The following is a 42,511-nucleotide window of genomic DNA, read 5'->3' as shown; positions in this document are numbered from 1 at the left end:
CTTCTTCGGCGGTCGGCTCAGTTGCCTCAGCTTCGTCGGCAGCCTCTTCGGTGCTTGTCTCAGTTGCTTCAGCTTTGTCGGCAGACTCTTCGGCGGTCGGCTCAGTTGCCTCAGTTTCGTCAGCAGCCTCTTCGGTGCTTGACTCAGTTGCCTCAGCTTCGTCAGCAGCCTCTTCAGTGCTTGACTCAGTTGCGTCAGCTTCGTCGGCAGCCTCTTCGGTGCTTGTCTCAGATGCCTCGGCATCGTCAGCATCTTCTTCGACAGTTGCCTCGGTTGCACCGGCATCGTCAGTATCTTCTTCGGCGGTTGACTCAGTTGCCTCAGTTGCACTGGCATCGCCGGCATCTGCTTCGGCAGTTGCCTCGGCTGTGTCAACTTCGTCAGTTGTTGTCTCGTCGGCAGCGGTTTTGTTGCTTTCCTCCGCCCCAGGCTCGCCGCGTATACTGGCAGAAGCCGTAAGACGTTCCTTTTTCAGCAGGCGAGCGTTGTAAAAGGTGACGCCCAAGGATGCTGCAAGTACGAAGATGAGGATGATTGCATAATGCATTGCCGTCAGGAAGGACGAGATGTTGAGCGTCGCAAAGTTCACGAAGAAGGCCATGACTGCGCAGAGAATCAAGGGTTTGTACTTGATGGGGCAATCAAAGAAAATGGCGATTCGATGAAGAAAGAGGATACTCGCCGCCATGATGGCGATCGCAAGCAGGAAAAACGTCAATACCTATCACCACGCTTCGTTTCGGTAAGTTTTCCCGCAGACGCCTTTGCGTCCGCAGGGGCTGGGGGCTGCTTGCAGAACCCCTGACATTAGCTATTTCGACGCCTATCCTTGAATTCCTGCCGTAGTTTTTGAAAAACTGCTTCGTTAAAGTCTTTTGATAAAATTTTTCTCTGCAAAAAGGGAATGTCGGACGGACGGCGAATATTATACATTGAATAAGATTCACGGGACAGTGCATCTTGTTTGGAAGCTGCGCTGTTTTGGTGATATGAGGTTTTGCTTTGTTCTTTTTTGTAAGGAGAGATTCAGATGACAGAGGCAACATTGACGATTGAGAATAAGACGGGAATCCATGCGCGTCCGGCTTCCGTTTTTGTACAGACGGCTGCAAAATTCAAGTCCAAGGTCCAGGTCAAAGCGAAGGGCAAGACGGCGGATGCCAAGAGCATCCTCATGCTCATGAGTCTGGGCCTTGCCAAGGGAACGGAAATCACGATTGAGGCGGACGGCCCCGATGAGGCAGATGCTGTGGCGGCTCTCAAGGAACTTATCGTAACGAAGTTCGGCGAGGAGTAATCAGGGAAGCTCCGGGGAGATGTTCATTTATGCCCCGGGGCTTTTTTATAAGAACTCATCAAAATCTTTGTGCGACATCTGAACGATCCATGAATGGGGGAGAAGCATATGGCAGAAAGTTTGCGCGGCAAGGGTGTTATCGCTGGCATTGCGATCGGCACGATCATGATGGCAGGACAGAACATCGACGGCCACCTCAAAGGATATACGCCCGGCAATAAAGACATTGAGAATCAGAAAATCAAGGATGCCATTAAGGCTGTCGTCGCCGTATTGCAGGAGAACATCAAAACGCTGCAAGCGAAGGGGATGGCGGAGCAGGCGGCGATTCTTGAAGCGCATCGCATGCTCGCGCAGGATCCGATGATGGAAGAAACGATGCACACGAAGATCGAAACGCTCGCGAATGCTCCTCTGGCGGTGCTTGACACGGCGAAGGAACAGGCGGCAATTTTTGAGCAGATGGATGACCCGTATTTCCGCGAGCGCGCCACCGACATCCGCGATGTCGGAAAGCGCATCGCCAAGTACATCCTTGGCGTCAAGGAGCCAGAGATCGGCGACGATCCCGTGATCCTCTGCGGACACGAGATCGAACCGTCCGTCATCGCCAACATCCCGACGGACAAGATTGCTGGCGTGATCTTGGGACAGGGAAGCACGACCTGCCATGCCGTCATCATCGCTAAGGCGCGTGCGATCCCGACGGTCGTTGGCATTGGCGAGCGTCTGGCGGAGATCCCTGATGGCGCGTGCGTCGTCATCGACGGCGAGCGCGGCGACATCCTCGTGCGTCCCGATGAGGTGACATTGGCGGACTATCGTGAGAAGATCAAGCAACAGGAGGAACGCAAGGCGTACTACGCCGAGTTGGCGCCTCTGCCTGCTGTCACGACGGATGGTGTGCGTGTCGAACTGTGCGCCAACATTGGCAACCACATGGACGTCGACGCGGCACTCACTTATGGTGCAGAGGGCGTTGGACTCTTCCGCTCGGAGTTCGTCTTCATGGGCAGGCAGGATATCCCGACGGAAGACGATCAGTTCAAGGCGTACAAGGAAGCTGTCGAGAAGTGCGGCGGCAAAATCTGCGTGATCCGCACGATGGACATCGGCGGTGACAAGCCTTTGCCGTACCTTAATATTCCTCCCGAGGATAATCCGTTCCTCGGCTACCGTGCTCTGCGCATCAGTTTGCAGCGGCGCGACCTCTTTCTGCCTCAGCTCAAGGCGATCTTAAGGGCTGGCGTATACGGTAAGGCAGCGATCATGGCGCCGATGGTCATCAACGTCGCGGAGTTCAAGAAGGTCCTGGAGTTCGTTGATGAAGCGAAGCTGGAGCTTTCACACGAGGGCAAAGCGTTCTCCGAGAATGTGCAGGTCGGCATCATGGTCGAGACGCCGGCGGCCGCCATCATGACGCCCGAACTTGCCAAGTACGTCGACTTCTTCAGCATTGGTACGAACGACCTTGTGCAGTACACGCTTGCCGTTGACCGTGGCAATTCGAGCATCTCGTATCTTTACAATCATTTCAATCCCGCCGTCCTGCGCCTCGTTGAGCGCACGGCGCGCGCCGCGAAGGACAACGGCATCTGGTGCGGCATGTGCGGTGAGATGGCGAGCGATCCCTACGCTGCCGTGCTTTTGATGGCGATGGGGCTGACAGAGCTCAGTATGAGCGCGCCCTCGATTCCGCGTGTCAAGGAAAAGCTGCGTGCTGTCTCTGCCGTGCAGGCCAAGGAGGTCCTCGCCGATGTCATGAAGATGGAAGACGGAGAGGAAATCAAGGCGTACCTGCAGAAGGTTCTCGCCTGATGCTGCGCTTTACAGCAAGCAGGAAAAAGATAATTCGAGGTCTGATCGCGGCGATGTTTCTCGCCGCGATTCTCGTTTTTGCCGACCTTTTCGTGCTGAGTCGCAGCGCCGCGCTGATCTTCAACCATGCGATGGCCGAGCAGACGATGCTGCGCGGCACGGTGACGGTAGAGAAACTGCATGCGAATGTTTTCGGAGAGGTGCGCTTCGAAAATCTCGACTGGAAGGACACGGAGGGCAATACGATCCTTTTCGTGCCGCGCGGTAGTTTTCGTGCGCGTCCCTACGACGTCCTCACGGGTAATTTGAAGTCGACGACGATTCAGGAGCTGACCTTGGACGGCGCCGTGCTCTCAATGGCCTTGGACGACGACATGCAGTTCGACTTCCTGCGCCATTCATCGGAACTTGATGCGTTGGAGGAGACAAGACTCAAGGAGAAGGAGCGTGAGGAAAAGGAACACGCCGAAGAACGCAGGGCGAGACGTGAAGACATGACGGAGGCGGAGCTCAAGGCACTCGGCGAGGAAGCGCGAGCCAAGAGGACGGAGATGATGAAGGAACGCCTAAGAAACTTCGACCGCGAGGGCAAGAAGCTGCGCTTAAAGCTCGACCTCACGAACTGCCGCGGCGAGCTTTTTTATCGTCGCCGCCATTACTTGCTGCAGGGAATGGAAGTACATGCTGACATCAATACGTCAGAGGAAGTCGCCGTCAAGGGCTCGGTCGTGGGACTCGGCGGCACGATGGAGGGAATCGGAATGTCGCTCAATGGCGTGGTCAATATGCGTGAGGCAGGTCATCCTGTCGCCGATCTTTCCGTGCTCGTCAGTGAGGTCGATCCGAGCTCATTGGGCTTCGGCATGGACATTCGCGACAAGATGACGCTCTCCGTGCGCTTCACTGGGCCTTTGGAAGCGATGGAGGGCAAAGGCTTCGTGCACATGAAGAAGCTCCGTATCCCCGGCATTGAGTTCAGAAACGTTGAGGGGACGGTGCGCTGGCACGACGCTCGCCTTGACTTCACCGACGTCACGGCGGACGTCTTTGGCGGCAAGCTGTACGCCTACGGCGACTACGACCTCGACACGCACTATTGGAATCTTTACGGGAAAGGCGAGGGATTGGAAGCGGAGGAAGGATTCCCGAGCGCATGTCTCGACTGCAAGGTAGAGCTTGACCTCACGATCCACTCGTCGGGCAGTGCGCGGCGCACCAAGTACAGCGGGAACTTTCGCTCAGGCGCGGGGACGTATCGCTGGGTCGTGCCGTTTGCGAGCCTTTCGGGTACTTTCGACAGTGCGTGGCACGACCTTCGGCTCGGCAACCTTGAGATCGATCTCGGCGATGGTTACCGCGCACGCGCCGAGATGTTCCGCAAGAAGGACGGCAAGACGACGCTCTCGCCGATCGAAATCTACGACGCCGACGGCAAACGCGCCTCTTTTGGCTGGAAGGAAAAGTGGTAGAGGACAGGCGGGGCTGCTGCATGGAAATCACCGTGCAGCAGCCCCGCTTTTTATGCGAGGACAGAATTATATTAGATTTATATCTCGATAAAAGGAAATTATTTTCCGAAGAAGGATTTTCGTCGCGCATAGCGAATACAATAGGCGCAAGGCGGAAAAGCCCTATTTTTTTGCGCCGTGGTCAAGAGGAAACGCGTGAAAAGCAGAATTTTTCCGAAAAAAACCAGAAAAATCTTATTGCCTATTGCGCGGGTTTATAGTATCATAAACGAGGTAGGGCTTTAAGCGATATCATCATAAACGGAGGGGTAATTGTGGAAATTCTCGTATGTATCAAACAAGTCCCGGGCTCGAACAAGGTTGAAGTCGATCCGGTGACGGGCGTCTTGAAGCGCGACGGCGCTGATTCCAAGATGAACCCGTACGACCTGTTTGCTCTCGAGTGCGGCCTCAGTCTCAAGGAGAAGTACGGCGGGCGCGTGAGCGTCATCACGATGGGACCGCCGCAGGCAAAGGCCGTCCTTTACGAAGCGTTCGCCATGGGCGCGGACGAAGGCGTCATCATTTCTGACCGTTCGTTCGGCGGCGCGGATGTTCTGGCGACGAGCTACACGCTTTCACAGGGCATCAAGAAGTTCGGCAAGTTCGACCTGATCATCTGTGGCCTGCAGACGACGGACGGTGATACGGCGCAGGTCGGTCCCGAGGTTTCCGAGGCACTCGATCTGCCTTGCGTCTGCAACGTCAAGAAGATCAAGGGCGTCGAGGATGGCGGCATCTTGGTTGACATGGAGATGGCGCAGGATGTCGAGCACTTGAAAGTTCAGTTCCCTTGCCTCATCACGGTGCAGAAGGACATCGTGCAACCGCGCCTGCCGTCGTATCTCAAGAAGAAGGCGACGGAGACGAAGGAGATTCCGATGTTCACACTTCAGGACATGGCGGACAAAGACAAGAACCATTACGGTCTGAACGGCTCGCCGACGCAGGTGCAGCGCATCTTCCCGCCGACATCCGACAAGGAGCAGGTTTCGTGGACGGGCACAGCGGAAGAAGTCACGGACAAGATCATGGGCATGCTGAAAAAGAAGAAGTTCATCGCCTGATCGTTTGAACCAAGTCAAAGAAACTGCCCACATGGCGCGAGCGACGCGCCATGGAGGGAGTCGAATAAGAACTGGAGGAAATGCACATGGGGAAACTCATTGTCCATCAAGACAAAATCACCAGCGCGGAGATTATGGAGGCAGTCATCGCCGTCTGCCCGTTCAATGCACTGGAAAATAAAGATGGTAAACTGGACATCAATGCGGGCTGCAAGCTCTGTAAGCTGTGCGTGAAGAAAGGCCCTGCGGGCGTCATGGAGTTCGTCGAGGATGAAGTGAAGCCCTCGGTCAACAAGGACGATTGGAAGGGAATCGCCGTTTACGTCGAGCATGAGGAAGGCGTGATTCACCCCGTCACGTTCGAACTCATCGGCAAGGCGAAGGAACTCGCGGCAAAAATCAACCATCCTGTGTATGCAGTATTCATTGGCAGCGACATCAAAGGACGCGTCGATGAACTCAGACACTATGGTGTGGACAAGGTGTTCTGTTGCGACAACCCCGAGCTTAAGTATTTCAAGATCGAGACATATACGTCGGCATTTGAAGCGTTCATCAACAAGGTGAAGCCGACGGCGATCCTCGTCGGCGCGACCTCCGTCGGCCGTCAGCTTGCGCCGCGCATCGCAGCCCGCTTCAAGACGGGACTGACGGCGGACTGCACGATTCTCGACATGAAGGAAAACACGGATCTCGTCCAGATTCGCCCGGCATTCGGCGGCAACATCATGGCGGAAATCCATACGCCGAACCATCGTCCGCAGATGTGCACGGTACGCTATAAGATTATGAACGCGCCTGAGAGGAGCGCGGAACTTTCTGGCGAGGTTGAGGAGTTCACGGTGGCACCCGAGAAGCTCAAGAACCGCGTCGAAGTGCACGGCACGACGAAGAAGCCGAAGGAGCAGAGCATTGAGAACGCCGAGATCCTCGTCGTCGCAGGTCGCGGCGTCAAGAAGAAGGAAGATCTCGCGATGATCGAGGAGCTGGCAGAGCTCTTGGGCGCACAGGTCGCCTGCACGCGTCCGATGATGGAAAGCGGCTGGTTCGATGCGAAGCATCAGATCGGCCTCTCGGGCCGCACGGTTCGTCCGAAGCTCATCATCACTTGCGGCGTATCGGGTGCGATTCAGTTTGTCGCGGGTATGAACAACTCGGACAACATCATTGCCATCAATTCGGATCCGAAGGCTACGATCTTCGATGTGGCGAACTACGCCATCGTCGGAGACATCTATGAGATCGTTCCGCAGCTGATCGAAAAGATCAAGAAAGGGGAGGCCGTTGTAGCATGAGTAACTACAAGACTTTCGATGAAAAAGACTTCGAGGCTCTTGCCCAGATCGTTGACCGCGAGCGCCTTCTTTGGAAAGATGAGATCAAGGAAGAGTACAGTCATGACGAGCTGAGTGCTGAGGCACATTATCCGGATGTCGTCGTGCGCGTGCTCTCGACGGAAGAAGTTTCCAAGGTCATGAAGTACTGCTATGACAACAACTTACCGGTGACGCCGCGCGGTGCAGGCACGGGACTCGTCGGCGCAGCCGTCGCCGTGCACAAGGGCGTCATGATCGACACGACGCTCATGAACCACTTCCTTGAACTCGATGACAAGAACCTCACGCTGACGGTTGAACCGGGCGTGCTCATCATGGAAATCTATGCTTACGTCGAGCCGCATGGGCTCTTCTACCCGCCCGATCCGGGCGAGAAGTCCGCGACGATCGGCGGCAACATCTCGACGAATGCCGGCGGCATGCGCGCCGTCAAGTACGGCGTCACGCGTGACTATGTGCGCGCCTTGGAAGTTGTCATGGCGGACGGCACGGTCATGAACCTCGGCGGCAAGGTCGTCAAGAACTCGACGGGTTACGACATCAAGGATATGATCATCGGTTCGGAAGGAACGCTCGGCATCGTCACGAAGGCGACGCTGAAGCTCATCCCGCTGCCAAAGAAGACGGTTACGCTGCTCGTGCCGTTCCCGACCTTGAAGCATGCGATCGATACGGTACCCGTCATCATGCGCTCGAAGGTCATCCCGACGGCCGTCGAGTTCATGGAGCGCGAAGTCATCATGGACGCTGAAGAGTTCCTCGGCATGAAGTTCCCCGACAAGACGGCGGACGCTTATCTGCTGCTGAAGTTCGACGGCAACTCGACGGAAGAGATTTCGGGCACTTACGATGATATCGCGAAGATCTGCCTCGATCAGGGCGCGATCGATCTCTTTATCGCCGATACGGAAGAGCGCGAGACGCCAATCTGGAAGACGCGCGGTGCGTTCCTTGAGGCGATCAAGGGCTCGACGACGGAGATGGACGAGGTCGACTGCGTTGTGCCGCGTGACTGCGTCAACACGTTTGTTGAATACGTGCATCAGGTGCGCGAGGATATGGGCATCCGCATCAAAAGCTTCGGCCATGCGGGCGACGGCAACCTCCATATCTATATCTTGCGTGACGACATGAACGACGCGGAGTGGAAGAAGAACCTGGAAGATGCCATGGAACGCATGTATAAGAAGGCTCGTGAGCTCAAGGGCCTCGTTTCCGGCGAGCACGGCATCGGCTTCGCGAAGATGTCCTACATGGGTGAGAACTATGCACCTGAGAAGATCGAGCTCATGCGCGGCATCAAGAAGGCCTTCGATCCGAAGGGCATCTTGAACCCGACGAAGCTTTTCTAAGGAGCTGCCGTCAAGGTGCATTTACACCTTTGGCGACTGAATGATGAAATTTTGTGGAAGCTGCAGCTGAAAGAAGCGCTTCTCGACAAACAATCCATCTTATGAAAGCCCCCTTTTCCCGCCTTGCTGCGAAAATCGCCGTGCGGGCCGCCTCCTGCACGATCTTGAGCGGCAAGCTCGGGAGAAGGGGATTTCTTAAGAAATAATATATACTATTTATTTTTAAAACAATTTAATCAAGGAGGATGGACCATGCTGAAAATCTGTCAGGATTGGCCCAAGGAAGCGTTCGATGACAAACTCATCGATGCGAAATATTGGGACGATTTTGAGAAAAACGCCACTTTGGCTGCTGCGGAAGTCTTTCGCGTGAAGGATCTGGCAGCGGCGAAGGCGAAGACGGCGGAACTCATGAAGGAGTTCGAGTGTAAGAAGGTCATCGCGACGTGCGGTGACAACAATGCAGGCATTAAGAAGATCTACGAGGAGCTTTCCACGCCCGAGGTGCCGATCTATACAGACAAATTCGAGATTGCGGAACATGCGCCGACGGCCGATCTCGGTCTCTCCGTCGCGGAGTTCGGCGTTGGCGAGACGGGTGGCGTCTGCGTCGATACCTACTCTTACGAGGCACGCGTCACGGGCATGCTGCCGCCGGTACATGCCGTATACATCAATGCGAACTATATGACGGAAAACCTCACGACGGCTTTGAAGATTATCTCGCGTGTCTACAAGCGCGGCTATGTTGGATTCATCACGGGACCGTCGCGTACGGCGGATATCGAGCGCGTGCTGACGCTTGGCGTTCATGGCCCGAGCCGCTTCTTCGTCATTGCAATCGAAAACATGGAAGGGAGTGAGGGCTGATGGCACGCGATCTGCGCAAGGAAATCAACGAAAAGCTTGAGGATCCGATTCTTCGCGGCGCGCTCGGCAAATTCGCCGAGCAGTATCCGGGCGCTCGTCTGAAGTCGTACGAAGGGTATGACATCGAGGCTCTGCGCGAGGATCTGCGCGCGATGAAGCACGATGCCGTGCAACACATCGACCAACTCGCCGACCAGTTCGAGGCTGCCGTTCGTGAGCGCGGTGGCGAAGTCTTCCGCGCGAAGGACGGGCAGGCGGTCAAGGATTACCTCCTCAAGATCTGCAAGGAGAACAATGTCAAGCGCATCGTCAAGTCGAAATCCATGGCAAGTGAAGAAATCCGTCTCAACGAAGACATCGAAGCGCACGGCATTCACATCCGTGAGACGGACTTGGGCGAATGGATGCTCTCCGTCGCGGGACAGCACCCGTCACACATGGTCATGCCGGCGATCCACCTGAATCGCGAGCAGTGCGCGGGCTTCTTTTCCAAGGAGCTGAAGAAAGACATCCCGAGCGACATCCCCTTCATGGTTCAGACGGCGCGCCAAGTGCTGCGCGAAGAGTTTATGCAGGCGGATCTCGGCTTCACGGGTGCGAACTTCGGCGTCGCCGAGAATGGTGCGACCGGTCTCGTGACGAACGAAGGAAATGCGCGCATCACGACGACTCTGCCGCGCATCAACGTCGTCCTCATCGGCTATGAGAAGCTCATCCCGAAGGTCGAAGATATTGCTAAGATCCTGCGCCTTCTGCCGAGAAACGGCACGTGCCAGAAAGCGACGAGCTACGAAACGTTCATCTCGGGTCAGACGCCCGTCATCTACAAGAAGGACGGTAAGTGGGTAGAGGAAAATCGCAAGCTCTACGTCATCCTCCTCGACAACGGCCGTTTGGAAGCCGCGCGTGACCCCAAACTCAACGAGGTCTATCAGTGCGTGCGCTGCGCCTCGTGCCTCAACGTCTGTCCGATTTGGACACTCGTCGGCGGCAACGTCTACGGGCATATCTACTCGGGCGGTATTGGAGCGATTCTCACAGGCCTTTTGGACAACGGTCTTAAGGATTTCTCGAAGTTCAGCGATCTCTGCATAGGCTGCCGCAAGTGCGTGCAGATTTGCCCGGGCAAGATCCCCATCCCGGACATCATCGATGAGCTGCGCTCGAGGAACGTGAAGGAAAACGGCATGCCGTTTGCAGAAAAGACGGTGTTCCAGAACATCCTCACGAACCGCAAGGTATTCCATACGCTTCTGAGGATCGGCGCGAAGGCGCAGAAGCCGATGACGAGCGGCAAGTTCATTCGCCATCTGCCTCTCTTTTTCGCGAAGATGACGGACAACCGCAGTCTGCCCGCCATCGCCGATACGCCGTTCCGCGACCGCGCCAAGGCGCTCGAAAAGGACAACCCGCAGAATCCGAAGATGCGCGTCGTCTTCTTCACGGGCTGCAACATGGATTTCGTATTCCCTGACTCGGCAGTCAACGCCGTGCGCGTGCTGCAGGATGCCGGCGTCGCCGTGACCTTCCCGCAGGAGCAGAGCTGCTGCGGCAAGCCTGCGATGGGCATGGGCGACCGTGATACGGGAAGGAAGCTCGCGAAGAAGAACATCGAGGCGCTTCTCGCGTCGAACCCCGATGCCATCTTCTCGGCTTGCCCGACCTGCACGGAAACCTTGGAGAAGACGTACGTCGAGCTCTTCGAGGACGATCCCGCCATGCTCGCGAAAGTCAAGACGTTCTCCAGCAAGGTTCGCGAGTTCACGAGCCTCGTCGCGGAGATCTACGAGAAGGAAGGCCGCCTGATGCCTTCGGCTGCCGGTGGACAGAAGGTCACGTACCACGATTCGTGCCACATCCGCCGCGGTCTCGGCATCTACAAGGAGCCGCGCGCGCTTCTGGAGGCGACGCCGGGCATCGACTTCGTCGAGATGAAGGACGCCGACCACTGCTGCGGCATGGCGGGCGCCTTCGGCGTCAAGTACGTCGAGATCTCGATGCCGCTGCTCGAGAAGAAAGTCAACAACATCAAGAACACGGGCGCCGAGGTTTGCGCGGTCGCGTGCCCGGCCTGCATGATGCAGATCGGCGGCGGTCTCGACAAGCAGGCGCCGAACATCAAGATCAAGCATGTCGCCGATATTCTTGCGGAAAATATCGCGGCAAGGGGAAGATGAGCTTGATGTAAACCGCAGTTTGGCAGCGTTCGATGCTTCCTGCAGGCAGCCTGCGGGGAGCATCGAAACGACTGCGATGCCTAGGGACGCAGGTCGTCCCGAATTTTTGAAAACTGGATAGGAGTTGAAATTCATGTTAGCTTTGCTCGCAGCAGTACCTATTCTGCTGACCATCGTGCTGACCGTTGTGTTCAACATGTCAGCGAAGAAGGTTCTGCCGATCGCTTGGGCAGTCATTGTCGTCATCGGTTATTTTGCCTGGGAAATGAAGGTTTTGGACATCGCCGCGTATTCTGTGGCGGGTTTCCTCGGCTCTATTGATACGCTCCTCATCATCTTCGGCGCGATCCTGCTGATGAACATGTTGGACAAGGCGGGCGCCATGCACCGCATCCAGGGCATGTTCAACGGCATCACGGAGGATGCGCGCATCCAGCTCGTCATCGTCGGTTTTGCGTTCAGCGCTTTCATCGAAGGTGCGGCGGGCTTCGGTACGCCGGCGGCGATTGCGGCCCCTCTGCTGATCGGTTTGGGCTTTCCTCCGATGGCAGCTGCGATCTCCTGCCTCATCTTGAACTCGACGCCGGTTCCCTTCGGTGCAGCCGGCACGCCGACAAATGCGGCGGCTGATATCGTCAAGGAGATGCTTCCTTCAATCGGCATCACCGATTTCGAGACTTGGAAGTTGGGTCTTTCCTTCATCTCGGCTCTCGGCATGGCCGTCGGCGCGCTCCTCATCATCTTCGTTGTCGTCGGCATCATCACGCGCATGTTCGGCAAGAACAAGTCCTTTGCGGACGCTCTGCCTGTGCTGCCGTTCTGCCTCTTTGCCGCTGTCGTCTTTGACATCTTCTTCCTCATTCTTGCCAAGTTCATCGGCTCGGAGATCACGTCGCTGACGGCTGCCGCCATCACGATCTTCGTGCTCATCGGTGCCGCGAAGGCTGGCTTCCTCATGCCGAAGACGATCTGGCGCTTTGAGAGCGATGAGAAGAAGGATAAGAAGACGGAAGATATTCCGCACATGTCGCTCTTCAAGGCTTGGATTCCGTACCTCTTCGTTTCTCTGTGGCTGATCCTCACGCGCATCCCGCAGCTCGGTCTCAAGGGACCCATCAAGAGCGTCGTCATCTCTGTCAAGGGCATCCTCGGCGTTCCGGAAGCCGCATGGAACTTCGCGATCCTCAATAACCCGGGCGTCGCGCCGTTCCTCCTCATCGTTCTTCTCTCGATTCCTCTCTACGGCCTCACGGGCACGCAGGTCAAGGAAATCTTCTCGAAGTCCGCAAACCAGGTCTATGGTGCGACCGTCGCCTTGATCTTCGGTTTCGGTCTCGTCTACATGTACCGCTATTCGAGCATCAACGGCCTCGGCCTTGACTCCATGCTCCTGACGATGGCGAAGGGCGTTGCAGAGCTTGCAGGCGGCAACTACTTCTACTTCGCGACCTTCATCGGCTCGGTCGGCGCCTTCATGTTCGGCTCGAACACGGTGTCGAACATCATGTTCTCCCCGCTGCAGTTCCAGACGGCGCAGCTCCTCAACATCCCGCCGACGGTCATCCTCGCCTTGCAGAACCAAGGCGGCGCCATCGGCAACATGATCTGCATCAACAACATCGTTGCTGCTGCCGCCACGACCGGCGTCATCACGATCAAGGGCATCGAGGGCAAGCTGATCCGAACGAACATCGTGCCATGGGCGATCTACTACGTCATCTGCATCATCACGATGCTTATCGCCATGCAGCTCGGTATTGCACCGACGGTTTGACGCATCAGCAGTCGCACACCATACGAAATAAAAAAGAATCCTCAAGTCTCTGGCTTGGGGATTCTTTTTGCTTCAAGCGTTCGGGCGGGAAGAGCATATGGAACGAGGGGAAGCGTTCAGTCCTTGAGATGGAAGAAATTCTTGATGAGGTTCTTTTTTTCCGTAGAGGCGGCTTCGTGCGCCGCGCTGCTGTTTGCACTGTTATAGAAAGCGTGCGACCCCATCTTGCTGCTCGTCAGCCATTCCTCGGAAAAGATAGGTTTGTTCATGACGAGCGTGGCAATCTGGTTGCGGATGGATTCAAGATCTGCATCCGGCAGCTTCTTTTTCAAGGCTGTACTGAGGAGAGCGCCGATTTCGGCAATCTCTTTTTCCTTCAAGGAGCGTATGGTCGGCGTCAGGCTCGAAAGGCGCAGAGCGGGAAGAAAGATATCCTTCGCCATGGTCGGTACACGGTCTGGCTTGACTTGGAAGCCCGCCTTCCCCATATACTCCGCTATATCGATTTCCTGAAGTTCGGCAGGGAGCAGCGGCAGGACGAGATGCGTGTCCGTACCGTCGCAGAGGAGAGGAATATCACTCCTTTCCAAAGCATGTTCGAGTTCCTTGCTGTTGACGAGAACTTGTTTGCCGTATTGACGGAAGGTTTCTGTTCCAGCTTCCAAGAGGGCCGCGGCCAATGCCGCCATATGGTTGATATGGAGCGATGTGTGTCCCGTATTGATGACGGTTTCATCGAGCTTCTGACTGATTTCCTTCGTGGAAAGCACGATGGCGCCGTCCGGACCGTGCAGCGAATCATTCGTGGGGAACGTGACGACATCGGCGAACGGCACGGGCGACGGCAGGAGGCCGGATGCGACGAGGCCGACGCTCTGCCCGATGTCCACCCACAGGTATGCGCCGACTTTTCGTGCAATCTCAGAGAGGCGGCGGTAATTCGCGTTGCGCGGGTAGCTGACGGGAGAGAAGATGATCATATTAGGTTTTGTCTCGTCCGCTGTCTGCTCGACTTCATCCCAGTCGAGAACTTGTTTTTTTGCATCTATGCCGAAGTTTTTGAATGTGAAGCTGAGGCCGCTGCAATGTTCTGCTTTGCGCAGATTAAAGGAAAGCACACGGCTGTTTGGCTGCAGCAGCGCGAGGCAGACGACGCGCGAAGCCGCGCCGATATTGCCGAGACGGACGACGGCATGCTCGCTGCCGAAGAGTTTTTTCGCCCGCTTGATGGCAATCTCTTCGAGATTTGTGCTATTTGCATTCGGATTTTGTGCATCGAAGGCGCTGTTGGCGAGCAGACTGCCTTCCAGATAATGGGCGAAGGGCGACATGGCATTGTTGTTGGGCACGAGGGAGAGCATGTAGCGCTGACGCTGGATTTCATCCTGTAGCAGGGCGAAGATTTCTGGATCGAAGCCCTGCAGTTTGCTCAATAGCAGCTCTTTTTTCATATAGGAAGCTCCTTTCAGCTAAAACGGCCATACCAAGGGGATGATTACGGTGCATAGGATGAGGGAAAGCACGGCGAGCGGCACGCCGATCTTCACATAATCCATGAAGCGGAATTTTCCGGGTCCCAGAACCAAGGTGTTGGGCGGCGTGGCGACGGGCGTGGTGAAGGCGCAGGAGGCGGCGATGCCGATCGCCATGAGCACGGGGTGCGGCGACACGCCGATCGATTGGGCGATGGAAATACCGATGGGGGCGAGGAGCGCCGAAGACGCCGTGTTGGACATGAACTGCGTGAGTCCGCAGGAGAGCAGGAACATGGAGACGACGATCAGCATGGGCGCAGGATGCGTGCCGATGAGGTCGAGGACGCTGTGTGCGATGAGCTTTCCCGCGCCGCTCGTGTCCATGGCCTTTGCCAGGGGAAGCATGCCGGAGAAAAGAAAGATCGTCGTCCAGTCAATGCCCTGATAAGCCTGCTTTTCCGATACGCAGCCTGTGAGCACGCAAGCGAGAGCTCCGACGATTGCCGAGGTTTGCATGGGAACGTGGATCTGTTTTTCGAGCACCATCGCGATGACCGTGGCGATGAGGATCGCCGCGCAGATGATCATCTTCCGCGTATCTTTAGGCGCTTCGGAGGATTTGTCATCCATCTCGTTCTCTGACATGGTGTGCGGGCAGAGGCGGCTGCCGATGAATACCATGTAGAGCACGCCGACGATGGAGAGCGGGATGCCGATCCAAGCGAACTCGAAGAAGCCGAAGGGGGGCAAACCGTTTGCATCCAAGGTTGCACTCATCAAGATGTTCGGCGGCGTGCCGATCATCGTGATCGTGCCGCCGACGTTCGCAGCGATGGCGAGCGCCATGAGCTGGGGTGCGACGGGAAGGCGCGCGGCGGCGCAGATCTGCATGACGACGGGGATTAGGCAGGCGACGGTCGCCGTGTTCGATGAAACCGAAGACAAGGTGATCGTTATGACCATCAAGGCAATCATCAGCCGCCTTTCATCCGTGCCCGATTTTTTTACCACTTCTACGCCAATTTTTTGTGCAAGACCCGTCTGGAACATCGCCGCTCCTATGACGAACATGCCCGCGAACAGGACAACGGTGGAATTCGACAGGCCGGCAAACACTTCGGCGGGCGTTAGCACGCCGAGAAAGCCCAGAGCGATCGCTGCGCCCATCGCCGTCACTGCCAGTGGGATGATCTCCGTGGCGAAGAAGAAGGCGGCAATGCCCAGCACCACCAAGGTCAATGTTGCTGCATCCAGTTCCATTTCTTATCAGCTCCTCTTTTGGGATGTTATTTTGAATAGTTATATCCTTCTGTCTTTTCTAAATATATCCTGCAATTTTTGGGATTCCCCTCCTATGAAATATCCGCATGGAATAATAGCTGAAAAGAATCAAATAATATAAGAATATTTTTCCTGAAATAAAAAGAAAGCCGCATTTCACCCAAAAAGTGAAACTATGCGGCCTTCTGTTATGTCTCGATATTCTTACTACCTCTGCCAACCCATGGCATGGGAGACGGCGTTTTGCCAGCCGTCGTAGAGGTGTTCGCGCTCTTCTTCGCTGAAGTGCGGCGTGAAGCAGGCGTCTTCCTGCCAGAGGGTGCTGAGCTCCTCCGTATCCTTCCATAGTTTGGCGGCAAGGCCTGCCATATAGGCGGCGCCGAGCGCCGTCGTCTCGCTTTCGACAGGGCGGCGCACGGGAAGGCCGAGGACGCCCGCCTGCATCTGCATGAGCAGATTGTTGCGGCTCGCGCCGCCCGATACGCGAAGCTCTTCGATGGGAAGAGCCGCGTCCGAGCGGATCGCTTCGTAGACGTCACGCACCTGGTATGCCATGGCGGCGAGTGCCGCGCGAATGAGATGAGCGCGGCGCGTGTCCTCGGAAAGCCCGATGAGCATGCCGCGCGTCTCGCTGTCCCAATAGGGTGCAGAAAGGCCGCGGAAAGCAGGCACGAAGTAGACGCCTGCCGTGTCCGTGACACGCTTGGCGATCCATTCGGACTCTTCGAGCGAGTCGAGGATCTTGAGTCCGCGCCGCAGCCATTCGAGTGCGACGCCCGCCACGAAGATGCTGCCTTCGAGCGCGTAAGTGACATGATCGCCGAGTTTCCAGGCGACGGTGGCATTGAGTCCGTTGTGCGACTGCACGTAGCGATCGCCCGTGTTGAGGAGGAAGAAAGAGCCCTCTCCGTAGGTGTTCTTCGCCGTGCCGGGCGTGAAGCAGCATTGGCCGAAGAGGTCGGCCTGCTGGTTGCCGAGGATGCCGCTGATGGGAATCTCCGTGCCGAATACAGCGGGCGAGGTCATGCCGTATTCGTGTGAGGATGGATGAATCTCCGGCATGAGGGCGTGCGGGATGCGCGTGTGCTGCAGGAGCGTCTCGTCCCATGTGCCGTGTGCGAGGTGGTAGAGCATTGTGCGCGAGGCGTTCGAGTCATCCGTCGCGTGCACCTTGCCGCCCGTGAGCTTCCACAGAAGCCAGCTGTCGATCGTGCCGAAGGCGAGGTCGCCCTTTTCCGCCAGCTCGCGTGCGCCAGGTACGTTGTCGAGAAGCCAGCAGATTTTGCTGACGGAGAAATACGGCGAGAGCACCATCGCCGTATTCTGGCGGAACTCTTCCAGGAGATCGGCGTTCTTGCGGAAGCGCTCGACAATCTCCTTCGACTGCATCGACTGCCAGCTGATGGCGTGGTGGATCGGTCGCCCCGTATGGCGATTCCAGATCACCGTCGTCTCGCGTTGATTTGTGATGCCGATCGCCGCGATTTCCGACTTTTTGATGCCCGCTTCGCGAATCGCCTGCTCTGCCGTCTGAATTTGCACCGCCCAGATCTCGTCCGCATCCTGCTCGACCCAGCCGGGCTGCGGGCGATAGACGCTCAATTCCTTCTTCACGAGAGCGACGAGATTTGCCCGCTCATCAAAAATCGCCGTGCGGTTCTTCACCGTGCCCGAATCGAGTGCAAGGATGTATCTCCTGCGCATAGGAAAAGCCCCCTTCCGTATGATGCCGTCACAGACATTATATCATAGGAAGAGGGCTTTGTGGCTTATGCTTTTTTATGCGACGTTGCTGCTTGCGCCTGCAAACTTTTTCTGCCGGTTCTTACGATGGCATCCTCAGAGAGGCACGTTGTACATATCCTTACAGAAATCTAGCCAATGATCTGCGCCTGCGGCTTGACGCTTGCAGCAGGCTGGCGAATCATGTATAAACTTTCAGGACATATGTTCAGCCGTCATGAAGAGCGGCATGAGCTGCTTTTTCGCCCGTTTCTCACAACAGTTTCATCAAAGCGGCACCGCTGTACATATGTCCTCACGCCTTACAGAAGCCTAGCCAATCGGTCTGCGCCTGCGGCTTGACCTCTTGGGGCTTCATGGTAATACCGAAAGAGAACCACTAGGCTGAGCGGCTGCTTCTTCCACTCCCCATTCCAAAAAGAAAGGGGGTGGCGCAGATGACTTCTTCCGAGTTGATTTTAGTTTTGATACTCGCGATAGGGTTTGTCGTTGTGTTAAAAAAGAATTAACCGCCCCTCGGACAAGGAATGCGGTTAATTTCTTTAGCTAAAGACCTTGGAAGAGGCAGCCGTTTCAAGTGGTTCTCTTCTTTTCTATATCATACCAGATTGACGAAGGGCTTGCAAGCCCTTCGTCAATTTCATCTTATTATGAAGGTTTACAGCATGCCGATGCCGTGCGCTACGAAGTAGGCGGCGGCGGCGCCGGCGAGGGGGGCGACGACGGGGATCCAGCCGTAGGCGAAGTCGCTGCCGCCCTTGCCCGCGATGGGCAGGAGGAAGTGGGCGAGGCGAGGGCCGAGGTCGCGCGCGGGATTCATCGCGTAGCCCGTGGGGCCGCCGAGGCTGAGACCGAGGCCGACGATGAGAATGCCGACGATGTACGGACCATAGCCGGGCGCGAACGGGCCGTTGACCTTGGCGAAGATCGCCCAGATCATGAAGAGCAGGAAGAAGGTTGCGATGAATTCGCAGAGGAAGTTCTTCCAAGCGCAGCGAATGGCAGGCGCCGTGCAGAAGAGGCCGAGCTTCGTCGCCTTGTCTTCCGTCTTTTCAAAATGGGGCAGATAGGCGAGCCAGACGATGGCGGCGCCTGCGATACCGCCGAGGATCTGGATGACGGAAGTCGCGAGGAACTGCTGGAAGTTGTAGACGCCGGCGAGCATCTTGCCGATGGTGACGGCAGGATTGAGGTCGGCCTGCGGCGCACCGAGCGAGATGGCGGTGAATACGCCGAAGGTCACGGCGAAGCCCCAGCCGAAGACGATGCAGATCCAGCCGCCGCCCTTGCCCTTGGAGCCTTCGAGGGAGCATGTGGCGCAGACGCCGCAGCCGAAGACGATAAGGACCAGCGTGCCGAAAAATTCGCCGAGAAGATTATCGTACATCGTACACCCTCCTATTCTTCATCCGCGAGCCAGTTCGCGGCGTGCTTGACAGCCTTCTTCCAACCCTGGTAAAGCTTGTCTGCTTCTTGTTGGTCGAGCGAAGGAGCAAAGCGCGTGTCGAGCTGCCAGCTCTTCTTCAGCTCTTCTTTCGACGCCCAGACGCCCGTGGCAAGACCTGCGAGGTAGGCGGCGCCCAAGGCGGTCGTCTCCGTGATCTGCGGGCGGTCGACGGGAACGCCGAGGAGATCGGCCTGGAACTGCATGAGGAGGTTGTTGGCTACGGCACCGCCGTCGACCTTGAGCGCGGCGAGGCGATTGCCCGAGTCGGCTTCCATCGCGCCGAGCACGTCGCGCGTCTGATAGGCGAGAGAGTCGAGCGTGGCGCGTACGATGTGCGCCTTCGTCGTGCCGCGCGTGAGACCGATGATCATGCCGCGCGCATTCATGTCCCAATACGGTGCGCCGAGACCGACGAAAGCGGGCACCATGTAGACGCCGCCGGCATCCTTGACCTTCTTCGCGACCCATTCGGAGTCGGGGGCGGAGTCGACGAGACGCAGGCCGTCGCGCAGCCATTGGATGGCGGAGCCGCCGACGAAGATTGAGCCTTCGAGCGCATATTCGACCTTGCCGTCAAGTCCCCAGGCAATGGTCGTCACGAGTCCGTTCTTCGACATGCAGAGATCTTCGCCCGTGTTCATGAGCAGGAAGCAGCCTGTGCCGTAGGTGTTTTTCGCCTCGCCGGGGGAGAAGCAGTTCTGACCGAAGAGCGCCGACTGCTGGTCGCCCGCCATGCCTGCGACGGGAACGGAAGCGCCGATGACGGACGGAATGGTGTGGCCGTAGACCTCGCTCGACGGGCGAACCTCGGGCAAGAGGCTCTTCGGCACGGTCAGATGCTTCAAGAGTGCCTCGTCCCATTCGAGCGTCTTGATGTTGAACATCAAGGTGCGCGAAGCGTTCGAGTAGTCCGTTTTGTGCTCCTTGCCGCCCGTGAGCTTCCAAAGAAGCCATGTGTCGATCGTGCCGAAGGCAAGCTCGCCCTTTTCCGCGCGTGCGCGTGCGCCTTCCACATGGTCGAGGATCCACTTGACCTTCGTGCCCGAGAAGTAGGCGTCGATGACGAGTCCCGTCTTCTCCTTGAACTCATCGACGAGACCTTGACGCTTCAAGTCTTCGCATATATCCGCTGTCTGGCGCGACTGCCAGACGATGGCGTTGTAGATCGGCCGTCCCGTCGTCCTGTCCCAGATGACCGCCGTCTCGCGCTGGTTCGTGATGCCGATGGCGGCAATGTCGCTCGCGACGAGTCCCGACTGTTCGAGAGCCTCTCGCATGACCTCGTGCATCGAGCTCCAGATCTCTTCCGCGTCGTGCTCGACCCAGCCGGGCTGCGGGAAGTGCTGCGTGAACTCCTTCTGCGCGACGCCGACGATCTTGGAATCCACATCGAAGATGATGGCGCGGTTGCTCGTCGTGCCGGCGTCAAGAGCCATGACGTATTTCTGTCCCATATTGCCACTCCTTTTCGTTCGTTTCTCGACTCTGTTCCCCTTGTCCAGCGCCGTATTGCTGCATCGCTGGGCAGACCTCGTTGGATGAAACTGTGGGGTGGTGCCTTCTTCGCGTTTCTTGATGACCGCCTCCCTTCCGGGTGAGATTCCTTCCCTGACGGCCCTTTATGTCGGGCTGCAAGGACTTGAGGGAGCGAGGATATGCTTCCTTTATTTATATCCATACGCTTGCGCGAGGATTTCGATGGGGTGGCACGTCGCCTTGCCCGAGCCGTGGCGGATCTGCAGGCGGCAGGTGCCGCAGTCGGAGACGACGGTGTCAGCGCCGACCTCGGCGATGCGCTCGAAGACCTTCTCGCCGACCTTCATGGAGATTTCGTACTTATCGCCCTTGAAACCGAAGCTTCCCGACATGCCGCAGCAGCCGGCGGCGAGGTTCTCGATGGAAAGGCCGGGGATGCGCTGCAGGAAGTTGAAGGACGGCAGCCCAATGCCCTGGGCGCGCAGGTGGCACGGCGCATGATAGGAGAAACGCCGCTCGATGGGGGCGAAGTCCTCGCTGAGTTCGCCGCGCTCTTCCATGATGTCGAGGAACTCGAAGGCGTCGTAAATGCCCGAGGAAATCTCGCGCATCTCGGGGTCTTCGAAAAGCTCGTGGTACTCGCTCTTGAGCATCAAGGAGCAGCTCGTGCAGCAGGCGACGACGGGAATGCCCTTCGCCTTCCAAGCGAGGATGCGCTCGGCGTTCTTCTTCGCGTTCTCGTGCGCCTCGTCGAGGTAGCCAGAGGCGACCATGGGAGCGCCGCAGCAGATGAAGGATTTGTCCGTGATGACCTCATAGCCGTTCTTCTGCATGACGTTGATGAAGGCGCGGCCGATTTCCGGCTCGTATTCGTTGATGTAGCAGCCCGGATAGAAGACGACCTTCTTCTCCGACGGCTTTTGCTCCATCTTGGCGAAGATGCTGTAGAAAGAATCGGGCGCGAAGGCGGGCATATCGCGTTCGCCTGCGATGCCGACGGCGGCGAAGACGCCGAGCGCCTTGCCGATCTTCATGCCGATGTTGGCGCATGTTGCGCCAAAGGGCAGGGAGCGCACGAGCTTTGCCATGCGCTCGCCGTGCGCGAGCATGTCGTCCCTCTGCGAGTGCTTGTGCGTGCGGTAGTATTCGCCGCGCTGCAGCATGTTGAGCGTTGCGACGCGCACGCCCGAGGGACAGGTGATCTCGCAGTTCTTGCAGTTCGAGCAGTATTCGAGACTGCGCTCGATATCGTCCTCGGCGAACTTCATGCGGCTGTGTGCGGGTCCCGTGAGCTTCGGGCCGGCAAAGGCGCGCGTGGCTTCCGTCACGGGGCAGTTCGCAATGCAGCAGGTGCAGGCGATGCAGTGGTCGGCGGTGTCCGGCGTGTTTTCATGCAGTTCAAAAGTTTTTTTCATCAAATTCCGCTCCTTTCACGCCTGTGCCGCTTTGTAGGCCGATGCCAGCGCCACGCCGTTGCCTGAATGCTCGCGACAGAAATCGCAGCCCGCAAGCTCGCGCCCGATGACGTGGACATTTTCGAAGACGAGTGCGCCTCTTTCATCGACGGGGCGAAGCATCTCGTCCGTGCGGACGCCCGCCTTCATGAAGGGCTGCGCATCAAAGACGTCGGCAGCCGTCCACTTCTCGGGGTCTTTTTCGCACGCGACGGGCAGGTTGAAGATCGGCTCATAGGCTTCCCCGGGATTCTCGGAGATGAGTCCGGCGCTGTAGAAGCCGCCCGTCGCGAGGATGAACTTCTCGGCGCGGTAGTCCTTCTCGTGGACGCCCGTGACGCGGATGGAAAGGCAGCGCTTGCCATCTGCCGAAAAGCCCGTGACGCGGGCATTCTCGAAGAATTCAACGCCCATGCGGCGCGCCGCCTTCATGAGCACATCGCGCAGGCGCATGCCGTTCGCCGAGGGCGGCATGGCGGTCGTCTCAAGGATCTTTCCTTTCATCGCCGCCTGCAGCTTCTTGCAGACCCTTTGTCCACGCACGCCGAGGATCTGCGGGAAGATGAAGACGCGGTTTGCGCCGTCCTCGGCGGCGAGTTGGCGGCTGACCGTCGTTGCACCGTCCCCCTCAAGCCAGCGAGCGGCGTCGAGGATCGAGAGATCGCGCTCGGCGACGGCTTCAGGCATGATCTCGAACGTGCGGATGCTCGAAGCCTCCTTGAGCGTATCGGCGAGGTTCGCCGCGATCATCTCGGGGTAGCAGTCCTTGAGCCCCTTGACGCCGACGATGATGACGTCCTTGCCGGTGAAGTCCGGCGCCTGCATGGATGCAGGCACAAGACACGAGGGCTTCAAGGTACCGACGGGCGTCACGGCAGATTGTTGTTCATGCAGGCTGCCGCAGTAGGGGAAGCCCTCCTCTTCCATGAGCTTGAGGAAGAAGCCGGCGGCTTCCTCGATGGATTCTTTGCCGATTCTATGGTAAGGATGCTCGGCGGGCAGCTGCTCGATCGCCTTCAGGGGATCCTTCACCCATGCGCGCGCTTCGTCGTAGCCGAGGAGGTCGATGAGTCCGCTGTTCAAGGGGAAAGAACCCGAGCCGTAGAGGAATACGCTCGCTTTTTTGCCGTTCTTGGCGCAGACGATGGCGGCCATGAGACCGGCAAAGCCGCCGCCGATGATTGCTACGTCCCGTTGTTTCATGCTTTCTTGCCTCCATTGACATTAAAGGAAAGCTCGTAGAGAGCTCGCGTCATCTCCGTCTCGCGGATGTTGCGTCCCATGAGGACGGGGCGCACACCCTTCCAGCGGCCCTGCAAAAATCCCTTGAGCTGGCCGAGCGAATCCTTCGCGCCCTCTGTGCTGCCGACGCGGCCGAAGATGCCGGCGGCGCGCAGGCTGCAGAAATTGCCCTGGCACGTGCCCATGCCGAGGCGCGTGCGGCGCCGGATGTCGTTGATGATGTGGCTGTCTGCGCTCTTGGCGATCTCCTCGATCTCTGCGAGCGTGATGTTCTCGCACTCACAGATGAGCGCGCGCGACTCCGGCTCCTCTTCGAGACGCTTGGCGACGCGCTCGAAGGCGTCCGGGCCGAGGCGCGTCGCCGCGAGGTTCGTGCCGAAGGACGGGAAGTACTTCGCCGCCTTCTTCTTCGCCTCCTCGCTGACTTCGGGCACGAGCGGCTCATCGGCCGTGCGGCACGGCGTCTTGACATTGAGCTTCTCGGCGATCTGGTCGCTGATGCGCTCCGCCATCAGGCGATACGTCGTGAACTTGCCGCCGACGATCGTCATCATGCCCTTGAGCCCGTCTTTTTCGTGGTCGAGAATCACGAAGCCGCGCGACGCGCCGCGCCCTGATGCGCCCGGCTGCTTGTAGAGCGGACGCGAGCCGGCGAAGGCGCGCAGGATGCGGTAGTGGCGCAGATCCTCGAAGGTTTCTTCGCCGATCTTCATCAATGCCTCGATCTCCTCATAGGACGAGCTCGTGTCCTCGGGATCGTCGATGCTCATCGACGTCGTGCCGAGGATCGTGATCGAGCCGTGCGGCACGAAGATGTCGCCGTCCGACGGCTTGTGCAGGCGATTGACGACGTGGTTCGCGAGGCGCTGGTTGAAGGCGATGAGTGTGCCCTTGTCCGGCTGCACGGGCACGTTGAGTCCCGCAAGCTCGGCGACCTTCTCGCACCAGCCGCCCGCCGCATTGACGAGGATGTCGCAGGCGATCGTGTATTCCTCGCCCGAGAAACGATTGCGCACGCGCACGCCTTCGAGCTCGCCGTTCTTCTCTTGGATGCCGACGACCTCGGTGTACGTCTTGTAGCGGCCGCCGTAGCGTACGGCGGAAGCGACGTTCTGGCACGACATGCGGAAACCGTCGATCGCCGCGTCGGGCACGGCGTAGGCGGAGACGATATGACGCGACAGGCGCGGCTCCATGCGGAACGCTTCGTCGAGCGTCAAGGGGCGCGCCTCGATGCCGCTCGCCCGACAGCCCTCGACCCAGCTCGCCTCGAAGTCCGCATCGTCCGAGTCGAGACGCACGAACATGCCGCCGATCGGCTCGACACACGACTTGCCGATCTTTCGGAGGATCGTGTTCTCCTCGATGCACTCCTTGGCAGCCTCCTGATCTTTGACGGCGTAGCGTCCGCCGCTGTGCAGAAGACCGTGGTAGCGCGAACTCGCGCCGTTGACGAGATCCTCCTTTTCGAGCAGCAGCACGTCGATGCCGCGCATGGCGAGATCGCGCAGAATGCCGACGCCCGTAGCTCCTCCTCCGATGACGACGACCGTTGCCTTCTCCATATCGTTCTCCTTTCTTCAAAAGCACGGATAAGATGAAGCCTCTCCATGCCTGCCGGTTTGCTCGAGCGTTGCCGCAGATCGCTGTGCTCTGGATTTGCACCGTGCAGGAAATATTTTTGGCTATGAAACGAAATTTTACCACGAATTGACAAACAATACGATTTTTCGTTTCCAAGAGACGCAAAAGTCTCTTTCTCTCAACAAGTTCATGGTATCATAAATTTTCAGATTTATCAATATAAAATCGAGGGATTTCCAACGAAAAAAGAAAATTATTGCAGCGACATTTTCTTTTTTCTTTTTTGCCTGTATAATGGCTATGGAATCAAAGGACGCAAAAGGAGGCGAAATCGTGACGCGTGAGGACTATGTCAAGTCGCTGATCAAATCGAACGGCTGCAATCTCAAGGAATTCGCGGCGAAGATCCACATGCCGTACACGACGCTTCTTTCCATATTGAATGGCTCCATCGGCGGCGCGGCGATGGACAACGTGCTGAAGATCTGCCGTGCGCTCGATCTGACGGTCGAAGAGCTCAACAATATCGTCGCGAAGTCTGCACCTGTGCGCGGGCAGGAAGCGGACGACATCGACCCGCATTTATTGGAGTTGATCCGCCAGCTGCCGATGGAAAAGCAGCTGGCGCTGAAGCTGCTCTTGGCAGATATGTGAAGGTGCAGCAGGAGGGAAAATCCTTCGTGAAGAATCTGCGTTCTTGAAAGCTGCTGTGCTCCCTAAAAGAGCGGGCAGCTTCTTTTTACGCCGTTTTCAGGCACAAAAAAACGCCGCAAATGCGGCGTGATTTGCATGGCTGGGGTAGCTGGACTCGAACCAACGCATGCGGGATTCAGAATCCCGTGCCTTACCAACTTGGCGATACCCCATTGACGAGCGATGCTGTCAACGTTGACTATTATAGGAGAAAATACGTATACTGTCAATCCCCTTTTTTATAAAAATTTATGATTCGAAGATTCTTTGGCTGACAGGAATATAAAAACAAGCTATAATATAACTGGAGGGAATGGCACAGAGAAGGGGGATTCTTCATGCAGACAATCGAGGATTTCTACCGTGAAGCGCTGAAAAAGGCCACAGGGCGAGAGGAGTTCGAGTACGATCCCGAGCAGCTCAACTGTCTTTTCCATCCGACAGTGCATGAGCCGGTCTGGGGCGAGGAAAAGCTTTCGGACGAAGGGCAGAAGAAAGCGCTCACGAAGGATGCGCGTGCCGTTTTGGAAGATGTCCTCGCGGGCAAGCGGGCGGGGCGCAAGGCGTACATCCTGCTCGCGCCGGCGTTCCTCGGACAGTATCACGATGTCAAGACGGGACAGATCCGCAACGCCTTCCGCAAGATGGGGTTCGATGGCCTCGTTGAGGTCGCGCTCTTCGCCGACATCCTGACGCTCAAGGAAGCCTTGGAGTTTGACCGCAACATCCAGTCGGAATCGGATTACATGCTCACGAGCTGCTGCTGTCCCATGTGGGTGGCGATGATCAAGAAGAGCTTTAGGCATCTCATGCCACATGTGCCGCCGTCCGTCTCGCCGATGATCGCCGCAGGACGCACGGTGAAGAAGCTCTATCCCGACGCCTTGACCGTGTTCTTAGGGCCGTGCATGGCGAAGAAGACGGAGGCGAAGGATCCTGACCTCGTCGGAGCCATCGACCATGTGCTGACGTTCCAGGAGTGCAAGGACATCTTTGACCGCCTCGGCATTCAGCCGCAGGATCAGTCGGACAAGAAGCGCGTCTACTCGTCGGAAGCGGGACGCATCTACGCCTACGCAGGCGGCGTATCCCAGGCGGTGCAGATGACGCTTGACCGGCTGAATCCCGAGCGTGCGATCAAGGTGCGCTCGCGCCATGCGAACGGCGTCGCCGAGTGCAAGCAGATGCTCAACGCCCTCATGGAGGGCGAGGTCAAGGCGAACTTCTTCGAGGGCATGGGCTGCGCGGGCGGCTGCGTCGGCGGCCCGAAGAAGCTCATTCCGCAGGAAGAGGCGAAGGAGCATGTCAAGGCGTACGGCAAGCGCTCGCCGTACCGCACGCCGCTCGACAATCCCTACGTCTTGGAGCTTCTGACGCGCCTCGGCTTCTACACGCTCGAAGGGCTGTTGTACGACGAGACCTTCTTTTCAAGGAAGCGCTTTGCCTGACGAAGAAAGCAGCCTGAAACTGAAAATGGGACGGTGCGTATGCCGTATGGGGCATACGCACCGTCTTTTTGTCCCATGACAGTCTCCGTATCTCCCTGCAGTTCCTGCTTAGAGGGCGGCAGCTGCAGGAAATATTTCCAGCGAAGCGCCGCATGAGAATACTTGCCAAACGTATGTTCTATATGCTATACTGATTTAGCGAACACGTGTTTGGGAAAGATGGGAGGAAGAAGGAATGAAGCATTGGGATTTGCCTGAGGATTGGGAGATCGAGGCGGCGCTGCCCGAATATGTCGATGGGGAGGGCGACGCCACGCGCCTTTTCTTGACGGACGGTACGGATCGTCTCGTGCGGGCGCGTCTGCGCACTGTGCTGGAGCGTTTGGCAAGGCGCCATTGCCGTTCTCTGCCGCTGCTGCGTGCGTGGGCGAAGGAGCGCACGGCGCTTGCGCAGACGGCGCCCTTGGCGATTGCATCGGAACTCGTGCTCGTGCCTTTTCGCGCACGGCGGCCGCGCATTCGAGGCGATGCGGCGATGGGCGTCGTGAATGCCATGCACGCGCAGCTCGTTCGCGTTGAAGAGTCGGCTGAGATCGAGCTTTCCTGTGGCAGGCGCATCCGTGCGCTTTGGGGCGCGGCAACCCTCGCCGCCCATCTTCGCGCGGCGGAAATCCTGCGGCAAGACCTCGATGCAAAGACCGAAGCTGCCGTACTGCGCCGCCTCTTCTGGCAGAAGGCATGGAATCGTGCCGATTTAGGGAAGCACTGATAAATTCAGCCACCCATCTTCACGCATCTGCACTGTCCTCTCGTCGTCGATAAATCCTCGACGTAGCACCGCTACGCCTGCGGTTTGTCTCCTCGATAGATACAGCGCATCTGCGCAAATCTGGGCGACTTCATTTTATCAGCGTTTCCCTAGGAAGGAAATAGAAGAAAATGAAAGAACGTGCGTAGAGCGCCGCAGCGAAATGGGCTGCGGCGCTCTTTGCTGTGTGGAATTGTTGGCTTGCGACTCATATGGCGTTGATGCATCAGAGTATGTTATACTTTATTCGTTGCCTCCTCCATACTGGCACGGGAAGGAGGTGCATGTGATATGGAGAGCATCCCTCTATCGTTCCTTCTCTCCGTCGCGGCAGGAGTAGTCTGCCACTACCTTTGCAAATGGCTTGACGAGAGAGTGAAAGGCAACAGGCCTGGGCAGTAGTTCCCTGCCCGCAACAAGGGAACAAGAAAATCCCCCCAAGCTACCACCTTGGGGGGATTTTTGCATGTGGATACGGTATCCCTCTATCGTTCCTGCCGTATATAGTATAGCATACGTGCTGAGTTCTGTGCAAGCTGTACTTTGCTGGGTTTTGCTGTTCTGCGGGGAGGGCTTTGGATTGGGCTGCAACGCTTGTGGAGGCCACTTCCTCCCAAACTTCCCGTCGAGTCAGCCCTCACTCGGCTTTTGCGCCTGCCGCATCCCTTTCGCTACAATAGCGGCCAGCGCTAATACATAGAGGAACCGGTTCCTCGCCCAAGGGTGAGGAAAATGACGATCAACGAAATGGTTTTGCAGTCGCAGAGGGGAAATGGCGAAGTTCTGGCAGAGCTTTGCGAGAAGTTTCAGGGGATGTTCTTTCGTGCGGCGCGGCAGCGCCATCTGCGCACCGTATTTGAGGACGCTTTGCAGGCGGCACGCGAGAGCTTCCTGCGCGCCGTGCGCGATTTCGACGCGGCGCTCGGCGTGCCGTTCGAGGGCTTTGCCAAGCGCCGCGTCTACGGCGATCTGCATACGTTCTTCCGCCGCGAGCGCGCCTATTGGCAGCGCGAGGTGCATCCGGGAGATGACGAGGAGGGCAAGAGCTTCTGGGAGTCTGTCGTAGATGATGCCGCAGGCGGCACGGCTGCAAACTTCGCGCTCAAGGATGCGCTCTTCGCTGCGATGAGGACGCTGTCGGAGCGCGAGAAGGAGCTTCTGTCGCTCGTCTATCTTGCGGATTGGAGTCTCAAGGAAGCCGCAGCGAAGCTCGGCCTCAGCGCCGCTTATGCCGCCGTGGTCAAGCGGCGCGCGCTGCAGAAGATGAAGAAGCTGCTCGTGTGATCGGAGAATATGGAAAAACGGCGAAAGGTCAGCGCCTTCGGCTTGACCTCTTGGGGCTTCATGGCAAAAAAAATCATCGCTTTGCTTAAGGAAAATGGAGGAAGCTACGATATAATTGCTGTAAAGTGATAGGGAGGTCGGCGGAGACCTCTGGGCATATCAGGGAAGACAGTCGCAGCGTAAGGAAGCGCGTTTCTTTGGCTGTGGCGTCAATGATCAGGGAGGTTTTTGCTGTGCCACTAGTAGTAAAGAACAATATGCAGGCAGCGAATACGCTGAACACGCTGAACAAGAACGAGAAAGACCGTGCGAAGAGCCTTGCACAGGTTTCCTCGGGCATGAAGATCACGAGCGCGGGCGATGATCCGTCCGGCATGTCGATCTCTGAGCGCATGCGCGTGCAGATCCGTGCGCTTGACCAGGACAATCAGAACACGCAGAACGGCAACAGCATGATGAAGGTCGCCGAGGGCGCTGTCGCCTCGACCGTCGAGATCTTGCGCACGCTCAAGGAGAAGTGCATCAACGCGGCGAACGACACGAACACGGACGATGACCGCGCGACGATCCAGAAGGAAATGGACGCGATGGTCGACCAGATCAACGACAACGCGAATATCCAGTACAACGGCAAGATTCTGATGAGCGGCACGTACAACAATCGGGTGCGTGCTGATGATGGCGGCACACGTTCCTCTTGGGCAAATCAGTCGTTTGCAGAGGGAACGAGCGCGACGGGCACGGCATTGACTGATTATAAGGATCGCAACGGCAATAGTCTCGGCATTCTGCCGACGGATTGGATGACGGTTTCCTATGTCAAAGATGGTAAGACGTATGAGAAAACCTTCCGTGTCGGTAATTTTAATTTGGCCGCTTGTTTTACTAATGCCGCAGGTGGGACTGGTAAGTTTGTTCCAGACCCTGGAATGCCAGATTTGGAGGCATACCAAGGACCAGCACCAAATGGGCTGTCTAAGGTTGGCATTGATCAGTATGGGCATGATGTCGTTACGGCGGATGGCAAGGACGCTTTGACAGTTCGTGCAGCGAACGGCGGCACGACGGGTCAGATCGGCGGCGTGACATTCTGCCTGACCGATTCACAGGGCAATATCAAGAAGGCGCAGAACAATATGTTCGACAAGTTCCAGATGACGGTACGCGCCCAAGATCCGACGCCCGACAATGCTATGGTCTTCCAGATCGGCACGCGATCGAACCAGGCGGTCAAGGTCGGCTTTACCGATATGCACGCGAAGGCGCTCGGCATGATGGGGTCCGACTCGAAGGCGATTCAGGTCACGACGCGTGCGCGCGCCAATGCGGCGGTCAATGTCATTGAGAATGCCATCGGCATGTGCCTTGACCAGCAGACGGTGCTCGGTGCGGCGCAAGCTCGCCTGCAGTTCACGTCGTCAAACATCATCACGGCGAGCGAGAACACGCAGGGTGCCGAGTCGACGATTCGCGACGCCGATATGGCGAAAGCGATGACGGACTACACGAAGAGCAACATCCTCACGCAGACGGCGCAGGCCATGCTCGCACAGGCGAACCAGTCGTCGAGCGGCGTGCTGAGCTTGCTGCAGTAAGTATATAGGTGGCTTTTGCCGCCTCAATGCCCTGCCGAGGCAGGAGTCGAGAAGGAAAGAAAGCCACCACATCTTGTGGTGGCTTCTCTTGCGATAGAAAGGAAGATGAGAAATGAGAGGAATGAGCAAGAAGGACGCCTTGGCGTGTCAGGTCAGCCTCGGTCTCTTTGCCGGCCTCCTCGGCCTTGCCTCGACGGCACATGGCATGCCCGTGCATGATAAAGGCGCGCTCACTGGTGACGCGATTGATGCGAAAATAATAAAATCCGAAACGTCTGGCAACGTGATGAATATCCAACCCACAACATCTTCGTCCACGCCTACGAACAACGTCATCGGCTGGAAGGATTTCTCCATCAAGAGCGGCGAGACCGTGCAGTTTGACAACGGCGCAAAGACGAACAATTACCTCAATATCGTCACGGGCAATGTGACGTCGCATATCGACGGCGAGATGAAGGGCGGCAACAATGTCTATATCGCCAATTCGCACGGCGTGATCTTCGGCAAGGGTGCGAGCGTCGACGTCGGCAACCTCTATGTGACGACGCAGGATTTGACAGGCGTTGACTATTCGCAGTCGGCGAACAGCAGCAAGATTGGAAATGGTACTGTCATTGACACGCCAGCAAACGGGAAGGCGGCTTCGTCGGCAAAAGCCGATGTCGTCAGTCTTGTTGATACTGCTGGAAAAAACTTGAAAGCGACAAAGATCGTCCTCGAGGGCAGGAGCGTTCGCATCATGAACGATGCGAATATCAAGTCGAGCGAGGTATATACGCTTGCCAATACAGATCCGTTGAAGGTGGAGGCTGGCGGCGAGCAGGAAGTGCGTCCTTATAAGGGCTATGTGCATGTCGGATATGACACAAGCAATGCTGCGCCGTCCACGGGAGCGGGAAATAAGTACAGGAATCTTACGAAGGACAATATTTATAAACTTGTTGCCAGTGACACAGACCTTAATGGTATGACGACGAACGATAAAGATGCCAACTACATGCTGCGCAAGAATATCACTCTTCCAACGGGTACACCGCATACGCCGATCGGTACGGAAGCAACTCCTTTCAAAGGCAGATTCGATGGCATGTTCCATAAAATCTCGGGCTTGACATTTGACACGGCGCACGAGGGCACAAGTGCGGAATATGTGGGGCTGTTTGGTACGACGGACGACGCGACCATCATGAACGTCGGGCTGAAGGATGCGAATCTCTCTGCGGTTAAATATGGCGGCGGTCTTGTCGGTCATGCCAAAGGGAACACGGTTATTAGTACCGTCTATAATGAATCGACGACAAGTATTGGTGCGGGAAGCAATGCTGGTGGCATTATTGGAAAAATGGGAGATGCCTCCTTGGATAATGCCTATAACACAGCTCCTGTGGGCAATGGTGGAGGCATACTGGGACGCTTGGATGTGAGCGGCTCGGGTAAAAGCAGAATATATGCTGTTTATAATTCGGGAACGACAACCCCCGGCGTTTCTTTCGGTGTTTATGCAGATTTGGGGTCGTTCACGACGGATACCTTTATCAAGGATGCATATACAGCGAGTGGCGACTTGATGCCGGCGACAAACAACAATATTGTAAAAAATTCTTATACGATTAATTCTGATACGGCTACCCTTGTTCGACCTACTTCAGCGACAGGAGATGCACAGAAAGGCGATGCTGAGCAGGCCGCCACTTATGCCGACTGGGACATCTCCGACGAGGGCGGTGCGAACACGACATGGCGTCTCTTCGCTGGGCATTCGAATCCGCTTTTGACCGCCTTCATGCAGGGCACGGTGCAGGCGGAGTATTCGTATGCCGATTTTGAGCGGCCGAATCACGGGCACAGCGGCAATGTCGCCAGTACATACACAGAGCGTATCGCTGATACGCTCAAGACGAACAACGGTAAGGATATGCCCAAGCGCACTTACGATGCCACCTATCGCAAGATGACGAAGGCGGATGGGACGGAGATCGGCGGCATTTCCGATGTCACGATCCACGGCTATCCGAGTCCTGCGCCCGCCGCGCCGAACAACATCGAGCTGAATACCAATCATGGCCGCCGCAATGCGGGCAAGGAGGCCATGCTCTACAGCGGCCAGCACGGCTACGACGTCGCAGGTGCGAACATCGATATCGAGAAGCGTAAAGTCGTCGGCAGTTGGAATGATTTGACGATCGAGAAGGAATACGACACTACGACCGATGCGAAAAAGGCGCTGGAGAATTCCCTGACGGCGGACAGCATCCGGCTCACAGGGGTCATAGACGGCGATGATGCAACGATCGGCATTGATCCGGCGCATCCTGTGACTGCCAATTTCGCAGATGCCAATGCCGGTTACGGCAAGTCGCTGACTATAGGGGGGACCTTCACGCTCACGGGAGCGGACGCGGTAAACTACAGCAATATCGATGCTGCCAGCCTTACGCCGCCCGCTTCCGGCCTCAAGGGAAATATTCGCCAGAAGAAGATTGTCGTCGGTCTTGACCCTGCGAAGGACTACAAAAAGATATACGATGGCACGGCGAACGTGAAGAGCACGGTTGATCCGAAGACGACGAACGATGTGCTGAAGCTCACGGCGAAGAATGCAGGCGGCTATGCCGCGGGCGACGTCAAGCTCAACTACACGGACATCGAGGCGAAGTACATGAAGGACAAATCGTCCGATGCCGACGAGAATGCTTCGGGCAATGCCAAGGTCAACCGCGACATCGCCTACAAGAATATCAAGCTTGCCGCCGGAGCGACGGGCTCGACGAATAACTATATGCTCGTCAATAAGACGGGCGACGTGCTCTACCGTGAGAAGGCTGCGGGCGAGGATGCGTACAAGGCCGCGCATGCGACGGATTACGCATCCCTCACGAACGATGCGAACAAGAAGACCAACGACCGCTACATCGGCGCGGTGAAGACGGATGGCGGTACGATCTGGGGCACGGGCACGATTGAAAAGCGCAAGATTGACGCATCGGCTTTCACTGTCTCGGGTACCGGTACCCCGAAGGTTTACGACGGCACGGACTACCTCGTCGTCGACGGCACGACGCGTAAGGTGCAGGGCACGGTCGACACGGCGTCCGGTACTGCCACGGACACGGGAAAGAATGTCGCTGAGGCGGACAAGGACAAGCTCAAGTTCACCATCAGCGCAGCGGACAACAAGGCCTACTACAAGAACAGCGCCACGAGCGCGACGACGACGAAGGACGTCTACGACGCGACCACAAATCCCACGGGTGCGCGTGTTCTTTCCTATACCCTCAAGGCGAGCGACACGACGAACGGCGAGACGCTCGCAAACTACGAGCTTGATCTCGGCGGCGGCGTGACGCGGGCGCTCAATACGACGGACACCTACGACGCCACGGGTGCAGGTGAGATCACGCCGCGCGACATCACGGTCGACCTCTTGAAGAAGACGGGCATCGACAAGGTGTATGACAAGACGACGGCTGTCACGGACGGCACGAATGGCACGACGAACAACAAGGTGTTCGGCACGAACTTCGGCTACGCCGCAGGCACGACCGACGATCACAAGCTCGTCGCAGGCGATGGCGCGGAGATCAAGGCGACGTCTGCCGTTTACAAGAAAAAGACGAGCGGCTCGGAGGCTGGCGACAAGGACGTCTCGCGCACGGCGGCGGGCAATGTCATCGAGGATGGCAAGGACGTCGAGTACAAGATCGAGCTTACGGGTGCGGACGCGACGACGGCTGCGGCTGCAGCGGCGAACTATCGCCTCAAATACAGCGTGGGTACGCAGACGACGAATGGCACCGTGGGCAGCGCCATCACGATGACGGGCACGGGCAAGATCACGCCGCGCGAGCTTGCGCTGAACAATCTGCCCGAGGTCGTGCGCTCTTACGACAGGACGTCGAACGTCTATGCCAAGCAGCTCAAGGACAAGGGCTATGACCACGTCACATCGGATCTGCACGAGAACGTGGCTCTGACGCTCGGCGATGATAAGGACGTCGTCGGCACATACTACGAAAGTGCGGCTGCGGACGCTGAGAAAGCAACGGATGCCAACTACAGGACGGACGGCACGACACAGATCTCCGGGAAGCCCGCGCAGTATACCGTCCGTTATAAGTCCGACTTCAAGCCAACGATCACGGATGGCAACTATGTCCTCAAGGATGCGTCGACGAGCACGGGCACGGGCAAGATTACGACATTCGTTGCGAACAGCACGAACTTCAAGATGGATTTCGGCGTGCAGAGCAAGGTGTTCGACGGTACGACGGCTGCCGGGGACAACAATCAGCTCAACACGCTGGAACTCGATTTCGGCAATGGACAAAAGCTGGATTTCCTCCATACGCCGCAGAAATCGTATGAGCGCATCGGCGAATTCGGGAACGAACATGCCAATGTGGACAAGGACGGCAACTATCTCGTCATCGGCGGCACGACGAAGGCGGCGTATAGCTTCACCTTCAAGGTGAAGCCCTTCTTGGGGACGAACGCTTCGGACAACTACGATCTCAGCGCCTTGTCTCCGGACTCCGACGGCTATATCTCCATGACGAAGGCGGCGTATGGCAAGATCGAGCAGAGGAAGCTCCAAGCGACGCTCCTGAATCCGCAGCATGAAAAGGTCTATGACGGCACGAAGGATGTGACGAACGGCAAGGGCGAGAAGCTCAAAGGTTCTTCTATCGTCACCGTGGACAACCTCGCGCCGAGGGAGCTCGGCGGTACCTATGGCGACGGCAGTGACATCGTCGGGGAGTATGACAACAAGAATGTCCAGTCCAACAAGCATGTTGTGACCTACAAGCTAAAGATTTCCCCGAATGAATACGAGAACGACTACTACTTCGTGGACAAGAACGATACAGTCGTGACGGAGCTCAAGGGCGAAGGCGTCATCAAGCCGCGCGAGATCGATGTGGACTTCAACTATGCACGGAAGACCTACGACGGCACGTCGGCTGTAGACAAGACGGCGAGCACCTGGGGCTACACGCTCAAGCCGCACGACGAAAGCGCGGATATGCGGACGAAGGTGCAGGATTTGCTCAATGCTGAGCATCCGACGCTCAATAGGGCGGCGCTCACGGGAACCTATGTGGGCGAGGACGGCACGACGCCGCAGAGCGATGCCGGTGAGTATACGGACCGCGTGAAGTATTCGAACATCCAGGCGGCTCTCCAGGATTCCAACTACAAGATGGTCTCCGATACGAGGATCGGGTCGGGCAAGATCGACAAGCGTACGTTCAATGCGGGCGACCTCAACCTCGACATCGCCGCCGCTCGCAAGACCTACGATGGCACGAAGCTCGTCAAGAAGGCCGGCGGAAAGGTCGAAGACTATATCACTGGTCTGACGATGAATCTCGGCGGCACGCCGAAGACGTACGTCAAGAACACGGACTATTCGCTCCAGAGCGCGACATATGCCAACCCGAACGTCTCGGCGAACACGGGCACGGGCAGCGTCACCTACACCATCTCGCTGAAGAAGAGCGACGGCACGAACGGCTCGCTTCTGAACAACTACGAGTTCACGAATCTTCCCACAGGGTATTCTTTCGATGCGGCGAACGGCACGCTCTCGCGCACGGTGGCGAACGGCACGATCGACAAGCGCAAGGTCTATGCGCATGTCAAGGACGTGTCAAAGATTTACAATGCAGACGTTGATGTGCGCGGCGGAAGCGACGACGGCCATAAGCTCTCGAGCAGCGAACTTGTGACGTTTGACAACAAGCTCAATGGCACGGCTGTCGATGACACGGGTCTGATCGACGCGCACAAGAGCCTCAATGCCACGACGGCCTCCTATCGCGACAAGAAGGCGGGCACGGGCAACAAGACGGTCGACTACACGCTCTCGATCGACTCGGATCCTGCGATCGCGGGCAACTATGCATTTCACGACGGCAAGACGGGAGCGGAGGTTCCTGTCGTTTCGGGCAAGTACGTCTTGACAACGACAACGAACACGATCCATCGCCGCGCCCTCAAGATTCAGACGCAGACCGGCGTCAAGAAGGAGTTCGACAACACGGATGTCGTCAAGATCGGCGGCGTGCCTTCCACGACGAATGCAGGACTGAGTTTCGTCGGCGGCGACAAGCAGGGGAGCGATACCGTCGATCTCAATACGACGTACACGCGCGTCTACAAGTCGAAGAACGCGACGAAGACCGCCGCTTCGAAGCAGGACAACATCAAGTACAACAACATCCAGCTCACAGGCGCGGATGCGGCGAACTACTATCTCGCCGACAGCACCGGTAAGGCGCTCGACGCCGACACGGCGGCGGGCTTCTTTAAGACGACGGGCGACGGCGAGATCACGCCGTTCCAAGTTACGAAGAATAATTTCAAGCTGAATTTCCGCACGGCGCCGGTCACGAAGACGTATGACGGAACAGCGTATGTTGACGGCAATACGGAAAATCCCACGGCTTGGAAAACCTACATCACGGACAGCTATGTCACGGACAGCGGCAATCACCGTCTCTTCGACATTGACGTCGAGAAGGTCAAGTCGGCGACGTACCGCAATGCTGGAAATACGGCGGACAACAAGAATGTGGGGCAGAACAAGAAGGTGCTGTTCAACCTCAAGTTCTCGGATGCGGCGCAGAACAACTTCGATTTCTCTAGTGACTTCTATACGCCGGACGCCGACGGCAATCAGATGCTCTCCGACGGCACCTATAACCGCTATACGAAGGGCGACATCGAAAAGCGCGTGCTGCAGGCGAATCTCGCACATGGTACGGACATCCGCAAGGTCTACGACGGCACGCAGGCGGCGGACAAGTCGAACCTTTCCATCTTGAACTTCGTCAAGGCGGATAAGGACAAGCTGGAGACGACGGCGACGTTCGACAAGGCGACGGCGACGGTCGACCCGGGTGCAGCGGCGACGAACACGCGCCAGATCACCTATACGGCGACGCTCACAGGCGATGCTGCGGACAACTACGCCTTCGATACGCTCACAGGCCCTGCGAACAAGACGCTGACGGCCACGGGCGACATCGAGAGGCGCAAGGTCTACGCGAAGGTCACGGGAGCACGAGAAAAGACGTACGACGCCGGCACGAAGGTGCTGATCGGTGGTGCGGAGCGGACAGGCGAAGCACTTGTGACGTTCGGCAAGCGGACGGAGGGCGATAAGGATACCGGGCTTCGTACAGGCTACGGCACGAATGCGACGACGGCGGTCTATGCGGGCGCCAATGCCGCCGATGCCTCCGATACGGCGAATAAGACCGTCAAGTACACGCTCAAGATCGACGGTAAGGATGCCGACGGCACGGACTATGCAGATAATTACATCGTCTACGATGCGGCGAATCCCAATGCCGTCGTTTACAATAGGGCAGCAGGAAACAACGACGGCCTTACGACGACGGCGAACGCGATCAAGCGTGCGCCTCTGACTGTGACGGCAGACTATGCGACGAAGCAGTACGACGGCGGCAAGAAGGTCAAGAACCCTAGCCCCGACACGCTGCTGAAGATCACAGGCGGCTGGCAGGGTGCGGACGGCGGCGATCTGAACCGCACGGCTTACACAGCGACGTATCTCAATGAGAATGTCAATCAGAAGGGCGTTGACTACGGCAATATCCAGCTCGTCGGCACAGGGTCGACGAAGGCATCAAACTATGTCTTGTCGTATAACGGCAAGGAGGTCGCGCGGAGCGGCGAAACTTACAGCCTGCACGGCGAGGGTGAGATCACGAAGCGTATCCTGACGGGTGATGACCTCAAGGCTGGCTTTACGACGACGCCGATCAAGAAGTCGTACGATGGTACAGCGGACGTCAAGAATCCCTCGCGGTATGTCAACTATATGCGCACGCGCTACACGAAGGACGACGGTACGCCGCTCGACCTTAGGGCGGACGGCTACAAGGTCGAGCGCGCCGACTATGTCGCGAGTGCGAATACCGCGGCGAAGGACGTCGGCAAGGGCAAGGACGTCAAGTTCCAGTTCGCCCTGAACGACGGCAATTTCGATTACTCGCGTGTCACGGGCGCCACGCTCGGCGCCGACGGCGTATACCGCTTCAGCGAGAACTATGGCCGCGAGAAGGTGACGAACCCGGACGGCTCGACCTCGACCGTCGGGCGCGGTGAGATCTTTGGTAGGCGCGTGGCGCTGACGCTCCATCTCGTGCAGAAGATCTACGATGGTACGACGGAGGTCAAGGACGGCTACTATACGAAGGACGAGAAGACGGGCAAGCTCGTTGAACACAATCCGAACCTCGACTGGAAGAAGGTCATCACGCTCGACGGCGACGGCAAGATCGGCGGCGACGAGAACAGCGGCTTCGCCCACGGCGAGGGGCTCGACTTCAACGCGACGGGCGAGTACAAGGACGCCAATGCGAACCGCGACCCGCATTACACGGGCCCGCTGCAGCCGGCGAACAAGGACGTCACCTACAAGATGCGCCTCACGGATGCGACGGCGAACAAGAACTATTCCTTTCAGATCCGCGTCGTCGACGAAGCGGGCAATACGCTGAAGACCGCCACGTCGCAGTCGTTCATCGACCCGCAGACGGGCGAAGGGCACATGTTCGACGGCCTTGGCAACATCTGGCAGAAGCAGCTGACGCTGACGAAGACGAACGGCTGGGGCAAGAACTACGACGGTAACGCCAATGTCACGGATGCTGTGAAGAAGGGTCTGCAGTTCGACGGCGTCGCCGAGAAAGATCGCGATTTCTTCAAATTCAGTGATCCGGCGAATGCGAACGCCGATCGCTTTGCCGGGAAGATTTCCGGCCGCTACGGCGATCGCGCCGTGGAAGGCTCCTTCCTCAATACGCCGCAGAACACGAATGTCTACAAGCATGTCAAGCGCCCGCAGGGCAATCTCAACGGCACGCCCGAGACGCGCGACGTCGAACTTACGGGCGTCAAGGATGCCCTTGCCAGCCTGCAGACGCCCGGTTCCGTCGCAAACAACTACTTCTACGACGGCGACAACACCGTCTATGGCACGGGCGTCATCAAGCCTTTGACGCTCGACCTCAAGAAGACGTGGCTGAAGAACGGCGCGGACTTCTCCAAGATATACGACGGAGATCCGCTCGCCAAGATCGGTGGCAAGGCGCTGAGCCCTGAGAACAAGCAGGCCTTCCACGACAAGCTCAAGCTCAGTGTCGATCTCGGCACGGGTGAGAAGCCCATCGAGCTCGACTATACGCTGTACGGCGACGAGAAGGGCGACTACGAGGGCTACCGTCCGCACTACGAGAACCTCTCGGGCGGACATGCCCACCACGGCCAGAGCGACGCCAATGTGAAAAACAGTGCCGATTCGGCGGATACGCTGAACAAAGACATCGTCTACAAGCTCAAGCGCATCAACGGTGACAAGGCGTGGGCGAACCAGGCTGAAGGTGCTCGTTACAAGGATTGGGAGCTTTCGGAGAACCCGAGCGGCGCCGATCTCCGCTTGAGCGACGCCGCGACCGATACCCATACCGACAACAAGTCGGGACTCAGGGCGGTGATCACGCCGAGGAAGGTCGAGGTGCAGGCGGACGCCTACAGCAAGATCTACGACGGCACGTCGGCTCTGACCGCACCCTCCCTAAGCGCCGGCGAACTGGCGAAAAAGCAGCAGGAGCTTCGCTCCAGACTGCACGTCACGGACAAGGATGCGGCGAAGATGCTCAAGGACGACGGCATCGACTTCACGGTCGATACCGATTCTTCGCAGTTCCTCGACAAGACCTCGCGTTTGGCTGACGCCAATGTGGTACGGGATGACAAGGGCAATGTCCTCAAAGATGGCAAGCTCGTGGAGTACAGACTCCAAAAGACGGGCGACGCCGTCAAGCAGGGCAACTACGAACTGCCGTCGGCGAATCTTCCCTCGGGCGTGCAGACCGATACCGTGCTCGGCACGGGCAGCATCACGCCGCGCATCGTGCGCGTAGCGTTCGATCCGGCGAGCACGGCTGCGCCGGACAAGATTTACGATGGCACGCAGTATGCCGTCAAGGACGGAAAGATTCACAGCCGCACGTTCAAACTCGTGGATGCCGTAGGCGATGAAGGTGTCGTCGCTGCAGACGCGGGCGATGTCAAGCTCAATCAGACGCATAACGTCGGCAAGTTCGCCTCGCCGAACGTCAAGAAGGACAAGAACGGCGTACAGGCGCAGGATGTCACCTACAACGAAGGCATAGCGCTGACCAACGGACAGAACAAGGCGGGCAACTATACGCTCGACACGTCCAATCTCAAGGATTCGGCGAAGATCACGCCGCGCCCGATCACGGCGACGCTCAAGAATGAACCGATCGTCAAGGAGTACGACGGCACGCGGGAGGTTCGCGATCTTCGCAAGTACATAGGCAAGGACGCCAAGGGCAAGGATGCGTTTGAAACGAAGACAGCTTTCCGAGAGGGCAACATCCATCTCGTGGACAAGAATGCGAAAGTCGAGGGAATTTCCGCCCCCGCACAGCCGACTTGGGAGGCCAAGGACAAGGCGAGGGGCATGACGCTGACAAAAGCGGAGTACGACAATAAGAACGTCGGCAAGAACAGGCGTGTGACGTACGACATCGCCATGAACAGCGACAACTACATGCTGGTCGATGCAGCGGGCAGTTCGCTGATGTCGGGCGACCGCAAGGCGCAGATCGTGTCAAATCAGGGCGAGATCAATCGCCGCAAGATCAAGATCGATGCTGCGAAGGACGCCAACAAGATTTACGACGGCACGGCGAACGTCCTCAATCCTCTAGGCAATCTGAGCTTCAACTATAACGGAGCGAGTGCGGAGCAGAATGAGGCGAACGGTCTCGTTAAGGGCGAGGGCGATGCCGTGAAGACTGCTCTGGGCGTCCAAGGCGTCTACCGCGACGACAAGGACAGATACGTTGATGCGAATGCAGCCGACAGCGACGCACAGGACTACAAGAATCACCAGGTGCGTTACACCTTCAAGAAGGATGAGAAGCACAAACCCGTCCTTGCGAACTATGAAATCACGACGGCAAAGGGCGGCAACACCATCTACGGCAAGGGCATTATCCGACGCCGCACGCTGGACGTTCTGCTCGATTGGCAGGCGACGTACGTCGGTAAGGGTGGCATGAACTTCACGGGTCACATCGCAGACGGTTCGGCGCAGGCGAACGAAGGAAGCCCGCTGACGGACGAGGTCAAGAAAGATTTGCAGAGCTTCAACAGCGGTATGTTCTTCTATGGGCCGAAGGGCAGCGTGGACTACAGCACCCCGGATCCGCATGAGATTCTGGGCTGGTACATGAAGAATGGCGTAAAAACACTGGCGAGTGGTAACTACACCTATGTCGATGGCAAAGGTGTCTCCCATGGCAGCAACTATACGCTTCGTTCTGTGCCGAGCAAGCTCTTCGTCGCGCCGCGCGTCGACAAGGTCGTGCCTGAGCGCACGATACGTCCCGACAGCAAGGTGTACGAGAGGGCGGCTTTCGATGAAAGCAACGCGTTCGGCAAGAGCAAGGATCTTAACGCCGCGCTCGCATATACGGGCGAGGGTGTCAACATCGGCGGTACGAAATCGCAGCAGGGTACGAGTACGAATGCCAGCGCTGCGGGAATCCGCCAGCAAGGGACAGGCACGAACATCGGCAGCAGCGCGGGCATTGGCGGTGCGGCAGGTGCGAACGGCAAGGTGCAGGGCGCGACGGGCGCGGCGAATGAAGCCGCGCGTGTTGCGGGCGCACAGCCGGGGGCAAATGTTAAGCCGCAGGGCGCACAGTCTGG

At 57.5% G+C, this 42,511-nt stretch carries 25 protein-coding genes and 1 tRNA gene; 16 read left to right on the top strand and 10 right to left on the bottom strand.

Annotated elements, in window-relative coordinates; genetic code table 11:
• Window positions 1–718 (bottom strand): hypothetical protein (locus RWS31_RS10345; RefSeq protein WP_314598138.1); only part of this gene is annotated, 718 nt, incomplete at its 3' end.
• A 312-nt stretch (window positions 719–1,030) separates the two neighbouring features.
• On the opposite strand from RWS31_RS10345, the gene RWS31_RS10340 reads away from it, so the two are divergent.
• From RWS31_RS10340 to RWS31_RS10295, 10 genes are all read left to right on the top strand, one after another.
• A complete protein-coding gene (locus tag RWS31_RS10340; RefSeq protein ID WP_006190627.1) occupies window positions 1,031–1,297 on the top strand; it encodes an HPr family phosphocarrier protein in 267 nt (88 codons plus the stop codon).
• A 108-nt stretch (window positions 1,298–1,405) separates the two neighbouring features.
• Window positions 1,406–3,115 (top strand): phosphoenolpyruvate--protein phosphotransferase, encoded by a 1,710-nt coding sequence (ptsP, locus tag RWS31_RS10335; protein ID WP_314598136.1) that lies wholly within the window; start codon window positions 1,406–1,408, stop codon window positions 3,113–3,115.
• Window positions 3,115–4,584, top strand: coding sequence for a hypothetical protein (locus RWS31_RS10330; protein ID WP_314598134.1), 1,470 nt, complete (start codon window positions 3,115–3,117; stop codon window positions 4,582–4,584). Before ptsP ends, RWS31_RS10330 begins: the two co-directional genes overlap by 1 nt.
• A 20-nt stretch (window positions 4,585–4,604) precedes the next feature.
• Window positions 4,605–4,844, top strand: a complete 240-nt coding sequence (locus RWS31_RS10325) for a hypothetical protein (protein ID WP_009646746.1) — start codon at window positions 4,605–4,607, stop codon at window positions 4,842–4,844.
• Window positions 4,845–4,898: 54 nt separating this feature from the next.
• A complete protein-coding gene (locus tag RWS31_RS10320) occupies window positions 4,899–5,690 on the top strand; it encodes an electron transfer flavoprotein subunit beta/FixA family protein (RefSeq protein WP_314598131.1) in 792 nt (263 codons plus the stop codon).
• Window positions 5,691–5,776: 86 nt separating this feature from the next.
• Complete coding sequence (locus RWS31_RS10315; RefSeq protein WP_314598127.1) at window positions 5,777–6,985, top strand: electron transfer flavoprotein subunit alpha/FixB family protein; 1,209 nt, start codon at window positions 5,777–5,779, stop codon at window positions 6,983–6,985.
• Window positions 6,982–8,379 carry an FAD-binding oxidoreductase gene (locus RWS31_RS10310; protein ID WP_314598125.1) on the top strand — a complete coding sequence of 466 codons (1,398 nt, stop codon included), beginning with the start codon at window positions 6,982–6,984 and terminating at the stop codon, window positions 8,377–8,379. Before RWS31_RS10315 ends, RWS31_RS10310 begins: the two co-directional genes overlap by 4 nt.
• A 252-nt stretch (window positions 8,380–8,631) precedes the next feature.
• A complete protein-coding gene (locus tag RWS31_RS10305; RefSeq protein WP_314598124.1) occupies window positions 8,632–9,249 on the top strand; it encodes a lactate utilization protein in 618 nt (205 codons plus the stop codon).
• Complete coding sequence (ldhH, locus tag RWS31_RS10300) at window positions 9,249–11,426, top strand: L-lactate dehydrogenase (quinone) large subunit LdhH (RefSeq protein ID WP_314598123.1); 2,178 nt, start codon at window positions 9,249–9,251, stop codon at window positions 11,424–11,426. The genes RWS31_RS10305 and ldhH overlap by 1 nt, the downstream gene beginning before the upstream one ends.
• A gap of 133 nt (window positions 11,427–11,559) precedes the next feature.
• Window positions 11,560–13,200, top strand: coding sequence for an L-lactate permease (locus RWS31_RS10295; RefSeq protein ID WP_314598122.1), 1,641 nt, complete (start codon window positions 11,560–11,562; stop codon window positions 13,198–13,200).
• 116 nt (window positions 13,201–13,316) lie between these two features.
• Here the strand turns inward: RWS31_RS10295 and RWS31_RS10290 are convergent, their stop codons facing one another.
• From RWS31_RS10290 to glpA, 8 genes are all read right to left on the bottom strand, one after another.
• Window positions 13,317–14,651 carry a serine hydroxymethyltransferase gene (locus RWS31_RS10290; protein WP_314598120.1) on the bottom strand — a complete coding sequence of 445 codons (1,335 nt, stop codon included), beginning with the start codon at window positions 14,649–14,651 and terminating at the stop codon, window positions 13,317–13,319.
• A gap of 18 nt (window positions 14,652–14,669) precedes the next feature.
• Window positions 14,670–15,929 (bottom strand): SLC13 family permease, encoded by a 1,260-nt coding sequence (locus RWS31_RS10285; protein ID WP_314598140.1) that lies wholly within the window; start codon window positions 15,927–15,929, stop codon window positions 14,670–14,672.
• A gap of 234 nt (window positions 15,930–16,163) precedes the next feature.
• On the bottom strand, window positions 16,164–17,660 hold the full coding sequence (gene glpK / locus RWS31_RS10280) for a glycerol kinase GlpK (RefSeq protein WP_314598118.1): 1,497 nt from the start codon (window positions 17,658–17,660) through the stop codon (window positions 16,164–16,166).
• Window positions 17,661–18,357: 697 nt separating this feature from the next.
• A complete protein-coding gene (locus RWS31_RS10275) occupies window positions 18,358–19,086 on the bottom strand; it encodes an MIP/aquaporin family protein (RefSeq protein WP_314598117.1) in 729 nt (242 codons plus the stop codon).
• Between the two features lie 11 nt (window positions 19,087–19,097).
• On the bottom strand, window positions 19,098–20,600 hold the full coding sequence (glpK, locus tag RWS31_RS10270; protein ID WP_314598116.1) for a glycerol kinase GlpK: 1,503 nt from the start codon (window positions 20,598–20,600) through the stop codon (window positions 19,098–19,100).
• Window positions 20,601–20,810: 210 nt separating this feature from the next.
• A complete protein-coding gene (locus RWS31_RS10265) occupies window positions 20,811–22,037 on the bottom strand; it encodes an anaerobic glycerol-3-phosphate dehydrogenase subunit C (protein WP_314598114.1) in 1,227 nt (408 codons plus the stop codon).
• 15 nt (window positions 22,038–22,052) lie between these two features.
• Complete coding sequence (gene glpB, locus RWS31_RS10260; protein ID WP_314598112.1) at window positions 22,053–23,279, bottom strand: anaerobic glycerol-3-phosphate dehydrogenase subunit GlpB; 1,227 nt, start codon at window positions 23,277–23,279, stop codon at window positions 22,053–22,055.
• Window positions 23,276–24,883 (bottom strand): anaerobic glycerol-3-phosphate dehydrogenase subunit GlpA, encoded by a 1,608-nt coding sequence (gene glpA / locus RWS31_RS10255; RefSeq protein ID WP_314598109.1) that lies wholly within the window; start codon window positions 24,881–24,883, stop codon window positions 23,276–23,278. Before glpA ends, glpB begins: the two co-directional genes overlap by 4 nt.
• 352 nt (window positions 24,884–25,235) lie before the next feature.
• On the opposite strand from glpA, the gene RWS31_RS10250 reads away from it, so the two are divergent.
• Window positions 25,236–25,556 (top strand): helix-turn-helix transcriptional regulator, encoded by a 321-nt coding sequence (locus RWS31_RS10250; protein WP_314598108.1) that lies wholly within the window; start codon window positions 25,236–25,238, stop codon window positions 25,554–25,556.
• A 136-nt stretch (window positions 25,557–25,692) separates the two neighbouring features.
• Here the strand turns inward: RWS31_RS10250 and RWS31_RS10245 are convergent.
• Window positions 25,693–25,768 (bottom strand) — tRNA-Gln (locus RWS31_RS10245).
• A gap of 165 nt (window positions 25,769–25,933) precedes the next feature.
• Between RWS31_RS10245 and RWS31_RS10240 the strand changes: the two genes are divergently transcribed.
• From RWS31_RS10240 to RWS31_RS10220, 5 genes are all read left to right on the top strand, one after another.
• A complete protein-coding gene (locus tag RWS31_RS10240; protein WP_314598106.1) occupies window positions 25,934–27,043 on the top strand; it encodes a [Fe-Fe] hydrogenase large subunit C-terminal domain-containing protein in 1,110 nt (369 codons plus the stop codon).
• Window positions 27,044–27,278: 235 nt separating this feature from the next.
• Window positions 27,279–27,812: a hypothetical protein gene (locus RWS31_RS10235; RefSeq protein ID WP_314598104.1), complete on the top strand. Its 534-nt coding sequence runs from the start codon at window positions 27,279–27,281 to the stop codon at window positions 27,810–27,812.
• 771 nt (window positions 27,813–28,583) lie between these two features.
• Window positions 28,584–29,135, top strand: a complete 552-nt coding sequence (locus tag RWS31_RS10230) for a sigma-70 family RNA polymerase sigma factor (protein ID WP_314598103.1) — start codon at window positions 28,584–28,586, stop codon at window positions 29,133–29,135.
• Window positions 29,136–29,368: 233 nt separating this feature from the next.
• Window positions 29,369–30,730 carry a flagellin gene (locus RWS31_RS10225; RefSeq protein ID WP_314598100.1) on the top strand — a complete coding sequence of 454 codons (1,362 nt, stop codon included), beginning with the start codon at window positions 29,369–29,371 and terminating at the stop codon, window positions 30,728–30,730.
• A gap of 112 nt (window positions 30,731–30,842) precedes the next feature.
• Window positions 30,843–42,511, top strand: an 11,669-nt coding sequence (locus RWS31_RS10220; RefSeq protein ID WP_314598098.1) for a YDG domain-containing protein, incomplete at its 3' end; no start/stop codon positions are given.

This window comes from uncultured Selenomonas sp. (genome assembly GCF_963528755.1).
Taxonomy (GTDB): Bacteria; Bacillota; Negativicutes; order Selenomonadales; family Selenomonadaceae; genus Selenomonas.
Note: the sequence above shows the minus strand (reverse complement) of the source record. Positions and strands in the feature narration are given on the sequence as shown.

Bases quoted from the DNA above. Each gene is read 5' to 3' on its own strand.
- RWS31_RS10340 (WP_006190627.1), top strand. From the start codon at position 1,031: ATGACAGAGGCAACATTGACGATTGAGAATAAGACGGGAATCCATGCG.
- ptsP (WP_314598136.1), top strand. From the start codon at position 1,406: ATGGCAGAAAGTTTGCGCGGCAAGGGTGTTATCGCTGGCATTGCGATC.
- RWS31_RS10330 (WP_314598134.1), top strand. From the start codon at position 3,115: ATGCTGCGCTTTACAGCAAGCAGGAAAAAGATAATTCGAGGTCTGATC.
- RWS31_RS10325 (WP_009646746.1), top strand. From the start codon at position 4,605: ATGGAAATCACCGTGCAGCAGCCCCGCTTTTTATGCGAGGACAGAATT.
- RWS31_RS10315 (WP_314598127.1), top strand. From the start codon at position 5,777: ATGGGGAAACTCATTGTCCATCAAGACAAAATCACCAGCGCGGAGATT.
- RWS31_RS10310 (WP_314598125.1), top strand. From the start codon at position 6,982: ATGAGTAACTACAAGACTTTCGATGAAAAAGACTTCGAGGCTCTTGCC.
- RWS31_RS10305 (WP_314598124.1), top strand. From the start codon at position 8,632: ATGCTGAAAATCTGTCAGGATTGGCCCAAGGAAGCGTTCGATGACAAA.
- ldhH (WP_314598123.1), top strand. From the start codon at position 9,249: ATGGCACGCGATCTGCGCAAGGAAATCAACGAAAAGCTTGAGGATCCG.
- RWS31_RS10295 (WP_314598122.1), top strand. From the start codon at position 11,560: ATGTTAGCTTTGCTCGCAGCAGTACCTATTCTGCTGACCATCGTGCTG.
- RWS31_RS10290 (WP_314598120.1), bottom strand. From the start codon at position 14,651: ATGAAAAAAGAGCTGCTATTGAGCAAACTGCAGGGCTTCGATCCAGAA.
- glpK (WP_314598118.1), bottom strand. From the start codon at position 17,660: ATGCGCAGGAGATACATCCTTGCACTCGATTCGGGCACGGTGAAGAAC.
- RWS31_RS10275 (WP_314598117.1), bottom strand. From the start codon at position 19,086: ATGTACGATAATCTTCTCGGCGAATTTTTCGGCACGCTGGTCCTTATC.
- glpK (WP_314598116.1), bottom strand. From the start codon at position 20,600: ATGGGACAGAAATACGTCATGGCTCTTGACGCCGGCACGACGAGCAAC.
- RWS31_RS10265 (WP_314598114.1), bottom strand. From the start codon at position 22,037: ATGAAAAAAACTTTTGAACTGCATGAAAACACGCCGGACACCGCCGAC.
- glpB (WP_314598112.1), bottom strand. From the start codon at position 23,279: ATGAAACAACGGGACGTAGCAATCATCGGCGGCGGCTTTGCCGGTCTC.
- glpA (WP_314598109.1), bottom strand. From the start codon at position 24,883: ATGGAGAAGGCAACGGTCGTCGTCATCGGAGGAGGAGCTACGGGCGTC.
- RWS31_RS10240 (WP_314598106.1), top strand. From the start codon at position 25,934: ATGCAGACAATCGAGGATTTCTACCGTGAAGCGCTGAAAAAGGCCACA.
- RWS31_RS10235 (WP_314598104.1), top strand. From the start codon at position 27,279: ATGAAGCATTGGGATTTGCCTGAGGATTGGGAGATCGAGGCGGCGCTG.
- RWS31_RS10230 (WP_314598103.1), top strand. From the start codon at position 28,584: ATGACGATCAACGAAATGGTTTTGCAGTCGCAGAGGGGAAATGGCGAA.